This window comes from Glycomyces sambucus (assembly GCF_900102815.1).
GTDB lineage: Bacteria > Actinomycetota > Actinomycetes > Mycobacteriales > Micromonosporaceae > Glycomyces > Glycomyces sambucus.
In genome coordinates, this window is the sequence record NZ_FNGF01000009.1 from 114198 (window position 1) to 171292 (window position 57095).

At 72.4% G+C, this 57095-nt stretch carries 50 protein-coding genes (2 of these 50 cut by a window edge); 34 read left to right on the forward strand and 16 right to left on the reverse strand.

Annotation, left to right across the window (positions count from 1 at the left end; all coding sequences use genetic code 11):
• Window positions 1-553 carry the end of an ATP-dependent Clp protease ATP-binding subunit ClpX gene (gene clpX / locus BLS99_RS23610; RefSeq protein WP_091054193.1) on the forward strand. 746 nt of this gene lie to the left of the window's left edge, so the window shows 553 of its 1299 coding nt (coding positions 747-1299); its start codon lies beyond the left edge, outside the window; it ends in the stop codon at window positions 551-553.
• Window position 554: 1 nt separating this feature from the next.
• Here clpX and BLS99_RS23615 read toward each other — a convergent pair whose 3' ends face one another.
• A complete protein-coding gene (locus tag BLS99_RS23615; protein WP_091054194.1) occupies window positions 555-890 on the reverse strand; it encodes a PLD nuclease N-terminal domain-containing protein in 336 nt (111 codons plus the stop codon).
• 162 nt (window positions 891-1052) lie between these two features.
• Between BLS99_RS23615 and BLS99_RS23620 the strand changes: the two genes are divergently transcribed.
• From BLS99_RS23620 to BLS99_RS23630, 3 genes are all read left to right on the forward strand, one after another.
• The gene (locus BLS99_RS23620; protein ID WP_091054195.1) at window positions 1053-1823 is read left to right on the forward strand and encodes an electron transfer flavoprotein subunit beta/FixA family protein; all 771 of its coding nucleotides are present in this window, start codon (window positions 1053-1055) and stop codon (window positions 1821-1823) included.
• A gap of 26 nt (window positions 1824-1849) precedes the next feature.
• Entirely contained in the window at window positions 1850-2779 is a 930-nt protein-coding gene (locus BLS99_RS23625; protein WP_091054196.1) for an electron transfer flavoprotein subunit alpha/FixB family protein, read from the forward strand.
• A 358-nt stretch (window positions 2780-3137) separates the two neighbouring features.
• Complete coding sequence (locus tag BLS99_RS23630; RefSeq protein WP_091054197.1) at window positions 3138-3752, forward strand: biotin transporter BioY; 615 nt, start codon at window positions 3138-3140, stop codon at window positions 3750-3752.
• 53 nt (window positions 3753-3805) lie between these two features.
• On the opposite strand, the gene BLS99_RS23635 is transcribed toward BLS99_RS23630, so the two are convergent.
• Entirely contained in the window at window positions 3806-4717 is a 912-nt protein-coding gene (locus BLS99_RS23635; RefSeq protein ID WP_091054198.1) for a hypothetical protein, read from the reverse strand.
• A 238-nt stretch (window positions 4718-4955) separates the two neighbouring features.
• On the opposite strand from BLS99_RS23635, the gene BLS99_RS23640 reads away from it, so the two are divergent.
• Genes BLS99_RS23640 through BLS99_RS23650 form a run of 3 tightly spaced genes read left to right on the forward strand, consistent with a single transcriptional unit; the run spans window position 4956 to window position 8258 of the window.
• On the forward strand, window positions 4956-6113 hold the full coding sequence (locus tag BLS99_RS23640; RefSeq protein WP_091054199.1) for a cysteine desulfurase family protein: 1158 nt from the start codon (window positions 4956-4958) through the stop codon (window positions 6111-6113).
• A gap of 32 nt (window positions 6114-6145) precedes the next feature.
• On the forward strand, window positions 6146-7261 hold the full coding sequence (gene mnmA, locus BLS99_RS23645; RefSeq protein ID WP_091054200.1) for a tRNA 2-thiouridine(34) synthase MnmA: 1116 nt from the start codon (window positions 6146-6148) through the stop codon (window positions 7259-7261).
• Complete coding sequence (locus BLS99_RS23650) at window positions 7254-8258, forward strand: methionine synthase (RefSeq protein WP_091054201.1); 1005 nt, start codon at window positions 7254-7256, stop codon at window positions 8256-8258. The genes mnmA and BLS99_RS23650 overlap by 8 nt, the downstream gene beginning before the upstream one ends.
• 3 nt (window positions 8259-8261) lie before the next feature.
• Here the strand turns inward: BLS99_RS23650 and BLS99_RS23655 are convergent, their stop codons facing one another.
• Complete coding sequence (locus BLS99_RS23655; protein ID WP_143034930.1) at window positions 8262-8903, reverse strand: sulfotransferase family protein; 642 nt, start codon at window positions 8901-8903, stop codon at window positions 8262-8264.
• 102 nt (window positions 8904-9005) lie between these two features.
• Window positions 9006-11273, reverse strand: coding sequence for a DUF4153 domain-containing protein (locus tag BLS99_RS23660; protein ID WP_143034931.1), 2268 nt, complete (start codon window positions 11271-11273; stop codon window positions 9006-9008).
• 174 nt (window positions 11274-11447) lie between these two features.
• Here BLS99_RS23660 and BLS99_RS23665 point away from each other — a divergent pair, with 174 nt between their 5' ends.
• The gene (locus tag BLS99_RS23665; RefSeq protein ID WP_245712387.1) at window positions 11448-12149 is read left to right on the forward strand and encodes a VIT1/CCC1 transporter family protein; all 702 of its coding nucleotides are present in this window, start codon (window positions 11448-11450) and stop codon (window positions 12147-12149) included.
• A gap of 7 nt (window positions 12150-12156) precedes the next feature.
• Here the strand turns inward: BLS99_RS23665 and BLS99_RS23670 are convergent, their stop codons facing one another.
• The 5 genes from BLS99_RS23670 to BLS99_RS23690 all read right to left on the reverse strand — a co-directional run bounded on the left by BLS99_RS23670 (window position 12157) and on the right by BLS99_RS23690 (window position 16889).
• Window positions 12157-13173 (reverse strand): magnesium and cobalt transport protein CorA, encoded by a 1017-nt coding sequence (locus BLS99_RS23670; protein ID WP_091054205.1) that lies wholly within the window; start codon window positions 13171-13173, stop codon window positions 12157-12159.
• 69 nt (window positions 13174-13242) lie between these two features.
• The gene (locus tag BLS99_RS23675) at window positions 13243-13857 is read right to left on the reverse strand and encodes a TetR/AcrR family transcriptional regulator (RefSeq protein ID WP_091054206.1); all 615 of its coding nucleotides are present in this window, start codon (window positions 13855-13857) and stop codon (window positions 13243-13245) included.
• Between the two features lie 9 nt (window positions 13858-13866).
• Window positions 13867-14604: an ABC transporter permease gene (locus BLS99_RS23680; protein WP_091054207.1), complete on the reverse strand. Its 738-nt coding sequence runs from the start codon at window positions 14602-14604 to the stop codon at window positions 13867-13869.
• On the reverse strand, window positions 14604-15326 hold the full coding sequence (locus tag BLS99_RS23685; RefSeq protein WP_091054208.1) for an ABC transporter ATP-binding protein: 723 nt from the start codon (window positions 15324-15326) through the stop codon (window positions 14604-14606). The genes BLS99_RS23680 and BLS99_RS23685 overlap by 1 nt, the downstream gene beginning before the upstream one ends.
• Window positions 15327-15482: 156 nt before the next feature.
• Window positions 15483-16889, reverse strand: coding sequence for an alkaline phosphatase PhoX (locus BLS99_RS23690; protein ID WP_218126827.1), 1407 nt, complete (start codon window positions 16887-16889; stop codon window positions 15483-15485).
• 195 nt (window positions 16890-17084) lie between these two features.
• Between BLS99_RS23690 and ligA the strand changes: the two genes are divergently transcribed.
• From ligA to BLS99_RS23710, 4 genes are all read left to right on the forward strand, one after another.
• Window positions 17085-19295: an NAD-dependent DNA ligase LigA gene (ligA, locus tag BLS99_RS23695; protein WP_091054209.1), complete on the forward strand. Its 2211-nt coding sequence runs from the start codon at window positions 17085-17087 to the stop codon at window positions 19293-19295.
• A 338-nt stretch (window positions 19296-19633) separates the two neighbouring features.
• Window positions 19634-21664, forward strand: a complete 2031-nt coding sequence (locus tag BLS99_RS23700) for a putative bifunctional diguanylate cyclase/phosphodiesterase (protein WP_091054210.1) — start codon at window positions 19634-19636, stop codon at window positions 21662-21664.
• A 102-nt stretch (window positions 21665-21766) separates the two neighbouring features.
• Window positions 21767-22744 carry a sigma-70 family RNA polymerase sigma factor gene (locus tag BLS99_RS23705; protein WP_091054211.1) on the forward strand — a complete coding sequence of 326 codons (978 nt, stop codon included), beginning with the start codon at window positions 21767-21769 and terminating at the stop codon, window positions 22742-22744.
• A gap of 149 nt (window positions 22745-22893) precedes the next feature.
• A complete protein-coding gene (locus BLS99_RS23710; RefSeq protein ID WP_218126828.1) occupies window positions 22894-24354 on the forward strand; it encodes an ATP-binding protein in 1461 nt (486 codons plus the stop codon).
• 138 nt (window positions 24355-24492) lie between these two features.
• Here the strand turns inward: BLS99_RS23710 and BLS99_RS23715 are convergent, their stop codons facing one another.
• On the reverse strand, window positions 24493-24909 hold the full coding sequence (locus tag BLS99_RS23715) for a VOC family protein (protein ID WP_091054212.1): 417 nt from the start codon (window positions 24907-24909) through the stop codon (window positions 24493-24495).
• A gap of 300 nt (window positions 24910-25209) precedes the next feature.
• Here BLS99_RS23715 and BLS99_RS23720 point away from each other — a divergent pair, with 300 nt between their 5' ends.
• From BLS99_RS23720 to BLS99_RS23755, 8 genes are all read left to right on the forward strand, one after another.
• Window positions 25210-25566 (forward strand): DUF485 domain-containing protein, encoded by a 357-nt coding sequence (locus tag BLS99_RS23720; protein WP_176953506.1) that lies wholly within the window; start codon window positions 25210-25212, stop codon window positions 25564-25566.
• A gap of 17 nt (window positions 25567-25583) precedes the next feature.
• Window positions 25584-27245 (forward strand): sodium:solute symporter family transporter, encoded by a 1662-nt coding sequence (locus tag BLS99_RS23725; protein WP_091054321.1) that lies wholly within the window; start codon window positions 25584-25586, stop codon window positions 27243-27245.
• Between the two features lie 160 nt (window positions 27246-27405).
• Window positions 27406-28401 carry a histidine kinase gene (locus BLS99_RS27540; RefSeq protein ID WP_091054322.1) on the forward strand — a complete coding sequence of 332 codons (996 nt, stop codon included), beginning with the start codon at window positions 27406-27408 and terminating at the stop codon, window positions 28399-28401.
• A 31-nt stretch (window positions 28402-28432) separates the two neighbouring features.
• A complete protein-coding gene (locus BLS99_RS23735) occupies window positions 28433-29176 on the forward strand; it encodes a LytR/AlgR family response regulator transcription factor (protein ID WP_091054214.1) in 744 nt (247 codons plus the stop codon).
• The gene (locus BLS99_RS23740) at window positions 29176-29604 is read left to right on the forward strand and encodes a hypothetical protein (protein WP_176953507.1); all 429 of its coding nucleotides are present in this window, start codon (window positions 29176-29178) and stop codon (window positions 29602-29604) included. The genes BLS99_RS23735 and BLS99_RS23740 overlap by 1 nt, the downstream gene beginning before the upstream one ends.
• Entirely contained in the window at window positions 29604-31130 is a 1527-nt protein-coding gene (locus tag BLS99_RS23745) for a sodium/solute symporter (RefSeq protein ID WP_176953508.1), read from the forward strand. Before BLS99_RS23740 ends, BLS99_RS23745 begins: the two co-directional genes overlap by 1 nt.
• 214 nt (window positions 31131-31344) lie before the next feature.
• Window positions 31345-32145, forward strand: a complete 801-nt coding sequence (gene erm, locus BLS99_RS23750; RefSeq protein WP_091054216.1) for a 23S ribosomal RNA methyltransferase Erm — start codon at window positions 31345-31347, stop codon at window positions 32143-32145.
• A 113-nt stretch (window positions 32146-32258) separates the two neighbouring features.
• Window positions 32259-33401 carry a response regulator gene (locus BLS99_RS23755; RefSeq protein WP_091054217.1) on the forward strand — a complete coding sequence of 381 codons (1143 nt, stop codon included), beginning with the start codon at window positions 32259-32261 and terminating at the stop codon, window positions 33399-33401.
• Window positions 33402-33468: 67 nt separating this feature from the next.
• Here the strand turns inward: BLS99_RS23755 and BLS99_RS23760 are convergent, their stop codons facing one another.
• The 3 genes from BLS99_RS23760 to BLS99_RS23770 form a co-directional block, all read right to left on the reverse strand.
• Window positions 33469-34347, reverse strand: coding sequence for a peptidoglycan-binding protein (locus tag BLS99_RS23760; protein WP_091054218.1), 879 nt, complete (start codon window positions 34345-34347; stop codon window positions 33469-33471).
• A 205-nt stretch (window positions 34348-34552) separates the two neighbouring features.
• A complete protein-coding gene (locus tag BLS99_RS23765) occupies window positions 34553-35140 on the reverse strand; it encodes an alpha/beta fold hydrolase (RefSeq protein WP_091054219.1) in 588 nt (195 codons plus the stop codon).
• An 87-nt stretch (window positions 35141-35227) separates the two neighbouring features.
• Window positions 35228-35428 carry a hypothetical protein gene (locus BLS99_RS23770; protein WP_091054220.1) on the reverse strand — a complete coding sequence of 67 codons (201 nt, stop codon included), beginning with the start codon at window positions 35426-35428 and terminating at the stop codon, window positions 35228-35230.
• 317 nt (window positions 35429-35745) lie between these two features.
• Here BLS99_RS23770 and BLS99_RS23775 point away from each other — a divergent pair, with 317 nt between their 5' ends.
• The 6 genes from BLS99_RS23775 to mgtE all read left to right on the forward strand — a co-directional run bounded on the left by BLS99_RS23775 (window position 35746) and on the right by mgtE (window position 44638).
• A complete protein-coding gene (locus BLS99_RS23775; RefSeq protein WP_143034933.1) occupies window positions 35746-37482 on the forward strand; it encodes an ABC transporter transmembrane domain-containing protein in 1737 nt (578 codons plus the stop codon).
• Complete coding sequence (locus tag BLS99_RS23780; RefSeq protein ID WP_091054222.1) at window positions 37479-39305, forward strand: ABC transporter ATP-binding protein; 1827 nt, start codon at window positions 37479-37481, stop codon at window positions 39303-39305. Before BLS99_RS23775 ends, BLS99_RS23780 begins: the two co-directional genes overlap by 4 nt.
• A gap of 363 nt (window positions 39306-39668) precedes the next feature.
• Window positions 39669-39968, forward strand: a complete 300-nt coding sequence (gene gatC, locus BLS99_RS23785) for an Asp-tRNA(Asn)/Glu-tRNA(Gln) amidotransferase subunit GatC (RefSeq protein WP_091054223.1) — start codon at window positions 39669-39671, stop codon at window positions 39966-39968.
• 45 nt (window positions 39969-40013) lie between these two features.
• Complete coding sequence (gatA, locus tag BLS99_RS23790) at window positions 40014-41468, forward strand: Asp-tRNA(Asn)/Glu-tRNA(Gln) amidotransferase subunit GatA (RefSeq protein ID WP_425432633.1); 1455 nt, start codon at window positions 40014-40016, stop codon at window positions 41466-41468.
• Window positions 41469-41472: 4 nt separating this feature from the next.
• Window positions 41473-42960: an Asp-tRNA(Asn)/Glu-tRNA(Gln) amidotransferase subunit GatB gene (gene gatB, locus BLS99_RS23795; protein ID WP_091054225.1), complete on the forward strand. Its 1488-nt coding sequence runs from the start codon at window positions 41473-41475 to the stop codon at window positions 42958-42960.
• 331 nt (window positions 42961-43291) lie between these two features.
• Entirely contained in the window at window positions 43292-44638 is a 1347-nt protein-coding gene (gene mgtE, locus BLS99_RS23800) for a magnesium transporter (RefSeq protein ID WP_091054226.1), read from the forward strand.
• A 47-nt stretch (window positions 44639-44685) separates the two neighbouring features.
• Here mgtE and BLS99_RS23805 read toward each other — a convergent pair whose 3' ends face one another.
• Window positions 44686-46122, reverse strand: coding sequence for a metallophosphoesterase family protein (locus tag BLS99_RS23805; protein ID WP_143034934.1), 1437 nt, complete (start codon window positions 46120-46122; stop codon window positions 44686-44688).
• 138 nt (window positions 46123-46260) lie between these two features.
• Entirely contained in the window at window positions 46261-47409 is a 1149-nt protein-coding gene (locus BLS99_RS23810) for a PQQ-dependent sugar dehydrogenase (protein ID WP_218126830.1), read from the reverse strand.
• 178 nt (window positions 47410-47587) lie between these two features.
• Between BLS99_RS23810 and BLS99_RS23815 the strand changes: the two genes are divergently transcribed.
• Window positions 47588-48499: a 2-hydroxyacid dehydrogenase gene (locus BLS99_RS23815; RefSeq protein ID WP_091054229.1), complete on the forward strand. Its 912-nt coding sequence runs from the start codon at window positions 47588-47590 to the stop codon at window positions 48497-48499.
• Here the strand turns inward: BLS99_RS23815 and BLS99_RS23820 are convergent.
• The gene (locus BLS99_RS23820) at window positions 48496-48939 is read right to left on the reverse strand and encodes a PH domain-containing protein (RefSeq protein ID WP_091054230.1); all 444 of its coding nucleotides are present in this window, start codon (window positions 48937-48939) and stop codon (window positions 48496-48498) included. The two genes, BLS99_RS23815 and BLS99_RS23820, sit on opposite strands and share 4 nt — an antisense overlap.
• A 135-nt stretch (window positions 48940-49074) precedes the next feature.
• Here BLS99_RS23820 and BLS99_RS23825 point away from each other — a divergent pair, with 135 nt between their 5' ends.
• From BLS99_RS23825 to BLS99_RS23855, 7 genes are all read left to right on the forward strand, one after another.
• Complete coding sequence (locus BLS99_RS23825; RefSeq protein ID WP_091054231.1) at window positions 49075-49587, forward strand: hypothetical protein; 513 nt, start codon at window positions 49075-49077, stop codon at window positions 49585-49587.
• A gap of 396 nt (window positions 49588-49983) precedes the next feature.
• Entirely contained in the window at window positions 49984-52017 is a 2034-nt protein-coding gene (locus BLS99_RS23830; protein WP_091054232.1) for an ABC transporter substrate-binding protein, read from the forward strand.
• Window positions 52018-52047: 30 nt separating this feature from the next.
• The gene (locus tag BLS99_RS23835) at window positions 52048-53043 is read left to right on the forward strand and encodes an ABC transporter permease (protein ID WP_091054233.1); all 996 of its coding nucleotides are present in this window, start codon (window positions 52048-52050) and stop codon (window positions 53041-53043) included.
• Window positions 53044-53050: 7 nt separating this feature from the next.
• Complete coding sequence (locus BLS99_RS23840; protein WP_218126831.1) at window positions 53051-54199, forward strand: ABC transporter permease; 1149 nt, start codon at window positions 53051-53053, stop codon at window positions 54197-54199.
• An 18-nt stretch (window positions 54200-54217) separates the two neighbouring features.
• Window positions 54218-55237, forward strand: coding sequence for an ABC transporter ATP-binding protein (locus tag BLS99_RS23845; RefSeq protein WP_091054234.1), 1020 nt, complete (start codon window positions 54218-54220; stop codon window positions 55235-55237).
• On the forward strand, window positions 55234-56262 hold the full coding sequence (locus BLS99_RS23850; RefSeq protein ID WP_091054235.1) for an ABC transporter ATP-binding protein: 1029 nt from the start codon (window positions 55234-55236) through the stop codon (window positions 56260-56262). Before BLS99_RS23845 ends, BLS99_RS23850 begins: the two co-directional genes overlap by 4 nt.
• Window positions 56263-56325: 63 nt before the next feature.
• Window positions 56326-57095: the beginning of a beta-galactosidase gene (locus BLS99_RS23855; protein ID WP_218126832.1), read on the forward strand. It continues 1210 nt past the right edge of the window; the window shows 770 of its 1980 coding nt (coding positions 1-770); its start codon is at window positions 56326-56328; its stop codon lies beyond the right edge, outside the window.

A 57095-nucleotide genomic window follows, 5' to 3' on the forward strand; every position in this document is an offset into this window, starting at 1 on the left:
CTGCGGCGGCGCGTTCGCCGGGATCGAGGAGATCATCAAGGGCCGCATCGGCAAGCGCACCGTGGGCTTCACCGCTCCGCTGCACGCCGAGGACGCCGAAGGGGACGCGATCGTCTCCCAGGTCATGCCCGACGACCTGCTCAAGTACGGGCTCATCCCCGAGATGGTCGGGCGCCTGCCGATCCTCACCACCGTCGACCACCTCGACAAGGCCGCGCTCCTGCGCATCCTGACCGAGCCGCGGAACGCCCTGGTGAAGCAGTACCAGCGCCTCCTCGAACTCGACGGCGTCGAGCTGGAGTTCGCCCCGGACGCCCTGGAGCCGATCGTGGAGTCCGCGCTGCTGCGCGGCACCGGCGCGCGGGGGCTGCGGGCGATCATGGAAGAGGTCCTCCAGCCCGTCATGTACGAGATCCCCTCGCGGGCCGACGAGGTCGCGAAGGTGGAGATCACCGCCGACGTGGTGCGCCGCAACGTGAATCCGACGCTCGTGCCGCGCACGAAGTCGACCCCGCGGCGCCCGGTGCGGATGCGCCGCGAGAAGTCGGCCTGAACTAGTCCTCTTTGTTCTCGTCGCGCAGGCGGCGGTCGATGTCCCGCAGGAAGTCGGGGTCGTCGTCCGGCGCCACGGGGCCCCTGGGGTCCCGCGGGCCGCCGGTGCTCCCGGTGCGGCCCGTCCCCGGCTGCGGCCGCGGCGGGCGGGCCCGGCCGATCGAGAACCACAGGATCCCGCCGACCACCGGCACGAGCAGGATGATGGCGACCCACCAACCGCGCGTGAGCTTCCGGGGCAGGTGCTCGCCTCCGAGGCAGTCGGCGAGCGCCGCGATGACCAGCGCCAGGTGCGCCAGGAACAGGAAGACGAACACGCGGATCATGTCGTCAATCATGCCTGCCCGGCGCCTTCGGGACAACAACGGCTCGGGGTGTTGCGCCCTCCGTGGTGTTACTCGTTGGTAACTTCATAGGATATAGTCGGCCCCAGGCTCAGGGACCGTCCAAGGCCCTTTACTGTGTCGCCAAGTCGCCAAGAACGACCTCGGAGGTTGTCTATGAACATCGTGGTTCTGGTCAAGCAGGTCCCCGACTCGGGGCTCGCGAGACAACTGGACGCCCAGTTGCGGGTGGACCGCAACGGCGCCAACAACGTCATGGGCGAGCTCGACGAATACGCCGTCGAAGCCGCGCTCCAGCTCAAGGAGGCGCACGGCGGCGAGGTCACCGTCCTCACGCTCGGGCCCGGCCAGGCCACCGAGACCGTGCGCAAGACCCTCGCCATGGGCGCCGACAAGGCCGTCCACGTCGAGGACGACGCCGTCGGCGGCTCCGACGCCCTCACCACCTCCGCGATCCTCGCCGCCGCACTCGGCCGCCTGGAGTGGGACCTCGTCATCGCCGGCGCCGAGTCCACCGACTCGAACATGGGCGTCATGCCGCAGCTCCTGGCCGCCCGCACCGGCGCCCCGGCCCTGACCGGCGCCCGCAAGATCGACACCGACGGGACCTCGGTCACCGTGGAGCACCAGCGCACCAACGGGTACGACGTGCTCACCGCGGACCTGCCCGCGATCGTCTCGGTCTGGGACACCATCAACACTCCGCGCTACCCGTCGCTCAAGGGCATCATGGCCGCCAAGCGCAAGCCGGTCGAGACGCTGACCCTCGCCGACCTGGGCGTCGAGGCCGCCGGCCCGGGCGCCGCCTGGAACGAGGTCGTGGACGCGGCCGCGCGCCCTGAGCGCACCGCCGGCCAGATCGTCACCGACGAGGGGCAGGGCGGGTCCGCCCTCGCCGGGTTCCTCGCCGCCGAGAAGTTCATCTGAGCCGCTGAAAGGACTGTGAGACCGTCATGACCGACATCCTCGTGTACGTACCGAACTCCGGCAAGCACGCCGCCGAAGTCCTCACCCTCGCGCGCGCTCTGGGCGACGTCTCCGCGATCGCCTTCGACGACGCCGCCGCCGCGCTCGCGGGCGAGTACGGCGCCGCCAAGGTCTACCGGGTCGAGGCCCCCGGGGTGGACGACTACTTCGTCGACCCGAAGGCCGCCGTGCTCATCGACCTGGCCCGCAGCGCGAACCCGGGCTTCTTCCTGCTCCCGAGCACCGACGAGGGCAAGGCCCTCGCCGCGCGCGTGGCCGTGGCGCTCGACAACGGGCTCATGACCGACGTGTCGGGCCTGGACGCGGACGGGACCGCCACCCAGGACGCCTTCGCGGGCGCCACCGTGGTGAAGTCCAAGTCCACCAAGGGGTTCACGCTCGCGACGGTGAAGTCCGGCGCGACCGAGCCGGCCCCGGCGCCGGGTTCGCCCGCGACCGAGACCGTGAACGCGACCGTCGATTCGGCGGACCAGCGCGTCAAGGTCGCCCAGCGGGTCGACGAGCCCGCCGGCGACCGCCCGGCCCTGTCCGAGGCGCGCATCGTCGTCTCCGGCGGGCGCGGCGTGGGCTCGGCCGAGGACTTCGCGCTCATCGAGAAGGTGGCGGACGCCCTCGGCGGCGCGGTCGGCGCCTCGCGCGCCGCGACCGACTCCGGCTACTACCCGCACAAGTTCCAGGTCGGCCAGACCGGGACGACCGTGAGCCCGCAGCTCTACGTGGCGGCGGGCATCTCCGGCGCGATCCAGCACCGCGCGGGCATGCAGACCTCGCGCGTCATCGTGGCCGTCAACAAGGACGCCGACGCCCCGATCTTCGGCATGGCCGACTTCGGCGTGGTCGGCGACCTCTTCCAGGTGCTCCCGCAGGCCCTCGAGGAGATCGAGAAGCGGAAGTAGGCAGCAGCGACCGGCGCGGCCGGGTCCCGCCGTCGGCGGGACCCGGCCGCGCGGGCGTTGAGGGCGGTGAAATGCGAGGGTGGGTCGCGTGCGGCGTCGCCCCCAGATTCAAAGGTGCCCGAGGGGTGTGACGATCGGCCTGGGTTCGCGTTGCGCGCGAGGGGTTCTCGGGTTCGCGGTCGCCCCCGGTTCAAAGGTGCCCGGTGGGTGTGACATGTCGGCTCGCCGGCGGGCCGTGGGGCGAGTCGAGGGTGTCTCGGGAGCCGGTGGGCCGTCACTCGTTCGTAACAGTCGTGGGTTAGGCTTCCCGGAGCCTCTCGTTATATAGAACCTACAGATGATGTTGGAGGAATCCGCAATGGTCGCCTCAGCCGCCTCGATTGCAGCACCACGCGTTCTCGCCGACCTCCTGCCGGCCTCGACCCGGGCCGCCGCGATCGCTCGCGACGCCGTGCTCGTCCTCGCCGGTGCGGGCGCCGTGGGCGCCTCCGCGCAGGTCGCGTTCACGATCCCGCAGATCAGCCCGGTCCCGTTCGTGCTCACCACGTTCACCGTGCTCCTCGTCGGCGCCGCCTTCGGCCCCCTGCGCGCGGGCCTGACCCTCGCGCTCTACCTCGCCGCCGGCGCCGCGGGCGTCCCGTGGTTCACCGAGGGCACGTCCGGGTACGCGATGCCGACCTTCGGCTACATCATCGGCTTCCTCGTCGCCGCGGTCGCGGTCGGCTTCCTCGCCGAGCGCGGCGGCGACCGGACCGTCCTGAAGACCGTGGGGCTCATGGTCGTCGGCAACGTCGTCATGTACGCCTTCGGCGTCCCCTACCTCGCCGTCGCCCTCGACATGAGCGCCGCCCAGGCCCTCGACGCGGGCATGGTCCCCTTCCTCGCCGGCGACTTCGTCAAGCTCGTCTTCGCCGCGCTGCTGCTCCCCGGCACCTGGTGGGCCGTGAACAAGTTCCGGAACCAGGAGGACTAGACCGAGACGAGAAGGGCGCCTCCGGTTCTCCGGAGGCGCCCTTCCCGCTTCGTCTACGAGATCTCCCAGCCGATCCCCAGCGCACCCGGCCGCGGCACCGGCTCCGCCAGCGCCACCGTGCGGTTCGGGCCCAGCTGGAGGTCGCCGGTCTCGCGCTTCTCGCGCTGGAGGCTCGACTGCGCGAAGCGGTACACCCGCCTCGGCACCGCGTCCGAGGAGAACCGCACCTGGAGCGAGTACTGGTCCACCGGGTACCGGAACGCGTTCCCGTGCCCGCTGGAGATCCCGCCGTTGCCCTGCACCACGATCTCGAACAGGTGCGTCGCGCCCTTCGGCAGCGGCGTGTCGAACACGATCTCCGCCAGCGCCACCGGGGCGTCGTCGTGGCGCAGGACGTTCGGCACCGTGCAGTCGCGGACCGGCTTGAACTCGATGTCGTCGATGTCGCAGCCGGTGTCCCCGCGGTAGAGCAGGATGTAGCGGTCCACGTCGTCGCGCCTCGCGCGCACCAGCATCGACAGCTCGAACAGGGACTCCTGCCACTGCGAGTCCACGTGCACGACCACCTGCTGGCTCAGGATGTCCAGGGTGTGCTCGCGCGAGGCCGGCACCTGGTCGCACAGCTCGCGGACCGCGTCGCCGCCGAGGACCGCGTCGGGGCGGGGGAGCTGGCCGCGGATCGAGCGGGGGCCGCGGGCCCGCTTGGGGCCCAGGAGGACCCGCAGGGACCCGGCCGGGAGCTCCAGGAGGTCTTCGAGGGCGGTGACGGCCGCGAGCGACTCGGCCCGCTCGGGGCGGGACCGCCCGGACTGCCAGTAGCTCAGGCTCGTGGTCGACACCGTGATGCCGCGCATCGAGAGGCGGTGGCGGATGCGGTCGAGGCCGAGGCCGCTGGTCTGGATGGCGACGCGCAGCGCGGTGTGGAACGGCCCTGTGCGGAGCGCTTCGGCGAGCTCGGGCGTCATCGGCACACACTTTCTCTCGACTCGGCTTGCGCGGTCTCTTCGCAACCCGGTCCGGGGCGGCGATCCTGTATACCGGAAAGGTAGGAGGATTCGTCAGATTCTATCGCGGGCCCACCATCGGGTCCGAGGCCGACATCCGGGCCCTCCCGGCACGCCCTTTCCCAAGGACCGGAACACGCCCCGTCCGCGGCGTCCGCCACAGGGCGCCACCCGGAACGCGCCGTAGACTGGAGAGGCCATGGCCTATCTCGATCACGCCGCCACAACGCCGATGCTCCCCCAAGCCCTCGACGCCTACGTGCGCACCGCCCAGTCCCTCGGCAACGCCTCCTCCCTCCACGGTTCGGGGCGCACCGCCCGCCGCACCGTCGAAGAGGCCCGCGAACGCATCGCCGAAGCCCTCGCCGCCAAACCCGGGGAGGTCATCTTCACCGGCTCCGGCACCGAGGCCGACAACCTCGCCGTCAAGGGGATCCACTGGTCCCGCCGCGCCGACGGCCGCAACCGGGTGGTGTCCACCGCGATCGAGCACCACGCCGTCGCCGACGCCGTCGCCTGGCTCGGCGACCACGAGAAGGCCGACGTCACCGAGCTGCCCGTCGACGCGATCGGCCGCATCGACATGGACGCGGTGACCGCGCTCCTCGCCGAGCGCGCCGCCGAGATCACCGTCATCACCTGCATGTGGGCGAACAACGAGGTCGGCACCCTCCAGCCCGTCGCCGAGATCGCCGCGCTCGCGCAGGCCCACGGCATCCCCGTGCACACCGACGCCATCCAGGCCGTCGGCCACGTCCCGGTGGACTTCGCCGCCTCCGGCGCCGCCGCCCTCACGCTCTCGGGCCACAAGCTCGGCGGCCCCACCGGCACCGGCGCGCTGCTGCTGCGCCGCGACGTCACCGCCGTCCCGCTCCTGCACGGCGGCGGCCAGGAGCGCGAGATCCGCTCCGGGACCCTCGACGTGCCCGGGATCGCCGCGCTCGCCGAAGCGGTCGTCCACGCCGTGCGCACCCGGGAGACCGAGTCCGAGCGGCTCGCGCTCCTGCGCGACGACCTCGTGGCCCGCATCCGCGGGGCCGTGCCCGACGCCGTCTACAACGGCGACCCCGAGCACCGCCTCCCCGGCAACGCGCACCTGTCCTTCCCCGGCTGCGAGGGCGACGCGCTCCTCATGCTCCTGGACGCCGCCGGTGTCGAATGCGCCACAGGCTCCGCGTGTTCGGCCGGGATCGCCCAGCCCTCCCACGTGCTCCTCGCCATGGGCGCCGACCCCGACGACGCCCGCTCCTCCCTGCGGTTCACCCTCGGCTGGCCCACCACGAAGGCCGACGTCGACGCGCTCGTCGCCGCCATCCCCGAGGCCGTCCGCCGCGCGAAGACCGCCGGCCTCTCCTAGCCCCGGCCCTGGTTACAGTGGAAGGCGTGAAAATGCGAGTACTGGCCGCCATGAGCGGCGGGGTCGACTCGGCCGTCGCCGCGGCCCGCGCCGTCGAGGCCGGGCACGACGTCACCGGCGTGCACCTGGCGCTGTCCAAGAACCCCCAGACCTACCGGACCGGGGCCCGCGGCTGCTGCACCATCGAGGACTCCCGCGACGCGCGCCGCGCCGCCGACGTCATCGGCATCCCCTTCTACGTGTGGGACATGGCCGAGCGGTTCCACGAGGACGTCGTCGAGGACTTCTACAGCGAGTACGCGGCCGGGCGCACCCCGAACCCGTGCCTGCGCTGCAACGAGAAGATCAAGTTCGCCGCCGTCCTCGACCGCGCCATGGCCCTCGGCTTCGACGCCGTCGCCACCGGCCACTACGCCCGCAAGGGCGAGGACGGGCTCCTGCGGCGCGCCGTCGACCCCGGCAAGGACCAGTCCTACGTCCTCGCCGTGCTCACCCCCGCGCAGCTCGCCCACTCGATGTTCCCCCTCGGCGACACCCCCAAGGACCAGGTCAGGGTCGAGGCCGAGACCCGCGGCCTCGCCGTCGCGCGCAAGCCCGACAGCCACGACATCTGCTTCATCGCCGACGGCGACACCGCCGGGTTCCTCAAGAACCGCCTCGGCAGCGCGACCGGCGACATCGTCGACCGGGCCACCGGGGAGGTCCTGGGCAGCCACGACGGCTCGCACCAGTTCACCGTCGGCCAGCGCCACGGCCTCGGCCTCAAGCGCCCCGCCGCCGACGGCCGGCCCCGCTACGTCCTGTCGATCACGCCCGTCGACAACCGCGTCGAGGTCGGCCCCCGCGAAGCGCTCCGCGTCGACCGCATCCGCACCGGCGCGCCCGTGTGGCTCGCCGAGGAGCGCACCGGGACCTTCGAGGCCGAGATCCAGCTCCGCGCCCACGGCGAGGTCTACCCCGCCACGGTCACCGCCGAGGACGGCGGCCTCACCGCGCGCCTGCACCGGCCCGCGTTCGGCGTCGCCGCCGGGCAGGCCCTCGTCGTCTACGACCCCGATGCGGCGCAAGGCGACGCCGTGCTCGCGTCCGGGACCATCGACGCCTCGGCGTCCTCCGAAACGGAATCACTGGAGGCTGCGGGTGTCTGACGCGGCCGCGGCCCTCCCCTCTGGCGTCGCCACCGGCGTCGGGTCCCTCCCCGGGACCGACATCGGCGAGGCCGCCAACGTGGTCTTCGGGGAGCTCCCCGAATGGCCCCACCTGCCGGAACTGCCCGGCCGCGGCCTCGGCGCCGACATGATCGGCCGCGGCGCGGCCCTCCTCGCGGGCCTGCCCGTCCAGTGGTGGGCGTTCCGCTGGGAGATCGCCGACCTGCCCGGCGTCGACGCCCGCCGCGCCCGCGACTTCCTCGAACGCGACCTCGACGCCCTCCACGAGGTGAGCGCGACGGGCCCGGTCCGGCTCACCGCCGTCGGGCCGTTCACGCTCGCGGCGAACCTGTGGCGGCGCACCGGCGGCGCCATGCTCGCCGACCCCGGCGCGGTCGCCGACCTCGCCGCCTCCCTCGGCGAGGGGCTGCGGAACTTCATCGCCGCCGCGCAGGCACGGATGCCGAAGGCCGCCTTGTCGATCCAGCTCGACGAGCCGAGCCTGCCCGCCGCGCTGGCGGGCCGCGTCAACACCGAGTCGGGCCTGGACTTCTACCGGCGGGTGCCGGTCGAGGTGGTCCGGGACCGGCTCCGCGAGGTCGCCGACGCCGTCGGCGTCCCCCTCGTCGTCCACTGCTGCGCCCCGGACGTGCCCGTGGGGCTGCTGCGGGAGGCGGGCGCGCAGGCCGTCTCGATGGACCTGACGGCCCTGGACCTCGACGACGTGCCGCGCGTCGACGCCCTGGGGGAGTACCTCGACGGCGGCGGGCGCCTCATCGCCGGGGTCGTCCCCGCGCTCGGGCGCCCGCACCCCGGGGTCGACAAGGCCGCCGCCGACCGCGTGCAGGCCCTGTGGCACCGGCTCGGGTTCGCGCCCGAGCAGCTGCCGCGCCAGGTCAGCGTCACGACCACGTGCGGGATGGCCGGGGCGAGCCCCGACTGGGCCCGGTTCGCGATGGAGGCGAGCCGCGAGGCCGCGAAGCGGCTCCACGGCTGAGCCCTACCCGGCGCCGATGCCGCCCGGCGGCACGGCCCCGGTTCGCTCGTGCCATTCGCGGGCGGTGTTCAGGTACGGGAACGGCTCGTCCGGGACCGGCACCCCGAGCGCCGCGCACAGCGGCTCCCAGCCCGCGCCGGTCGTGAACTCGACCAGGCGCCCGGCGGGCACCACCGCGCGGACCTGCTCGTGGTACGCCCCGTACGCGGCCTCGACCGCGTCCCGGTCGTCCCGGTCCGCCCCGGGGAACGTCTTCTCCCAGATCGCGGCGATCATCGCCGTCCACTCCGCGGTCGCGGTGTCGTCGGTGTCCATGCCGGTGAAGATCGTGTCGTTGCACGAGCGCCACCAGGTGTCGAAGGCGTCGCGCCGGGAGAGGACCACGACCGCATCGGGGTACGCCTCGGCCAGTTCGGCGTAGAACGCCGACGCGGGCCAGTCCACGGCCGCCGCGTAGCCGTCCAGCAGCGCCTCCCAGTCCGTCGCCGCGCCCCGCGCTGCCGCGAGGAACCCGGCGGGATGGGTGTCGAGGTGCCCGAAGACCTCCGACATGTGGTGGCAGGGGGCGCCCAGGAGGGTCTCGAGGGCGTGCTTGAGGGTCATGGTCCCGGTGCGCGGCAGGCCCGCGCCGATCACTCGCAGCATGGCTCCGAAACTAAACGGACATGTGACGCGCATGCAAACGAGCCGCGCGAAACGTCCACACGAGAGGCCCGGCGGGTGCACCCGCCGGGCCTCTCGCGTGGATCAGGACGCCTCGTACAGCGCGTACGTCTGGTTCGCCAGGTCCGCGGCGACCGCCTCGGCGGTCGCGTCGACGGCCGACTCGTTCAGCCGCACCTGGATCAGCAGCGGACCCTCCGCGACCACGTAGCTGTAGGTCCGCGGCGAGTCCCACCACGTGGTGAAGCCGGGGGCGCTCCCGTCGAGCTCGGCGAGGTTCTCGGCGCCCGCGCCGGTCGAGGACCCGGCGCGCCACTCGTCGACCCCCGCCAGCGCGCGTTCAGGTGTCAGCAGGTCCTGCACGTCGATCAGCAGGTACGTGCTGCCCGGCCCGTAGAAGCCGCACTGGAGGTACCAGCCCTCCTCGTCGTCGGAGGGCGCGTTCGCGAACTGGGCCGCGTCGTCGTTCTCCAGTCCCCGGTCGCCGGTCGCGGAGGTCCCGAACAGCTCCGCGGTCGCGGCGAGGTCGTAGGAGTCGCACGTGGCGGCGGTGAACATCGACGGCTCCGCGGCCGCGCCCTCGTCGGTGTAGTCCGGGGCGTCGTACGCGGGGTAGTCGGTGAAGCACAGCGGATCGGACGGCTCGTCCACGTCCTCGACCAGGCCCAGCGCCCGCTGGTGGCCCCAGTTCCAGGCCATGAGGGGGCGCTCGTCGTCGGGGTCGCCGACCCGGGGGTCCCGCTCCGCGCGCAGCACGCACTCGCGGTCCTCCTCGGGCAGGTCCATGAGCGCCGGCGCGGCGTCGGCCGACAGGTCGCTCAGGTACGCCAGGTCCACGTCCAGTTCGTCGTCGTGCTCGATGTTGTAGCGGGCGATCATCGCGTCCGGGTTCGCCGCGGCCAGGCCCAGCAGCGTCAGCGCGCCCGAGGCCAGGACCGCGCGCGGCAGCCACGTCGCCCGCAGCCGCCAGCAGCCCACCAGGACCAGCGCGAACAGGACCGCGAGCCAGAACTCCACGGTGAAGATCCACACCCGCAGCCGCGTCAGGCCGAACGTCTGGGTGTACGTGTACATCCGGAACGTCGCCGAGGCCACCACCGTCATCGACATGAGCGCGAGCAGCCCGAGCAGGACCCGGACCGTCCACCGGTCGCCCCTGCTCCGCTTCGGCGCCAGCCACGCCGCGGCCGCGATGACCGCCAGCGCCAGCACCGCGACCGCGCTGAGCTGCCAGAAGCCGTGCCGCGCGTACTCGGCGAACGTCAGCCCGGCGGTCTCCATGACGTAGTCCTCGCCGCCGAAGTACACCCGCAGCTGCACGCCGATGAACAGCGCGAACAGCAGGTTCAGCGCCCCCAGCGGCAGCGCCAGCTCGAAGCGCGACACCGTGCGGTGCCCCCGCTCCTCGGCCGCGTCCCACACCGGGCGCGCCACCGCCGCGTAGATCCACGTGACGACCACCGGCAGCAGCACCGCGGCCAGGATCAGGCGCAGGACCACCTCGGCCGGGTTCAGGTCCGGCAGCAGCCGCCCCACGAGGTCGGCGAACGTCGAGTCGGCCGCCGCGAACAGGCCGCCGAAGACCAGGAGCAGGCAGACCGTGACCCCGGCCGTCCACAGCATCCGCATCGTGCCGGGACCGCGCTCGCCCTTCGACGGGCGCCCGCGCTTGGCCCACTTGACGGACTCGGCGATCCCTTCGAGCCAGCCCAGGCACACCGCGATGAGCGTGCCGCCGAGCTTCCGCTGCGGCGCCAGCGCCAGCGGCGTCAGCGCGAACGCGGCGACCGCGCACAGCGCGACCACCCATCCGGCGTCGCGCACCGCGGCCACCGACCACAGGGCCGCGACCAGGACCGCGCCGGGCAGCCGGGGGAGCAGGTCCTCGCCCGAGGCCGCCAGCGGCACCGCGACCAGCGCGATGCCGGTGAGCGCCAAGCCGATCCCGACGCCGCCGCCGGGGAACGCCGACCACGCGGCGAACAGCGCCACCGCGAACGCGGCGATCACCGCGAGCTGCGGGGCGCTGCGGTCCGGCCGGTGCCAGCGGGGGTTGGGGAGGATCACGACGGGCTGCTGCGCGGCCATCTGCCGGTAGTACTGCACCTGCTGCTGGTACTGCGCGGGGGTGAGGGGCTGCTGCGGGGGGACCGGCCGCTGGACGGGCGGGAGCTGCCGGGGCGGTGCGCCCCGCTCCGCGGGAGGGTCCGCGGCGGGGGCGTCGGCGGGCCGCTCCGCGCCCCACTGCGCTGCCTGCTCCTCGCGGTGAGCCTCGGCCGGCGCCTCACCCGGGCCCGCGGGCTCCGGTGCGTCCGCCGAGCCCGGCGCGGGGGCGGCTTCGGGTTCGCTCATGTTCGAGCCCCTTCTCATCGGAGGGGATCCGACCATATCGCGGCCGGTCCACTCAGGGAAGATCCCCAGTAGACGCCCGGAGACGGGCGTCAGGAGATAACACTCCACACAGGGGCGAATCAATGCACCCCGTGAGAAGACCCACTCGGTGCAACCTTGTGGTTCACTGAGGGCGTGGATGCACACGGCGGCGACGACATCGGCTCGATCGGCAACCGGCTCAACTGGCTCCGCGCCGGAGTGCTCGGCGCGAACGACGGCATCGTGTCGGTCGCCGGCATCGTCATCGGCGTCGCGGGCGCGACCGCCGACCGGTCCACGATCCTCATCTCCGGGGTCGCCGGCCTCGTCGCCGGGGCCTTCTCCATGGCCGGCGGCGAGTACACCTCCGTCTCCACCCAGCGCGACACCGAGTCCACCCTCGTCGAGGCCGAGCGCCGCGAACTGCGCGACGACCCCGGCGCCGCCGAGGACGAGCTGGCCGAGAGCCTGGAGCGCCGCGGCCTGTCCGCCGCCACCGCCCGCAGCGCCGCCCGGGAGCTCTCCGCGGGCGACCCGCTGCGCGCCCACGCCGCCGTCGAGTTCGGACTCGATCCCGACGACCTCACCAACCCCTGGCACGCGGCGGTCTCGTCGTTCATCGCCTTCACCTGCGGCGCACTGCTGCCGCTGCTGGCGATCACGCTCCTGCCGGACGGCGCGCGCGTCTGGGGCTGCGCGCTGGCCGTCGTCGCGGCGCTGGCGATCACCGGCTACACGTCGGCGCACCTCGGCGGGGCCGCGAAGGGCCCGGCGATGCTGCGGATCATGGCCGTGGGCGCGGCGACGATGATCGTGACCTACGCGGTCGGCTCGGCCTTCGGCATCGCGGCGTGAGCCGGGCCTAGAGCCAGTTGGAGCGCTTGAAGACCCAGTACAGGACCCCCGCCGAGGCGAGCATCATGCCGAGGGCCATCGGGTAGCCGAGGGTCCAGCTCAGCTCCGGCATGTGGGTGAAGTTCATGCCGTAGATCGTCCCGACCAGGCCCGGGGTGAACAGGATCGCCGCCCACGAGCTGATCTTCTTGACCTGGTCGCCCTGCTCGATGCTCGCGTGCGAGAGCTGGCGCATCTCCTCGTTCTGCGCCTGCGTCACGAGTGTGGAGTGGACGGTGAGCGCGTTCTCCAGCAGGGCCCGGAACGTGTCGGCCCGCTCGATGGTCCGCAGCACGTGGTCGAGCACGTCGCGCATGTCGCGCCGCAGCTCGATGTCGACCCCGTACTTGTCGTACCCGGCCTCCAGCGACCGGAAGACCCGCACCAGCGGGTGCGTGGCCCGCTGGAGCGCCATGGCCTCGCGGGCGACCTCGTAGATGCGGCGGGCGACGTTGGCGTCGCTGGAGAACAGCTCGTCCTCGATCTCGTCGATGTCGTTCTCCATGCCCGCGACGACCGGCTCGTAGCCGTCCACGACCTCGTCGAGCACCGCGTACAGGACCGCCTGGGGCCCCAGCGCCAGCAGCGCGGGGTCGGCTTCGAGGCGGCGCCGCACCTGCGAGAGGTCGGGGTTCTCGGCGTGGCGGACGCTGACGGCGAAGTTCGGGCCGATGAACAGGTGCACCTCGCCGAACTCGACCTGCTCGGTCTCGTCGAGGTACCGGGCCGGGCGCAGGACCGCGAAGAGCGTGTCGCCGTAGCGCTCCAGCTTGGGGCGCTGGTGGCCGGTCCGCGCGTCCTGGATGGCGAGGTGGTGGAGCTCGAACTCCTCGGCGACGGCCGCGAGTTCGGCCGCGGTCGGCCGGTACAGGCCGATCCACGCGAAGCCGCCGTGCTCGTGCAGGTCCTCGAAGGTCCGGTCCAGGGTCACGTGGTGCGACTCGCGGACGCCCTTGCGGTAGATGGCGCTGTCGACGATCGGCATCGGACCAGTCTAGGGGCGCGGGCCCGCGGCCCCCGACCCCGCGTGAGGGCCCCTCGCGTCAGGATCCCGTCAGGATTCCAGGTGCTCCACCGGCATCGTCAGGTACCGGTCGATGGTCGGGCCGATCGTGGCGGCGAGCTGGTCGGGGCCGAGCGAGGCCAGCGGTTCCAGCTTCAGGATGTACCGGGCCACGACGAGGCCGAAGACCTGGCTGGCGATGAACGGCGCCCGCACCGGGATGCGGTCCACCTTGTCGCCGAGGGTCGCCTCGATGGCCTTCACGATCCGGTGCTCGAAGAGCTGCTTGAGCACGAACGACATCGCGGGCTTGGAGAGGCTGGTGCGGACCACCGCGAGCAGCTTCTCGTGGTGGGGGCCCTCCCAGATGGTCACGAACGCGTGCATGAGGCGCTCGCCCGCGTCGGCGACCTCGCCGTCCCGCAGCACCGCGGCGACCTCCGGGGCGGGGTCGAACGGGATCTCGATGGCGGCCATGAACAGCTCGTCCTTGGACCCGAAGTAGTGGTGGATGAGCGAGGGGTCCACGCCGGCCTCGCCGGCGATGCGGCGCATCGAGACCGACTCGAACCCCTCGTCGGCGAACAGGCGCCGGGCGGCGCCCAGGATCTCCGACCTCGTGTCGGGGTTGCCCGTGCGCCGTCCGGTCCGCTTCGCTCTCACCACGTGACGACCTTAGTTCGTGCGCCGCCTGAGCGTCGCGGCTCCGAGCACGGTTGCGACGACGGCCGCACCGAGCACGACCGCGAGGTCCGCCCACATGTCCGCGGTGACGTCGGGGTGGAGCTGCACCTCGGTGAGCGCCTTGACCGCGTACGTGAGCGGCAGCGCGTCCGAGACGCCCTGGAGCCAGCCGGCCATCTGGTCGGCGGGCCAGATGAGGCCGCACAGGAACAGCTGCGGCACCACGAACACCGGCATGAACTGGATCGCCTGGAACTCCGTGGTCGCGAACGCGGACACGAAGAGCCCCAAGGCCATCCCCAGCATCGAGGTGACGATGCAGATGAGGAACACCGCCCATGCGGGACCGGCGGTGTCGAGGCCGAGGAAAGCGAACGCGACGGTGGCGGCCACCGCGGTCTGCGCCGCGGCGGCCGCCCCGAACGCGAGCGCGTAGCCCACGACCAGGTCGAGCTTGGCGGTCGGCGTGGTCATGAGCCGTTCGAGCGTGCCGCCGGTGCGCTCGCGCAGGAGCGTGATCGAGGTGATCATGAACATGAGCATGAAGGGGAACGCCGCCAGCAGGATCAGGCCGGTCTTGTCGAAGACCTGCGGCGCCTCGTCCATGATGGCGCTGATGAGCGCGATGATGAGCGCGGGCACGGCGAGGATGAGCCCGACCGTGCGGTGGTCGTTGAGGAGCTGGCGCAGGATGCGCCCGGCGGTGATGAAGGTGATCCGGAGCGACATCAGTTCGCCTCCAGTTCGCGGATGAGGTGCAGGAACGCCGCCTCCAGGTTCGCGGTGCCGGTGGCGGCCCGCAGGTCGGCGGGCGTGTCGTCGGCGATGAAGCGCCCCTCGCGCAGGAGCAGGAGCCGGTCGCAGCGGTCGGCCTCGTCCATGACGTGGCTGGAGACCAGGAGCGTCGCGCCGCCTTCGGCGAGGGCCCGGAACCGGTCCCACAGCTCCTCGCGGATGACGGGGTCGAGCCCGACGGTGGGCTCGTCCAGGACCAGCACCTCGGGTTCGATGACCAGCGCGCACGCGAGGGAGGTGCGGGTCTTCTGGCCGCCGGAGAGGTTCCCGGCGAGCTTGTCGGCGTGGTCGCCCATGCCGACGCTCTCGACGGCGCGCATCGCCTCGCGCCTGCCGCGCCCGTAGAGCGCGGCGAAGTAGGCGACGTTGGCCTTGACGGAGAGGTCGCGGTAGATCGAGGCGTCCTGGGTCACGTAGGCGACGCGCCCGCGCAGCGGCTTGGCGCCGGCGGGCTCGCCGAGGACGGTCACGGTGCCGCCCTTGACCTTCTGGGTGCCGACGACGGCGCGGATGAACGTGGTCTTGCCCGAGCCGGAGGGCCCGAGCAGGCCGGTGACGGTCCCGGCGGCGATCGCGGTCGAGACGCCCTTGAGGACGGGGCGCTTGCCGCGGTCGACCACCAGGTCGGTGACCGCGACGGCGGGGGTGGGCGGCATCGGTGCCTCCATGGAATTCAACGGATGATGAATTCAACGTAGCACAGGAATTCATCGCATGGTGAAATGCTATGCCGGTCCCGGGCCCCCGCCCGCACGACGCGGAGAAGCCCGGCCCCGCGAGAGCGGGGCCGGGCCCTATCGGAGGGTGAGGTCTTAGAGGACGCCCTGGTCCCAGGGCCCCCAGATCGCGAGCGTGCGGCCGGGCTCGGCCCGGTCGCCGCGCGCGCCGCCGCGCAGGTTCGCGAAGAGCACCGCACCGTCGGGGGAGAACACCGCCCCGCGCCACACCGCGGTCCCGTCGTGGCCGGCGAGGTCGAGCACGTCCCCGTCGCGCGTGACCCCGCGCAGCACCGGCGCCTCGCGCCCGGTGCCCTCGCACAGGACCAGGCCGCCCGCGGGGGACACCGCGATCCCGTCCGGGAACGGCAGCAGCGACGCGTCGGGGGACTCGAACACCAGCGTGAGGGTGCCGCCGCGCAGGCCGCGCGGGCGCAGCTCCCACAGCTGGCCCTCGCCCTCGTCGCCGCCCGACGCGGACGCGGCGTACACCGCGCCGTCTGCCGCGAAGCAGCCCTGGAGCCGGCCGAACACGGCCGCGCCCGCGGCCCAGCCCTGGGCGGCCACCGCGTACGGGTCCGCCTCGGCGCCGGCCGGGTCCGGGTCGTCGATGTCGACCCACTCCACGTACGCGCTGCGCCCGGCCCGGCGGCCGGTGCGCGCGTCGGCGTGCCACTCGCCCGCGATCTTGAGCATCTGGAGCCGCCCGCCCTCGGCCAGGCGCCCCGGCGCGTCCGGCAGGAACCGGTAGAGGCCGGCGCTGTCCTGGTCCTCGGTCAGGTACACCGCGCCCGTGCGCGGGTCCACCGCGGCGCCGCCGTGCACGAACCGGCCCATCGCCGTGAGCGGCAGGGGCTCGGACTCCTCGGCGGCGTCGGCGGCCACCTCGAACACGTACCCGTGCGGGGCCTCCCAGCCCGCGGCCGTCCCGGCCGTGGACTCCTCGCACGCGAGCCACGAGCCCCACGGGGTCGGGCCGCCCGAGCGGTTCGCGACGGTGCCCGACAGCGACCGCCGGGCCCCGTCGAGCGCGAAGACGCCGTCCTTCAAGGACACGTCGAGCGTGGTCGTGCCGCCGGAGGCGAGCGCGTCGTACCGGTGCTTGGCGTCCTCGGGGGCGGCGTCGGGGACGCCCGCCGCGCCGTGGCCGCGCACCAGGCGCCACTCGCCGCGGCGCCCGGTCGGGAAGCACGCCATGCCGCCGTGCGCGGGCGGCGTCGCCGCGCCGTCGCTCAGCGGCGAGCCCGCCACCGAGAAGACCGCGAAGTCGAAGCCCTCAGGGAGCCGCAGCGTCTGCGAGAACCCCGATGCGGGGTCGAGGCGGGTCAGCTCCCTCAGCGGCCCGTAGCCGCCGTTCCCGGGCGCGGTACGCGCCCCCCGGCCGTCCTCGGCGCGCGCGCCCCGGACCGCGAGGCCCTCGACCGCGGCGGCGGCGAAGCCTCCGCCCGCCGCGACCGCGCCGCGGCGCAGGAACCTGCGGCGGTTCGAACCTTGCAGCGTCACCAAGACCTGGGCTCCTTCTCGCGGAGGGTGCGGGGGCGGGCGGTACGGGCTGATCATCGCCAGCCAAAGGGAGTGGCAGGCGAGCAGCACGTGAACGGGAGGTGACCGGTTGCATAAGGCTTCGGCCCCGGCGAAACATCGCCCCTGGCAGGTGCAATGGGGCCGAACGCCGGTCCCGGCTGACACAATGGGGCCGTGAGCACGACTGACGCCGACGGCACCGACCGCACCGACGACCCCGACTTCGAGCGGGCGCGCGAGCGCGTCGAGGCGCTCGCCCCGGAGATCACCGCGCACCGGCGCCGCTACTACGAGGACGACGCGCCCACCGTCTCCGACAGCCAGTTCGACGAGCTCATGCACGAGCTGGTCGACCTGGAGACCCGCTACCCCGAGCTGAAGAAGAACGACTCGCCCACCGAGCAGGTCGGCACGTTCTCGCAGGCGTTCGCGCCCGTCACCCACCTGGAGAAGCTGCTCAGCCTCCAGGACGTCTTCAGCACCGACGAGGTCCGCGCCTGGGCCGACCGGATCACCGCCGAGGTCCCCGGCGAGCAGTACCTGTGCGAGGTCAAGATCGACGGCCTCGCCGTCGACCTCGTCTACGAGCGGGGCCGCCTCGCCCGCGCCGCCACCCGCGGCGACGGCACCACCGGCGAGGACGTCTCCGCGAACGTCGCCACCATCGCCGCCGTCCCCCAGCACCTCACCGGCACCGACGCGTTCCCCGTGCCCGCGCTCCTGGAGGTCCGCGGCGAGGTCTACTTCCCGACCGCCGACTTCACCCGCCTCAACGAGGCCCAGGTCGCGGCCGGCAAGGCCCCCTTCGCGAACCCCCGCAACGCCGCCGCCGGGTCGCTGCGCCAGAAGGACGCCGCCAAGACCGCCGAGCGGCCCCTGTCCTTCATCGCGCACGGCCTCGGCGCCCTCGACGGCTTCGCGCCCGACTCCCAGTCACACGCGTACGCCGCGCTCGACGCCTGGGGCCTGCCCGTGAGCCCCTACTGGCGCGTGGTCCCCACGATCGACGAGGTCTTCGCGTACATCGAGGAGTTCGGCGAGCAGCGCCACCGGCTCGTCCACGAGATCGACGGCATCGTCGTCAAGATCGACGACACCGGCGTCCAGCGCCGCCTCGGCGCCACCAGCCGCACGCCCCGCTGGGCCGTCGCCTACAAGTTCCCGCCCGAGGAGGTCAACACCCGCCTCCTCGACATCAAGGTCTCCATCGGCCGCACCGGCCGCGCCACCCCGTACGCGGTCCTCGACCCCGTCCGCGTCGCCGGCTCCGAGGTCGAGTTCGCGACCCTCCACAACGCCGACCAGGTCAAGGCCAAGGGCGTGCTCGTCGGCGACCTCGTGGTGGTCCGCAAGGCCGGCGACGTCATCCCCGAGATCGTCGCGCCCGTGGTCGCCGCCCGCACCGGCGAGGAGACCGAGTTCACCATGCCCGAGCGCTGCCCCGAGTGCGACCACGTGCTCGCCCCGGCGGCCGAGGGCGACGTGGACCTGCGCTGCCCCAACGCCCGGTCCTGCCCCGGGCAGCTCCGCGAGCGCCTGGCGTACCTCTCGGGCCGCTCCTGCTTCGACGTCGACCGCATGGGCTACATCGCCTGCGCCGCGCTCGTGCAGCCCCTGGAGCCCGCCGAACCCGTCCTCACCGACGAGGGCGGCGTCTTCGACCTGCGCATCGAGGAGCTCCTGCCGATCAAGGCCGTCGTCCGCGACCCCGACACCGGGCTGCCGAAGATCGACGAGAAGACGCAGGAGCAGAAGGTCGTCACCTACTTCGCGAACAAGGACGGCGAGCCGAAGAAGACCGCCGTCCAGATGCTCGAGAACCTGGAGGCCGCCAAGGCGCAGCCGCTGTGGCGCGTCGTCAACGCCCTCTCGATCCGCCACGTCGGCCCCGTGTCCGCCCAGGCCCTCGCCGAGCACTTCGGGGACCTCGACCGGATCGCGGACGCCGCCGAGGAGGAGATCGCGGCCGTCGACGGCGTCGGGCCCACCATCGCCGCCGCCATCAAGGACTGGTTCGCCGTCGACTGGCACCGCGGGATCGTCGAGCGCTGGCGCGCCTCGGGCGTGCGGATGCGCGACGAGGCCCCGGACCCGTCCGAGGCGCTGCCGCAGACCCTCGACGGCCTCTCGGTGGTCATCACCGGCGGCATCCCCGGATACACCCGCGAGGGGGCCGCCGCGGCGGTCAAGGCCCGCGGCGGGAAGCCCACCTCCTCGGTCTCGAAGAAGACCGGCGCGGTGGTCGCGGGGGAGAAGCCGGGGTCGAAGTACGACAAGGCGGTGGAACTCGGCGTCCCGATCGTCTCGGGTGAGGACTTCGAAGCGTTCCTCGCGTCCGGTCCGCCCGCGACCGCGACGGAAGACGACGAGAACGAACCGGAATGATCACAAGTCGGTAACGATCCGTATTCCATTCAGGGGGGAAGCTCGTTAGAACCAGGCAGAGTCGTCTCGTGGACGCCCGTGCTTCGCCGTGCGCGCGGCGCGGTCCGGCCCGCCCGAACGGGCCGCCGGGTCCGAAAACGACCCCGGGACGGCCTGCCGCCGCCGTGCGGAGAACGGTTTCTGTCACGGACATGTCGCGCCTGGTCACAAGTGTGCCGCATGTGCCCCCAGCGTTGTCTGGGAGCGAAAATCGCGATATGACAGAGAGGTCGGCCACGACCGACCCGAGGTGATTCCGGCGCGTCGCCACGGGACGGTGTGGCAGTGGGAGGAGCGATATGGCCACGACGCTCATGCGCAACACTGCGCCCAGAGAGCATCCAGGCCGGTACTACGGCTTCATGTCGGCGGTCACCGTGTTGGCGATCGTCGGCGCAGGCGTCACCGCCGTGCGAGCGAACGCGTTCGACAGCGGTGCCTTCGACGTGCCCTTCGCGTTCTGGCTCACCGCCGGGCTCGCGCTGATAGCCGAGTTCCGCCCGACCCGCTGGGGCGGGCTGTGGATGTCGCCCATCGCGTCGATCTACCTGGTCTACGTGCTCGCCACGATGATCACCTGGGGCTTCCTCCCCGCCCTGGTGGTCCAGTCGGGCGCGATCGTGCTCCTGTCCGTCCAGATCCAGTCCTCGGCCTGGCGGACGATCTTCAACGTCTCGCAGCAGGGCCTGGCCCTGTGCGTCGCCTGGACCGTGTGGAACGCCGTCACCGGCGGCAGCACGGCCTGGAACGGCACCGCGATCGAACTGCTCGCCGTCTTCGCCGCCGGCACGGCCTGGACGCTCACCAGCTCCGCCCTCGTCGCCGGACGGCAGGGCCTGCGCACCGGCACCGGATGGGGCGACCTGACCTTGCAGTGGCTCAAGAGCGAATGGGCCCTGCGCGCGACGCAGGTCGCCATCGCCCCCATCCTCGCGACCGCCGCGATGTCCTCGTGGTGGCTGGTCGCGGCCTCGGCCATCCCGATCTTCAGCGTCTACCGCATCCTCCAGACCGCGGCCGACCGCGAGCGCGAGGCCGACCACGACCCGCTCACCGGGCTGCTCAACCGCAAGGGCTTCCAGGAGGAGGTCGACGGCAAGCTCGCCGACGCGGCCGAGACCAAGACCGCCGTCGCGCTGCTCATCCTCGACCTCGACCGCTTCGCCGACGTCAACTCCGCGCTCGGCCACGAGGTCGGCGACCAGCTCCTGGTCGAGCTCGCCAAGCGCTTCACGACCGACATCCCGCCCGGGAAGAAGATCGCGCACCTCGGCGGCGACGAGTTCGCGTTCGTGTGGTCCGAGCTCGACGGCATGACCGACCCGATGGAGTGCGCCCGCGAGATCCGCGCCCGCCTCGACGCCCCGATCGTCCTGGCCGACGTGAGCCTGGAGGTCGACGGCTCGGTCGGCGTCGCGGTGTTCCCCGACGACGGCCCCGACTTCCAGACCCTGTTCCGCCACGCCGACATCGCCATGTACGAGTCGAAGCAGCGCGCCGGGACCTACACCCGCTACGGCGCCGAGTTCGACCACCACTCGCCCGAGCGGCTGCACCTCCTCGGCGACCTGCGCCGAGCCCTCGACCACCCCGACGCCCCCGGCGTCAACCTCTTCTACCAGCCGCAGGTGCGCCTGGTCGACGGCGAGGTCATCGGCGCCGAGGCCCTGCTGCGCTACAGCCACCCCGAGCGCGGCGTCGTCAACCCCGCCGAGATCATCGAGACCGCCGAGCACTCCTCGGTGATGCGGATGCTCACCGAGCGGGTGGTCGACATCGCGCTGCGCCAGCTCCGCACCTGGAAGGAGTCCGGGTACGACCTGCGGATGGCCGTGAACGTCTCCGTGCGCGACCTCCAGTCCCCGGAGTTCACCGACTTCCTCACCGAGCGCATCGACGCCTACGGGGTGAACGCCAAGCGCCTCCAGCTGGAGATCACCGAGTCGGCGCTCATGGCCGACCCGCGCCGGGTGCTCCAGAACGTGCAGCGCCTCTCCGACCTGGGCGTGGGCATCAGCCTGGACGACTTCGGCACCGGGTTCTCCTCGATGCAGCACCTGCGCCGGCTGCCGGTCACGGAGATCAAGATCGACAAGTCCTTCGTGACGACCCTGTGCGACGACCCGGACAACGCCGCGATCGTCTCGACCACGATCGACCTGGGCCGGGCCCTGGACGTCGAGGTCGTGGCCGAGGGCGTCGAGGACGAGAAGGTCCGCAAGCAGCTGGAGGGCTGGGGCTGCCACGCGGGCCAGGGCTGGCACTTCGCGAAGCCGATGAGCGCCGACGCGTTCGAGCGGTGGATGGCCGAGCAGCGCCAGGGGCACTGAGGAGGCAAGGGACACAAGGGAGGACGTCCGGACCTGCGGACACGGGCCGGAAACTTCCGAAGCGCCCTCGCGAATGTCGGTCCCGTATGCGAGGCTGACGTCATGAACATCGCCGTCAACGACGCCGTGCTCGACCAGTTCGAGCCGCACCGGCGCGAGCTGTGCGCCTACGCGTACCGGATGCTCGGGTCCTCCTTCGAGGCCGAGGACGCCGTCCAGGACGCCTTCACGCGCGCCTGGAAGTCCTACGCGTCCTTCGAGGGCCGCTCCTCGCTGCGCTCGTGGCTCTACAAGATCACCACGAACGTGTGCCTCGACATGATCAAGGGCCCGCAGCGCCGGGCCCGGCCGATGGACCTGGCCCCGGCCTCCGACGCGGGCTCGCCCCTGCCCGCGCCCGAGCCCGACTACCTGTGGGTCGAGCCGATCCCCGACTCGCTCGCGTTCGGCGCCGACCCGGCCGCCGCCGCCGAGGCCAAGGACACGCTCCGCCTCGCGTTCGTGGCCGCCGTGCAGCACCTGCCGGCCAAGCAGCGCGCGGTGATGCTCATGCGCGAGGTCCTGCGCTTCTCGGCCGCCGAGACCGCCGAGGCCCTGCAACTGAGCCCGGCGTCGGTCAACAGCGCGCTCCAGCGCGCCAAGGCCACCATGGAGAAGGTCCACTCCGCGCCGAGCGGGGAGGCCGCCGCCATCGACGACGCGGAGGTCCGCAAGCTCGTCGACGGCTACGTGAGCGCGTTCGAGTCGTACGACATGGACGCCCTGACTGCCCTGTGCACGCAGGACGTGGCGCTCTCCATGCCGCCGTTCCCGCTGTGGGTCCAGGGCCACGCCGGGGTCGCCGAGTTCATGCTCGGGACCGGTTCGGCCTGCCGCAACTCCCGCCTGGTCCCCGTGGGCGCCAACGGCCTCCCGGCCTTCGGCCACTACAAGCCCGCCGACGACGAGCCCGGCCTGTGGACCCCGTGGTCCATCACCGTCCTCGAACTCCAGGACGGCAAGATCGCCGGCCTCAACTACTTCCTCGACACCGACAAGCTCTTCCCCCTCTTCGGCCTCCCGAACGAGTACCGCGAGTAACCGCACACCCCGACGGCCGCTGGCCCGCACCGTCCGGTGCGGGCCAGCGGCCTGTCCGGGCCCTCGGAACGAGAGGAGACTTCCGTTCGAGAGACTACCGAGCTTGGTAGTATCATGATTGGTAGTCTTTCTTCGGCAAAGGAGATCCGGTGGCGAACGGCTTCATCGGCAGGCAGGCGGAGCTCGCGCGACTCGGTGAGCTGCTCGACCTGGTCCGCTCGGGCGGCGGGCTCGGACGGCCCGGCCGGGCGCTGATCATGCGCGGTCGCCGGCGCGTCGGCAAGTCCAGGCTGGTCGAGGAGTTCGCCGAACGGTCGGGGGTCCCTTACCTCTTCTACACGGCGGAGGGCCTTTCGAACGGTGACGATCTGCGCTCCTTCGCCCAGGCCGTCGAGGAGTCGACCCTCCCGGATGCCGGCGGGTTCACCTCCGAAACGCCCGCCAGGTGGACCGACGCCCTGAACTCCCTGGCGGACGTCCTCCCCGAGGATTCGCCGAGCATCGTCGTCATCGACGAGATGCCCTACCTGATCGCACAGGACCCCGGATTCGAAGGCGCGCTCCAGCGCGCCTTCGACCGCCGGTTCTCGCGCCTGCCGGTGCTGCTCGTGCTCATCGGCTCCGACCTCTCCGTCATGGAGCGGGTCGACACCTACGGTCGCCCCTTCTACCAGCGCGGGACCGAGATGGTCGTCCCTCCGTTCAACCCTGCCGAGATCGCGGAGCGGACCGGTCTCGGCGCGGCCGAGGCGTTCGACGCGTTCCTGGTCACCGGCGGGCTCCCGCTCGTCCTCGAACGCTGGGAGCCCGGGACCTCGCTGTGGGAGTTCGTCGAAGCCTCGCTGCGGCACCCCACCTCGCCGCTGCTGGTCAGCGCGGAGCGCTCGCTGTCCGCGGAGTTCCCCGCCGAAGCCCATGCGCGCCAGGTGTTGCGGGCCATCGGCAGCGGCGAGCGCACGTTCGTCCTCATCGGCCGCGCGGCCGGGGAGCTGGCGCCGACCTCGCTGAAGCGATCCCTGGAGATCCTGGCCGAGCGGCGCATCGTGAAGGCGGACACGCCCCTCTCGACCCGCGCGAGCAGGGAGACCCGCTACCGGATCGAGGACCCCTACCTGCGATTCTGGCTGTTCTTCCTGGCCGGTGCGATCTCGAAGGTGGAGCGCGGCCGAGGGGACCTGGTGCTCAAGGCGATCCGCCAGGGCTGGACCTCGTGGCGCGGGCGCGCGATCGAGCCCGTCGTCCGGGAGGCGCTGTGGCGACTCGCCCCGGACCTGCTGCCCGCGGGCACCGACGCCGTCGGCGGCTACTGGACCCGCTCGAACAACCCGGAGATCGACATCGTCGGCGCCGACCGCGAGCCGGTCGCCAAGCGCGTCACCGCCGTCGGCTCCGTCAAGTGGCTCGAGAACAAGCCCTTCGGCCCGCGCGACTACGCCGCGCTGTTCGCCCACCGCGCCCAGCTTCCCGGGGCGGACGACGACTCGCCGCTGCTCGCGGTCGCCCGCTCGGGGTGCGAGGTCCCCGGCGTGACCGCCATCGGGCCCGAGGACCTGATCGAAGCCTGGAGGCACCGCCCCCAGTCGAGGGCCCGGGGAGCCGGGGCGCAGTGAGCCGCGCACGCCGACGGCCGCCCTCCACGGTGGAGGGCGGCCGTCGGCGTTTCCGGGTTTCCTGTGAATGGGGGTCTCTGGGGGTGAGGTCTGCGGAGGCGGGTCCTGGGGGCCTTCAGGGGGAAGGGCTTCGGGGTCCTACTGCGGGTACGGCATGTAGAACGGCTCCCACTGGTGGCCGTCGAGGTCGAGGAAGGTGCGGCCGTACATGCCGACCTCGGCCTCCTGGGTGCGGCGGTCGTTCATGGCGGTCTCCTCGGTGCCGCCGGCCTTGAGGGCGGCGTCGGTGAGGTCGTCGACCGCCTCGCGCTCGGGGAGGGCGAGCGCGTAGGCGGCGGCGGAGTAGGCGGCGGTGTCGGCGATGGGGCGCTCGGCGAACGTCGAGTAGAAGTCGCGGGCGAGGAGCATCAGGCAGATGTTGTCGTCCACGACCACGCACGCGGCGTTGTCGTCGGTGAAGTCGGGGTTCACGCTCCACCCGAGGGCCGTGTAGAAGTCCTTCGACTTCCGCAGGTCGGCCACGGGGAGGTTCAGGAAGATCATCTTGCGCGCCATCGGGCTCACACTTCTTTCCGGTCTCGGGACGCCTTCCGAGTAATGACGAGCGGCGCCCCGCCGATTCATCGTTCCCGCAGCGGCACTTCCGCGCCGCCGCTCGCCGACCGCTCACCGCCCGTTCACCGGCGGCTCGGCGCCGCTTCGACGCACGGGGGCGACTCCCCGGCGACACGCCTGGCAGCGGTCCTTCACCGGGGCCCCGGAAGGCCCTAAGTTCCCAGGTGACACACGTCACCGTGTCGACACGAGCCGGAGATGCCCGCGACTCGCCAGACGCCCTTCAAGGAGGAAGGCTCGATGACCACGACCCCCGAAGACAACGGCCCACCGCCCGAGGTGAGCGACGCGGAGATCGCCGCGATGCACGACGACCCGCGCTTCGTCGAGCTCAAGCGCACCCTCTTCCGCTTCACCGTCCCGGTCCTGCTCGCCGCGCTGGCCTGGTACCTCGTCTACGTGCTCCTGTCGGCCTACGCCCGCGACTTCATGGGCATCGTCCTGTTCGGCAACATCAACCTCGGTCTCATCCTGGGCCTCAGCCAGTTCGCGGTGACCTTCTACGTCACCTGGGCCTACAACCGGTTCACGGCGCGCAAGTTCGACCAGCAGTCCGCCGCGCTGCGCGACGACATCATGAACGGGGGCGCCAAGTGAACACGCTCGCACAGGAGATGAGCGACTCCGACCGGATCCTGACCATCTCCCTGTTCATGGTGATGGTCCTGGTGACCATCCTCATCACCATCCAGGGCGGACGCAAGACCAGCACCGCCACCGACTTCCACTCCGGCGGGCGCGGCTTCTCCGCCTGGCAGAACGGCTTCGCGGTCGCGGGCGACTACGTCTCCGCCGCCTCGTTCCTCGGCATCGCCGGCACCATCGCCCTCTACGGCTACGACGGGTTCCTCTACTCGATCGGCTTCCTCGTCGCCTGGCTCGTGGCGCTGCTCCTCGTCGCCGAGTCCCTGCGCAACTCCGGCCGGTTCACCGTCGCCGACGCCCTCTCCTACCGGATGAAGCAGCGGCCCGTGCGCACCGCGGCGGCCGTCTCGACCCTGAGCATCTCGATCTTCTACCTCCTCGCCCAGATGGTCGGCACCGGCGCGCTCGTGACCCTCCTGCTCGGCATCAAGGAGGGGGAGACGTTCCTCGGCATGGACGCCGGGGCCGCGAAGGTCGTCGGCATCGTCGTCACCGGCCTGCTCATGGTCGCCTACGTCGCCTTCGGCGGCATGAAGGGCACCACCTGGGTCCAGATCTTCCAGGCGTGCGTCAAGATCGGCCTCGCGTTCGTCCTCGCGATCCTGGTGCTGGTCCACTACAACTTCAACCTCTCCTCCCTCCTCGGCGACGCCGCCAGCGTCTCCGGCCAGGGCGCGGCCTTCCTCGAACCGGGGCTGCGCTACGGCACGGAGGTCGCGGGCGACTCGCTCCAGACACTGTGGAACAAGCTCGACCTCATCAGCCTCGGGCTCGCGCTCGTGCTGGGCACGGCCGGCCTCCCGCACGTCCTCATCCGCTTCTACACCACCCCGGACGGCAAGACCGCCCGCAAGTCCGTCAACTGGGCCATCGGCCTGATCGGCATGTTCTACCTGCTCACCCTCGTGCTCGGCTTCGGCGCCGCCGCGATGGTCGGCAAGGAGGCGATCATCGCCGAGAACCCGGCCGGCAACTCCGCCGCGCCGCAGCTCTCCCAGGTCATCGGCGAGAACATCGCCGGCTCGACCGGCGGCGCGATCATGCTGGCGCTCATCGCCTCGGCGGCGTTCGCGGCGATCCTGTCGGTGGTCGCGGGCCTCATCATCGCCTGCTCGTCCTCGCTCGCCCACGACCTCTACAACGGGGTCTTCAAGCACGGCAAGGCCAGCGGCAAGCAGGAGGTCGTCTTCGCGAAGTTCGCGGCGGTCGGCGTCGGCGCCATCGCCGTCGTCATCGCGGTCTTCGCCCAGGACCTCAACGTCGCGTTCCTGGTCGCGCTCGCCTTCGCGGTGGCCGCCTCCGCGAACCTCCCGACCCTGCTGTTCAGCCTCTTCTGGAAGCGGTTCAACACGGCCGGCGCCGTCGCGGGCATCTACGGCGGCCTCATCTCGTCCATCGGTCTGGTGATCTTCTCGCCGACCTTCTCAGGCACTGAAACTTCGCTGCTCGGCGAAGGGGTCGACATCGCATGGTTCCCGCTGTCGAACCCCGGCCTGGTGTCCATCCCGCTGGGTCTCATCTGCGCCGTGGTCGGTACGCTGATGAGTTCCGAATCGAACCCTGACCGGTTCGCCTCCATGCAAGTGCGGGCGTTCACCGGTGCGGGTGCGGAGCGGGCCTCGGTCCACTAGGCGGCCCCCAGGCGGGGAGGGCCGGGGCGGCCCTCCCCGCCGACTTTGGGCCCGTCCACCGGACGGGCCCTGATGTGCGCCACGTTACAGTTGCGGGGTGATCGCGCGATCCCCTCATCGCCAACGACGGCGGACCGGCAGTGCGGCGACCCTCGCCGCGCTGCGCCTGTCGCGCCAGATCGGCGAAGCCCTCGCCGACGGCCTCACCGGCAAGGGCGCCCAAGTCGCGGCCCGCCGCCTCGCCCGGCTCCTCGCCGCCGACGCGGTCGCGCTGGCCGACTGCGAGAAGATCCTCGCCACCGCCGGCAGCCTCGACCCCGACGCCGCCGCCGCGCTCCTCACCGAGACCCTGGACGTCCTCGAACCGGTCACCGCCCCGCCGCTGCGCGCCGCCCCGCTCGTCGTCTCCGGCGACCTCGCCGGATGCCTCCTCGTCTCGGGGGACGTCAGCGACGCCGACCTCGCCGAGGCCGCCGACCTCGTCGCCCGCGCCCTCGACCACGCCGACCTGGTCCGGGCCCGCGAGCGCATCGCCGAAGCCGACCTGCGCACCCTCCGGGCCCAGATCTCCCCGCACTTCATGCACAACGCGCTGGCCGCCATCAGCGCCCACACCCGCACCGACCCCGAGCGCGCCCGCGAGCTCCTGACCGACTTCTCCGACTACCTCCGCTACTCGTTCGCGGGGACCGGCGACTTCGCGACGGTGGCCGACGAGCTCCACGCCGTCCAGACCTACCTGGAGCTCCAGCGGGCCCGCTTCGACGACCGACTCGACATCACCGTGCGCATCGCCCCGGAGGTCCTGCCCGTGCCCATCCCGTTCCTCGTCGTCCAGCCCATCGTCGAGAACGCCGTCCGCCACGGCTTCGAGACCAAGCCCGGCACCGGCCACATCGCCGTGCGCGGCTTCTCCGAGGGGCCCCTGTGCGTCATCGAGGTCGAGGACGACGGCGCCGGCATGGACCCCGAGGTCGCCAAGGCCATCCTGACCGGCTCGCGCGCCGGCTCGGGCCGCATCGGCCTCGCGAACGTGGACAAGCGCCTCCGGGCCGTCTACGGTCCCGAGTACGGCCTGTGGCTCGACACCGCCCCCGGCGCGGGCACCAAGGCCACGGTGCGCATCCCCCGCTACGCCAGAGGAGTCCACGCATGAGCCCCCGCCCGCCCGCCCCGAGCGCGCCCTGATGGCCGCCGGACTGCGCGTCCTGGTCGTCGAGGACGAGTCCTCCACCCGCGCCGAACTCGCCGGGCAGCTCGCCGAGCAGGCCAGCGTCGGCGACGTCCAGTGCGCCGCCGGCGGCGACGAGGCCGTGCGCCTCCTCGGCGAGGGCACCTTCGACGCCGCGTTCCTCGACATCGCCATGCCCGGCCTCACCGGCATCGACGTCGCGCGCATCCTGCGGCGCCTGTCCCACCCCCCGGCGATCGTGTTCGTCACCGCCTACGACAACCACGCCGTCGAGGCGTTCGGCCTCGGCGCCGTCGACTACCTGCTCAAGCCCTTCCGGCCCGAGCGCCTCGCCGAGGCCGTGGCCCGCATCGGCCGCCGCTCCGGCCCGGCCCCGGCGGGGGACAAGGCCGACGACCTCGCCGTCGTCCAGGTCGAGCTCGCCGGGCGCACCGTGTTCGTGCGCCGCGACGACATCGCCTACGCCGAGGCCCACGGCGACTACGTCAGGCTCCACTCCGGGCAGCACTCGCACCTGCTGCGCCAGTCCCTCACCTACCTCGAAGAGGTCTGGGACGCGGCCGGATTCGTGCGCGCGCACCGGTCCTTCCTCGTCAACCTCGCCTCGATCACCGAACTGCGCGTCACCTCCACCGCCGGGCTCGTGGCCGTCACCGGCGCCGGCGAGGTCCCCGTGAGCCGCCGCCACTCCCGGCTCCTGCGCGAACGCCTCCTCCAAGCGGTGCGCGGGGACCGGTGATGCAGCGGGTCCGCGTCACCAGCCCCCAGACCCGCCTCGCGCAGCGGCGCGGGGCGGACGCCATGGGGCGCCTGAGCCACCTCGCGGGCCGCCCCCCGATGCCCTCGACCGCCATCGACCTCGAAGCCGCCGAACGGGCCCTGCGCCGCCAGCGCCGCCTCGCCGTGCGCACCGCCCTCGCGCTCCTGGCCGCCCTCGCCACCCTGCTCACCGCCGCCGCGCTCGTGCCCGGGCGCCTCGGCTGGGCGGTCCTGTTCTTCGCGCCCTACCCGGTGCTCCTCGCGCTCGCGGCCCTGCACGTGCGCCGCGCGGAGCGCGTCGAGGACGACCACGCCTCCGAAGCGCACGCCTCCGAAGCGCCCGCCGCCGACGCCGCCACCGGCCGCGCCTCCGACCTCCGCGCCGACCCCGCGCCGGACGGCCCCTGATGCTCGGCCTCGCCTCGATCATGCTGGTCCTCGTCGCCAGCGTCGTCATCGGCGTGTGGGGCGTGCGCGCCGCCCGCTCCACCCCGGACTTCCTCGTCGCCTCCCGCTCGATCGTGCCCGGCTGGAACGCCCTCGCCATCGCGGGCGAGTACGTCTCGGCCGCATCGGTCCTCGGCCTCGCGGGACTGCTCGTCAAGAACGGCGTCGGCGCGATGTGGTACGCCGTGGGCTTCACCGCCGGGTACGTCCTCGTGGCGGCCCTCGTCGCCGGGCCGATGCGCCGCAGCGGCGCCTACACCGTCCCCGACTTCGCCGAGTACCGCCTCGGCTCGCCGCGCATCCGCCGTATGTGCGGGCTCGTGGTACTGGTCATCATGCTGCTGTACCTGCTGCCGCAGTTCAAGGCCGCCGGGGTCGTGCTCGAACTCGTCTCCGGCATCCCCTACTGGATCGGCGTCATCGGCGCCGGGCTCGTGGTCTCCTCCACGATCGCCGTCGGCGGGATGCGCTCGGCCACCTACGTGCAGGCGTTCCACTACCTCGTCAAGCTCGCGTTCATCGCCGGGCCCGCGATCGTCCTCATCGCCTTGGCCGGATCCGACCGCCGCGAGGCCGCGCTGGCGGCCCACGGCCCCGACCCGGACTGGGCCCGCCCGCTCCTCGACCTCGACGGCTCCGGGCACTCCGTCCTCGCCACCGTGTCGGTCCTGACCGCGACCACCTTGGGCGCCATGGGACTCCCGCACGTCGTGATGCGCTTCCACACCGTCGCGGGCGCCCGCGCGGCCCGCCGCGTGGCCGTCTCGGTGATCGTCCTGCTCAGCCTGTTCTACCTGTTCCCCATCGTGTACGGGCTCCTCGGCCGCATCGCCGTGCCGAACCCGGCCGAGACCGACGTGGTCCCGGTCCTCGTCCCCGGCGCCATCGCGCCCGGCACCGTCGGCGCGGTCCTGACCGCGCTCGTGGCCGCAGGCGCGTTCGCGGCGTTCCTGTCGACCTCCTCCGGGCTCCTCCTCGCTCTCGCCGGCGGGCTCTCGCACGACCTGTTCGGCGGCTCGCTCTCCAAGCTGCGCATGGGAGTCGTGGTCGGCACCGCCCTCGCGGTGGTCCTGTCGCTGCCGGCCGCCGACGTCGACATCAACGTCCTCGTCGGCTGGGCCTTCGCGGTGGCCGCCTCCACGTTCTGCCCCCTGCTCACCCTCGGCATCTGGTGGCGCGGCCTCACCGCCACCGGCGCCACCGCGGGCCTCCTGGTCGGCGCGGCCTCCTCCACCGGCGCCGCGCTCGCCTCGGTGATCCTCGACCTGCCCCCGGGCACCTGGTCGATCCTCCTCGCCCAACCCGCACTGTGGACGGTGCCGCTCGCGTTCGCGACCATGGCCGCCGCCTCCCGGCCCGGCTCGGTCCCCGACTGGGCCGGCGAGGCCGTCCTCCGCCTGCACGTGCCCGGCCGCTACTCCACCGGCGACACCGGCCCGATCCGCACCGGCCCGAACCGGCTCGACGGGAGCGGGCCGCTCCGGTAACCTGGCCGCCATGTACGGATCCCCGGGATCGAACGCGTGCGCCGCGTTCGGTCCGAGCTGCTTCACTCGGCTGCGCGCGGCGGCCTAGGCCCCGCACGCGCACGCTTCCGGCCCCCGGCCGGTCCCTGACGGTGCCCTCAGCGCACCGCTGCGCCGCTGCGCGGCCTGGGCGGATCGATCGACCTGATTCGACCATTCCGCACGGAGGATTCCCATGTCCCGCAGCCGTTCACCGCGCCCTGAAAACCCCACTGCACCGGTCTCGAACCGCAAGCGCCTGTCCCAGAACTTCCTCGCCGACCCCGCCGTCGCCCGCGCCCTGGCCGCCGACGTCGGCCCCGGCGACCTCGTCATCGAGGTCGGACCCGGCGGCGGCATGATCACCGGCCCGCTCCTGGACCGCGCCCGCCGCGTCGTCGCCTACGAGAAGGACCGCCACTTCGCCGAGCGCCTGCGCTCGCGCTTCGGCCACCGCGCGCACTTCCGGCTCCACACCGGCGACTTCCGCGACGCGCACCCGCCGCACGAGCCGTTCCGCGTGGTCGCCAACGTGCCCTTCGCGATCACCACCGACATCGTTCGCTGGTGCCTGGCCGCACAGGGCCTCACCACCGCGACCCTCGTCGTCCAGCGCGAGTTCGCCCGCAAGCACACCGGCGACTACGGCCGCTGGTCGCGGCTCGCGGTCGGCGCCTGGCCCGAACACGAACTCGCCCTCGGGGCCCGCATCGGCCGGGAGCGGTTCCGGCCCGTCCCCAAGGTCGACGCCGCCGTCCTGCACCTGCGGCGCCGCCCCGAGCCCCTGCTGCCGCGCCGGGACCTCGCCGACTACCGCGACATGGTCGCCCTCGGCTTCACCGGCGTCGGCGGCTCCCTCGCCGCCTCGCTGCGCCAGGCCGTCCCCGCCCGGGCCGCCGCCCGCGCCTGCGCCGAGGCCGGCATCGCCAAGGACGCGCCCGTGGGCCTGGTCCACCCCGACCGGTGGATCGCGCTGTACCGGGCCCTCACCCGGTAGGGCCCGCCCGCGAACGCCCGCTCACCCGTTCGCGCAAGGGGGTGCCGGTCCGGTTGTCCGTGCCGATTAAGGTGGAGATGCCCGGCCCGGTACCCCCTCTCTTGGAGTCGTTCATGAGCGAAGCCATCTGGATCGAGCTGATCAAGGTGCTCCCCGCCTTCCTCTGGATCGGCTTCGGCTTCATCGCGCTGGCCGTCGCCAAGCGCGTCTTCACCCAGCAGGCGCCCCGCATGACGAAGGTCGAGACCCCCTGGGTCACGGTCGAACTCGCGCAGCAGGCCATCGAGGCCGCCACCGTGCGCGGCCCCGACCCGCTGGAGCCGCGCCCGTGGGAGGTGCCCGCGCCCTTCCGCGCCGACGGCTTCCCGGTCGGCCCCGCCCCCGAACTGCGCCCCGCGCCCTTCGGCGCCGGCTACGGGTTCCCGGAGCAGCGGCCCGCCACCGAGCCTTACGGCGCCCCCGGCGGGGCCGGAGCCGTCAGCCCGCCCCCCGAGGACGACGCCGACGAGGACCCGCCCGTCCAGACCGAACCGGCCCGCCCGCACCCCCCGAACACCCCGCCCGCCGACGAGCCCGGCGACGCGCACGGCACTCCCCTCGGCAACGGCCCCAACCAGAACGGCGACAGCCCCACCGGGCCCCTCACCGAACCCCGGCACCCGGTCCCCGAGATCCCGCCGTACCAGTTCGCCCCGCCGCCGGCCACCACCTACTACGCCCAGCCGCTCCCGGCCCGCACCGCCGCGTACCGCGGGGCCGCGCCCCCGCCGCCGTACCAGCAGCCCTACCAGCGCGGCCTGCGCGCGGCCACCCGCCTCGCGCTCTCGGCCGGCGCGCTCGAAGGCGGCGCGATCCTGTGGGTCGACGACCACCCCGAGCACAACGCGCTCCTGGCCCGCGTCTTCGAGTCCGTGGGCATCCGGGTCGACCTCGCGCTCTCCACTGAGGCCGCCATGACCGCGCTCGGTGAGCGCCCGTACGACCTCGTCATCAGCGACATCGGCCGGGCCACCGAGCCCGCCGGCCCGAAGGCGGGCCTGGCCCTGCTCGACCGCATCAACGGCTCCGGCCTCACCGTCCCGGTCGTGGTCTACGCGTACTCCCGCGCCGCCACCACCTCCCACCCGCGCGCCGCGGCGGTGACCGACAGCCCCGAGGAGGTCGTGGACCTCGTCGTCGACTACATCGGCAACCGCGACCGGTCCGTCCACTCGGGCTCCGGATGGCTCGGCCGCATCACCGGGTCGGCCGCCTGAGACGGAGCGGCGGGCGGGGCCATTGTGTGGCCCCGCCCGCCGCGGTCTTTCCTTCATCCGAGCTGTGTCAGCTCCGCTTGTACTGCTCCCACCAGGTGAACGAGCCCTTGTAGGAGCTGGGGGTGTTGTCGGCCGCGTGGCTCGCGAGGCCGTTCTTGCCGTAGAAGTAGTCGTGGACCTGCGCGCGGGCGACGGCGACCATGTCGGTGTCGCCCACCGCGTTCGCGTGGATGTGGTAGCTGAAGCCCTGCTCGGGGGTGCGCAGCCAGGCCGCGAAGCCGACGTCGCGCAGGGCCTTGACGGTCTGCCAGCGCTGCGTGGCGGTCATGCCGCTGACGCTGATGTCGACCACGCCGCCGCCGTCGTGCGTGCCGGCCGAGCTGGGGTTCCCGGTCGTGTAGGAGCCCTGCGTCAGGGCCAGGCTCCAGGAGAGCTTCCCGTCGGCGGCGGCGAGCATGTTCTTGGTGCGGGTGTTGACCCGCCTGCCGCCGTAGGAGTCCGCGTTCGAGCCGATGCTGACCTGGCGGGTCACCGAGTACACGCCGGTGTCGGAGCCGAGCTTCACGAGGGAGGTCGGCCCGGGGATGCCGTTGGCGTCGATCCCGGTGTAGCCCAGGGACTTCTGCCAGGCGCTGTAGGCGGTGATCGTGGAGGAGCCGTAGTGGCCGTCCACATAGCTGGCCGCGAGGTGGTTCTTCGCGTCGAGCGCCTGCTCGACGGCCTTCACCGAGGCCGCCGCGTTGAGCGTGGTGCCGGTGCCGGACTTCTGGGGGTCGACCATCGCCGCCACGAGCACGAGCTCCATGTCGACCGACGCCGCGGCGCTCGCCGACTGGAGGGCGAACACGGACGGGACCGCGGCCGCCGTGACGGCGCCGCCGACCATCAGGGCGCGGGAGAGCACCCAGCGGCGGGAGCGGGGGGTGCGCGGTTCTTGGTGGGTCATGCGATTGCGTCCCTTCGGAATTCCTGGAGCGGCGGGGCCGATGGCCGCCGCGGACGGAGCGGGGGATCGTGCGGGGGGTCGAGTCTGGAATCGTGATTCAGACCATAGCGGAGTTTTTCTTCGTTGAGAAGCACCCTGATGAAAGAAAACTCCAAGTGACCGCTTCCGGACCGTCGCTCCCCGTGGGGCCCGCGCCCCGCCCCGCTCAGGACGCCAGCACGCGCACGTCCCCCACGAACCGGTCCGGCGCGCTCAAGTGCGGATACGCGCCCTCGGTGCCGTACACCGCGCACGCGGCCCCCGGCACCCGCGCGGCGAGCCACGCCGCGTAGCCCGGCCGCGGCGCCGAGGCGAACACCGACAGGTACCGGCAGCGCATCCGCCGCGGCCCGGCGGTGATCTCGGCCAGCGCCGCGGCCGTGTCCGCATCGGCCGCCGGCGCGTCGAGGGCGAGCTCGATCGCGGCCACGCCGTGGGCCACGTACCGGCACGCGAACAGCGAGGCGACCACCGCCGCCCGCCCGTACGCCGCCACCACGGGCGCGCGCGTCCCGATCCGGGCGGTGAACTGGGCCAGGGTCTCGGCGCGGTCGCCGATCGGCCCGCCCGCGGGCAGGTCGAGCACGGCCACGGCGTGCTCGGCGGCGAGGCGCGCGGCCACCGGCCACCACGCCGACCGGTCCTCACCGGACTCGGTCAGCAGCAGCACGGGGCGGCCCTCGTCGCCCCAGCGCTCGCCGGTCCACTCGGGTTCGGGATGGTGCAGCAGGTTCTCGGAATGCAGCGTCGGCACGGAGTGCTCCAGTCAAGGGGGAGTGCGGCAACGGGACGGCACGCCGCCCGGTCGCGCCGACGGCGCGCGGGCGTGCGGGGCGGGGGATCAGCAGCCGCAGGGCGGCGCGCGTCCCGCGTAGGCGCAGGCGCCGAACCGCAGCGCCACCGTCCCGAGCCGGCCCGGCCCGGTCGCGTCCCGGTCGGCCTCGGGGTCCCCGTCGGCCGCGGACAGCCCGGCGGCCCCGCGGACCGTCGTCAGGCAGCTGCGCCACACCAGCGAGAGGACGGCCCCGACGAGGCCGTACATGAGGAGCGCGATCGCGAGGGAGGCCCGGCCGGGGACGTGGCAGTGCCCCAGGAGCCAGACCGAGAGCGGATGGGCCGCGACCCAGGCGAGGTACCCGAACCCGAGCGCGGCGGCGGCGGTGAACAGCCGCAGGCCGATCGGTGCGCGCTCTCGGTGAATGACGGTCCTCCCCGGGTTCCTGGTCAGCGTAGTGCATCGCCCGCGAGGACCCCTCGCTTCCGCCGCGGCCGCCTCCGTGCCGCCGAACGCCCAGGTCAGGGGTCACACCCGGGGATAATCGATTGCCGCCTGTCGGACCCGCCCTTTACGCTCGGCAAGTGAGGTTCCTCCGCGCCCCCGAATTCCCGCTCGCCGACCCCCTGCGCAAGGACGGCTCCCGCGGCGACCCCACCGCACCCCCGGCGTCCCCCTGGCGCCTCCTCGCCTGGCTCGCGTCCCGCAACAAGGGCCTCGCGATCAGCGCGCTCGTCACCTCCGGCCTCGCCCTCGGCTCCCTCCCGGTCCTGCCGTACTTCCTCACCGGCGCGGTCGACGGCGGCCTGCGCGAACGGGACTGGGGCGCGCTCGCGTTCTGGTCCGGCGCCATGGTCGTCGCCGGGTTCCTCAGCGCCGGGCTCATCGTCGTGTCGCACCGGCTCACCGTGTACTGGCGCATGGACGCCTCCTACCGGACCCTCCAGCTCGCCACCCGCAAGGTCAACCGCCTCGGCGACGACCTGCGCCGCCGCCTCACCACCGGCGAGGTGGTCTCGGTGGGCGCCACCGACATCAACCGCATCTCCTGGGCGATCGACTCGCTCTCGCCCACCGCCGGCTGCCTCGTCGGCCTCATCGCCGTGGGCGTGCTCCTGTTCAACACCTCGGTCGGCTTGGGGCTCACCATCTTCATCGGCGTTTTCATCGTCGGCCTCATCACCGGCCCGGTCCTCAACAAGCTCCAGGACCGCCAGGAGGACTACCGCGAGCGCGTCGGCGACATCACCGGCCGCGCCTCCGACATCGTCTCGGGCCTGCGGGTCCTGCGCGGCATCGGCGGCGAGGCCCGCTTCACCGCCTCCTACCGCCGCGACTCCGAGGCCCTGCGCGAGGCCGGGTACAAGGTCGCCGCGCCGCAGGCGTGGCTGAACGCCCTCGGCGAGGGCACCCCCGCGATCCTCCTCGGCGTCGTCATCTGGATCGCCGCCCGCCAGGTCGCCGCCGGCGACCTCACCCCCGGCCAGATGGTCGCCGCGTTCGGCTACACCAGCGCCCTGCTGCTGCCCGTCCACTGGCTCATCGGCTGCACCTACCGGATCATCGAGGGCCGCGTCGCCGCCGGGAAGGTCTGCGAGCTGCTGAACACCCCCGAGCGCGAGGCCCCCGCCGAGGTCCGGCCCGGCCCCGCCGCCGGCGCCGAACTCCACGACCCCGAGTCCGGGCTCACCGTCGAGGGCGGCGAACTCCTCGCCGTCGCCTCCGCCGAGTCCGACCTCGTCGCCCGCGCCTTCGACCGCCTCGGCGGCTACACCGAGTCCGAGGCCCGCTTCGGCGACGTCCCCGTCGCCGCACTCGACCGCGACGAGCTCCACCGCCGCGTCCTCGTCGCCGACCACGACGCCTACCTGTTCGCCGGAACCCTCGCCGCCGCCATCGCGGCCCGCGACGGCGCCGACCGGGTCGAGGCCGCCGTCGCGGCCGCCTCCGCCGCCGACGTGGTCGAGTCCCTGCCCGACGGCCTCGACTCCGCGCTCGACAACCAGGCCCGCACCCTCTCCGGCGGCCAGCGCCAGCGCCTGCGCCTGGCCCGCGCCATCGCCGCCGCCCCCGAGGCCCTGCTCCTGCACGAGCCGACCTCCGCGGTCGACTCCCACACCGAGGCCCGCATCGTCGACCGCCTCGCCGAGGCCCGCGCCGGCCTCGCCACCGCGGTCGCCACCACCTCGCCGCTGTGGCTCGGCCGCGCCGACCGCGTCGCGTTCGTCCAGGGCGGCAAGGTCATCGCCACCGGCACCCACCACGAGCTCGCCGCCGAGCACCCCGACTACCGCGCCCTCGTCTCCCGGGAGGAAGCATGACCACCACGGTGTCCGAGCGCCCCGCCGCCGGCCAGCTGCCCGTCGCCGGCACCCCGGCGGTGCGCCGCGCCTTCCTGCGCCTGCTCATGTCCGAGAAGCGCCGCGCGCTCGCCGCGGTCGGCCTCCACCTGGTCGCCGCGGTCGCCGCCGCGGTCGCGCCGCTCCTGCTCGGTGAGATGCTCGACGAGCTCGCCGCCGGGAAGGGCACCGGGGTCGTCGACCGGCTCGCCCTGGGCCTCATCGCCTCCATCGTCGCGGTCGTGGCCTTCACCTGGCTCGGGACGTTCGTGTCCCACCGCCTCGGCGAGAAGCTCTCCGCCCGCATGCGCGTCGAGTTCGTCGACCGCGCCCTGCGCCTGCCGATGCCCGTCGTCGAGCAGGCCGGGTCCGGCGACCTCATGACCCGCTCCTCCGCCGACGTCCCCGAAGCCGGGGTCCTGTTCCGCGACGGCCTCCCGCAGATCATCGTCTCGGTCCTCAAGGTCGTCGTGTTCCTCGCCGCGATGCTCTGGGCCAGCCCGGTCCTGGGCCTGTGCATGCTCGTGGTCGCCCCCGGCCTGGTCATCGGCACCCGCTGGTACCTCAAGCGCGCCCGCGACGGCTACCTCAACGAGCGCCAGGCCGAGTCCGGCATCGGCGACACGATCGGCGCCTCCGCCGACGGCGCCCGCACCACCGAGACCTACCGGCTCCGCGCCCAGCGCGACGGCGCCGGGGACGACACGGTCGCCCGCCACTGGCGCGCCGCCCGCTACACCCTCTACCTGCGCAGCGTCTTCTTCCCGTTCCTCGACGGCTCCTACGCGCTGCCCACCGCCGCCGTGCTGCTGGTCGGCGGCGCGCTCTACTTCGACGGGTCGATCACCCTCGGCACCGTCGCCGCCTGCGCGGTCCTCACCCGCCAGATCATGTTCCCGATCGACCACATCCTCATGTGGGTCGAGAAGGTCCAGCGCGGCTTCGCGGCCATGTCCCGCATCGAGGGCGTCGCCGAGGCCGAGGACACCGGGGCCGCCGCCACCGCCGAGCTGCCCGCGGACGGCACCGTGGACCTCGCCGACGTCCGCTACGCGTACCCGTCGGGCGTGCGCGACGTCCTCCACGGCGTCTCGCTCTCCGTCCCCGCCGGGCAGCGCCTCGCCGTCGTCGGGCCCTCGGGCGCGGGCAAGTCCACGCTCGCGCGGCTCGTCTCCGGCTCCGACTCGCCCCGCGAGGGCCGCGCGACCATCGGCGGGGTCGACGTCGCCGCGCTCCCGCTCGACGAGCGCCGCCGCCGCGTCACCCTGGTGACCCAGGAGCACCACGTCTTCACGGCCTCCTTGCGCGACAACCTGATCCTCGCCAAGGCCGAGGCCACCGACCAGGAGCTGCGCGACGCGCTCACCGCCGTCGGCGCCGACTGGGCCGCCGACCTCCCCGACGGGCTCGACACCGCCCTGGGCGGCAAGGCCCGCGAACTCGACGCCGCCTCCGCGCAGCAGATCGCGCTCGCACGCATCATCCTCGCCGACCCCGACGTGGTGATCCTCGACGAGGCCACCGCGATGCTCGACCCGCGCGCCGCCCGCGACACCGAGCGCGCGCTCGGCGCGGTCCTGGAGGGCCGCACCGTGATCGCGATCGCGCACCGGCTCCACACCGCGCACGACGCCGACCGGATCGCCGTGGTCGAGGACGGCCGCGTCGCCGAACTCGGCAGCCACGACGAGCTCATCGCCCTCGACGGGCACTACGCGGGGCTGTGGCGGGCCTGGCACGGCGAGCCCGAAGGGCTCAAGGCCGCCGACGAGGACCACTACGCCGCGGCCGGGAACCCGGTCTGAGACATGAGAAATGGGCCCCGGGCTTTCGCCCGGGGCCCGCACTGGCTCGAGAACACCACCACAAGTCGGAACACCCACCGACTCGTTCTTAGCAAGGAAACAGAAAGGAAACCAGGAAACCCGTTCCGAACCAGTACCGAGAGAGTATCACGTCACATTCGCCGTGGCTAGGGGGTCATATCCACCCTGCTCGATCCATTGCAAGCCGTTTTCGCGACCCGTCCGTCACACTTTCGGGAGAGCGTGCGCCAACGGCGCTATGACCCGGTCGCGCACGCGCCGTGCCCGCCTCGGGGCGCCGCCGCGCACGGCCTAGACTCGACTGGTCTTCCCGCAGCTAGTAACCGTTAGGAAACACCTGTCGTGAGTACGATTTCTCGCGAGGAGGTCGCGCACCTGGCGCGGCTCGCCCGCCTCGAGGTCACCGATGACGAGCTCGACGCCTTCGCCGGCCAGCTCGACGTCATCCTCCAGTCGATGAAGACGCTCGCCGAAGTGGACACGGACGGCGTCCAGCCGACCTCGCACGCGGTGCCGCTGGTGAACGTGTTCCGGGAAGACCAGCCCCAGCCGTCCCTGCCCCGCGACGCCGTCCTCGCCGGCGGCCCCGACACCGCCGAGGACCGCTTCCGCGTCCCGCGCATCCTGGACGAGGAGGCTTAAGTGACCCGCATCATCGACAAGACCGCCGCCGAACTCGCGGCCGCGATCCGCGACGGCGACCTCACCTCCGTCGCGGTCACCACCGCGTTCCTCGACCGCATCGACGCCGTCGACGGCACCGTCAAGGCGTTCCTCCACGTCGACCGCGAGGGCGCGCTCGCCACCGCGGCCGAGGTCGACGCCGCCGTGGCCGCGGGCGAGGACCTCGGTCCGCTCGCCGGCGTCCCGATCGCGATCAAGGACGTCGTGGTCACCAAGGGCCTGCCGACCACCGCGGCCTCCAAGATCCTCGAAGGCTGGATCCCGCCCTACGACGCGACGATCGTCGAGCGCATCAAGGCCGCGCGGATGCCGATCCTCGGCAAGACCAACATGGACGAGTTCGCCATGGGCTCCTCCACCGAGTACTCGGCCTACTTCCCGACCCGCAACCCCTGGGACACCGGGCGCATCCCCGGCGGCTCCGGAGGCGGCTCGGCCGCCGCGGTCGCCGCGAAGATGGCCCCGCTCGCCATCGGCACCGACACCGGCGGCTCGATCCGCCAGCCCGGCGCCGTCACCGGCACCTTCGGCGCCAAGCCCACCTACGGCGGCAACTCCCGCTACGGGCTCATCGCCTTCTCCTCCTCGCTCGACACCCCCGGCCCGGTCTCGCGCAACGCCCTCGACGGCGCGCTCCTGCACGAGGTCATCTCCGGGTACGACCCGCGCGACTCGACCTCCATCGACGCGCCCGTCCCGCCGGTCGTGGAGGCCGCGAAGGCCGGAGCGAACGGCGACCTCACCGGCGTCAAGCTCGGTGTGGTCAAGGAGTTCAAGGAGGGCGCCGACGCCGCCGAGCCCGGCGTCGTCGCCGCCTACGAGGCCGGCGTCGAGCAGCTCGTCAAGCTCGGGGCGGAGATCGTCGAGGTCTCCTGCCCGTCGTTCGCGTACGCGCTGCCGACCTACTACCTCATCGCCCCGTCCGAGGCGTCCTCGAACCTGGCCCGCTACGACGGCGTCCGGTACGGCCTGCGCGCCGGCGACGACGGGAAGCACTCGCTCGAGGAGGTCATGAGCCTCACCCGCGAGGCCGGCTTCGGCCCGGAAGTGAAGCGCCGCATCATCCTCGGCACCTACGCGCTCAGCGCCGGGTACGTGGACGCGTTCTACCGCAAGGCCCAGAAGGTCCGCACGCTCATCAGGCAGGACTTCGAGAAGGCGTTCACGCAGGTCGACGCCATCATCAGCCCGACCACGCCGTTCATCGCATTCGCATTCGGCGCCCGCACCGGCGACCCGTACCAGATGTACCTCGCCGACCTCTACACGATCCCGGCGAACATGTACGGCGGCCCCGGCGTCTCCGTCCCCGTCGGCCTCTCCGAGGGCATGCCCGTCGGCCTCCAGGTCATGGGTCCGGTCCTGGGCGACGACATCACCTACCGCGTCGCGGCCGCACTCGAGTCCACCCAGGACGTGCTCCTCGCCGACACCGCGCCCGAGACCGAGGGGAAGTAGCCCGATGACGAAACTCAACACCTTCGAGCAGGCCGTCGAGACCTACGAGCCCGTCCTGGGCCTGGAGACCCACATCGAGCTCGACACGCGCACCAAGATGTTCTGCGGCTGCGCGACCGCCTTCGGCGCCGAGCCCAACACCCAGGTCTGCCCCGTCTGCCTGGCCCTGCCCGGCGCCCTCCCGGTCGCCAACCGGGCCGCGATCGAGGCCACCATCAAGATCGGCCTGGCGCTCAACTGCACCATCGCCTCCTGGACCCGCTTCGCCCGGAAGAACTACTTCTACCCGGACATGCCGAAGAACTTCCAGACCAGCCAGTACGAGGAGCCGCTCTGCGAGGACGGCTACGTCGAGGTCGTCGTCGACGGCGAGGTCCACCGCGTCGAGATCGAGCGCGTCCACCTCGAAGAGGACACCGGCAAGACCCTCCACGTCGGCGGCACCACCGGCCGCATCCACGGCGCCACCGAGTCCCTCGTGGACTACAACCGCGCCGGCATCCCGCTGGTGGAGATCGTCACCCGCCCCGTCCCGGGCACCGGCGCCCTCGCCCCCGAGGTCGCCCGCGCCTACACCGCCGAGCTGCGCGACATCGTCCGCTCCCTCGGCGTCTCCGACGTCCGCATGGAGCAGGGCTCCCTGCGCTGCGACGTCAACCTCTCGCTGAACAAGCCCGGCGAGGAGTGGGGCACCCGCACCGAGACCAAGAACGTCAACTCGCTGCGCTCGGTCGAGCGCGCCGTCCGCTACGAGGTCCGCCGCCAGTCGGCGCTCCTGGACGCCGGCGAGCGGATCTTCCAGGAGACCCGCCACTTCCACGAGGCCACCGGCGAGACCAGCCCCGGCCGCTCCAAAGAAGAGGCCACGGACTACCGGTACTTCCCCGAGCCCGACCTCGCCGTCATGGAGCCCTCCCGCGAGTGGGTCGAGGAGCTGCGCGCCTCGCTCCCCGAGCTGCCGCGCAAGCGCCGCGAGCGCCTTCAGGCCGCATGGGCCCTGGGGGACAAGGACATGCAGTCGGTCGTCAACGCCGACGCCGTCGACCTCATCGAGGCCACGGTCGCGGCCGGGGCCGCCCCCGCCGGGGCCGTCAAGTGGTGGCTCGGCGAGCTCTCCCGCCGCGCCAACGAGTCCGGTGCAGAGCTCACCGCGCTCGCCATCGACCCCGCGCAGGTCGCCGAACTCCAGGCCATGGTCGACGACGGGCGCCTGAACGACAAGCTCGCCCGCCAGGTCATCGACGGCGTCCTCGCCGGCGAGGGCTCGCCCGCCGAGGTCGCCCAGAAGCGCGGTCTGGAGGTCGTCTCCGACACCGGGGCGCTCGAGACCGCCGTGGACGAGGCCATCGCCGCGAACCCGGCCGTGGCCGACAAGATCCGCGGCGGCACCCACGCCGCCGCCGGCGTCCTCATCGGCGCCGTCATGAAGGCCACCAAGGGCCAGGCCGACGCCGGCGCGGTCCGCCAGATCATCCTGGACAAGCTGAGCTAGGACGACACCGCGAGGGGCCGGGCGACACGCCCGGCCCTTTCGCGTTCACTGTCCGTTCAGTCCCAGTGTGAGCCGCGAGTCTTCGGGTACCCCAGAGGGCGACGCTGTTCACAGAGGAGGCGTACCCTGAAGCAGCAGTGCAGTTCCGACCCGAGGAGGTGAGGGCCATGGGCGACGACCCCGGATCCAGTCGAGATACCGACGCGTTCTTCCCATTCGACTTTCACCGTGCCCCGTGCCCTCTTAAGGTGAAGAGGGCGGCCTGACCTGCGTCTTCTCTGACACGCGCTAGGGGCACGGCCCTTTCCTCGTGTTAGGAGGTGGCTGACGCATGGCTACGACCGTTCAGCCCATTTCGCCCGCGGCAGTCGACGAACTCGCCGCGCTCCGGCTCGAACTCGCCGACTTCTCGACCGTCGAGCTCGCCGAAGAGCTCCCCCGCATGGACCTGGCCGACCAGGCGCTCAGGTTCCGCCTGCTCCCCAAGGACCGCGCGCTCGCGGTCTTCGAGGAGTTCGACCCCGTCCACCAGCAGGAGCTCATCGACGGGCTCAAGACCGACTTCGTGCGCGAGATCCTGGAGTCGATGGAGGCCGACGACCGGGCCAAGCTCTTCGACGAGATGCCCGCCAAGGTCGCGACCCGCTTCCAGTCGCAGCTCAGCGCCGCCGACCGGCGCCAGACCGCGCAGCTCCTCGGCTACGACCCGGAGTCCGCCGGGCGCATCATGACGCCCGACTACGTGTCGCTGCGCGCCTCGATGAGCGCCGCCGCCGCGATCGAGCGCATCCGGCACCTGCGCGAGCGGCCCCGCCACCTCGACGTGCTCCCGGTGACCGACGGGCACCGCAAGCTCCTCGGCACCGTCACCCTCGCCGACCTCGTCAGCGCCGACCCCGACACCGAGGTCGCCGAGCTCATCGCCAGCGAGCACTACCAGGTCTCCACCGACACCGACCAGGAGGAGGCCGCGCGCCTCATCCAGGAGGCCAACCTCAACGCGCTCCCCGTCGTCGACCACGAGGACCGCCTCGTCGGCCTCATCACCTGGGACGACGCCATGGAGGTCCTCGAAGCCGAGGACACCGAGGACGTCGCCCGCAGCGCCGGCGCCGAGCCGCTGGACCGGCCGTACCTGTCCGCGGGCGTCTTCATGCTCGCGCGCAAGCGCGCCGTGTGGCTCCTGGTCCTGGCCGTCTCGGCCTCGCTCACCGTGACCGTGCTCAACTACTACGAGACCTACCTCGCGAACGTCACGGTGCTCGCGGTCTTCATCTCGCTGCTCACCGGCACGGGCGGGAACTCCGGGTCCCAGGCGTCGGTGACGATCATCCGCGCCATGGCCGTGGGCGAGGTCCGCTTCTCGGACGCCTTCCGGATCACCTGGCGCGAGTCGCGCGTGGGCTTCGTGCTCGGGGCCCTGCTCGCGATCGTCGGGGGACCGGTCGTCGGGTTCGTCTACGGCTGGGACATCGGGCTCATCATCGCCGTCACGCTCCTGGTCATCTGCACCTGGTCCACGTTCGTCGGCTCCCTGCTGCCCCTGCTCGCGAAGAAGGTGGGCATCGACCCGGCGCTCGTGTCGGCCCCGATGGTCTCGACCCTGTGCGACGCGACCGGCCTGCTCATCTACTTCTCGGTGGCGGCCGTGGTCCTCGGACCGGCCCTCACCGGCTGAGACACGCGAGAGGCCCCCGGCGCCGCGCCGGGGGCCTCTCGCGTGTCTCAGTCCTGCTGCGGCGCCGTCGACTCGGCCCCGCCCTGGAGCTCGTCGCCCTCGACCTGCTCGTCGGTGGGGATCACCGTCCGGTCGAGCGTCACGTCGGTCTCGTCCCCGGCGCCCACCGAGATCGAGTCGTACGCCGTGAGCGCCTTCGTGACCGGGTCGAAGTACAGGACGTCCATCTCCATCTTCATCGTCGAGGACGACGTGAAGTGGCGCAGCCCCGCCGCGCCCGTCGAACCCTCGACCATGAGCGTGGTCCCGTCCCCGAGGTCCTCGACCGACCGCTCGTGCATGTGCCCGGCCAGGACCAGCGGGACGACCCCGGCGAGCGGTTCGGCCATCGGCGGCTCGTGGACCATCGCCAGGTCGGCGCCCCCGGCCTCCTCGATCGCGCCCGCGAGCCGCTCCCCGGACTCGGTGAGCATCCGCGCCACGTAGTCGCTGGAGGGCAGGCTGCCCTTGTCAGGCGTGAACGTGGGGTCGGCGACCCCGCCGATGCGGAGCCCGGCGATCTCCCGGACCTCGCCGTCGAGGATCACCACGTTGTCGTACGCCGACAGGGCCGCCACGGTCGTCGCCGAGTCGTGGTTGCCCTTGACGAACACGTACGGCGCGTCGATCTGCGCCACGCCCTGCGAGAAGATCTCGGCCTCCTGCTCGGAGCCCCAGTCGTTCAGGTCCCCGGTGTCGGCGACCGCGTCGATGTCGAACTGCCCTACCACGGTCTCCATGAGGTGCCAGGCGTTCGGGTTCAGATGCAGGTCGGAGACGTGCAGGACCCGGATCGAGTTGTCCTGGATGCCGACCTGCGGCATGTCCATCGCGAGCGTGTAGAACCCGGAGATGTTGGTGACGATCTGCTGGAGGTCGCCCACGTACTCCTCGTAGTTCTCCGCGATGTTCTCGGCGCTGCCGACCACGCTGGGCGCGTAGGTGAGCAGGCCCTCGTACCGCGGCTGCGAGATCGACTCGGTGCGCAGCGTGCCCGCGGCGAACCCGACGAGCGCGGCGGTGACCGCGAGCGAGGTGACCCCCGTGAGCAGGGCCCGGCGCATGTTGCGGAACGCGAGGGCGCCCACGAGGAGCCCGCACAGCGTCACGATCGCCAGGGCCTCGACCACGACGCGGATGACCGCGTCGGTGACGTCCGAGGCGAGGTTCTGCGCCGCGACCGTGAAGCCGTCCGGGGTGTTCATGATGGTCTGCGCCTCGACCGGGTCGATCGAGTCGAGCGACAGGTTCAGGGCGATCGGCCCGTCGTGGCTGTCGAAGACGATGTCGCCCAGCGGCGGGATGTTCACCACGGTCTCGCCGTCGACGTCCGGGGCCAGGGCCACGGTGGTGTCGAACGGGCCGATGTCGGCGCTCGTGCCGCCCACCAGGGCCAGGCCCGCCGCGGCGGCGCCCGTCCCGAGCAGCACGATCGCGGCGGCCATCGCGCCGCGCCGCGTCCGGGGGGAGCGTCTGAACCGGGTCCAGCCCGCGGTCGTCTTGCGCCACAGCGATCTCGCCCTCCGCACGTGCGGCCGGGCGGTGTCGCGGAGGCGACGGACGGTACCGGACCTGTCGTTCATTTAGACCCTTCCCTGTGCGGCGTAACTGGTGGAGAAGCGGATGATGCGGTCGTCGGCCTCGTTCGCGGTGCAGCCGCGCTCCTCGACGCACCGGCCGTCGCGGTTGGAGGTCGTCACCCACAGCATCCCGTCCGGGCCCACGGCGACCGATCGTAGTCGACCGAACTCGCCGACCACCGCGGCTTGCGGGTCGCCGGCGGGCGCGCCGGACGCGTCGAACGGGACGATCCACAGGCGCTGGCCGCGCAGGCACGCGGTGACGAGCGAGTCCTCCAGGAACACGGCGCCCGCGCAGGACGCCTCGAAGGGCTCCCAGGTCGCGACCGGGTCCTGGAAGGCGTCGTCCCCGGCGGGGCCCTCGTACTGGGGCCAGCCGTAGTTCGCGCCGGGCTCGATGCGGTTGACCTCGTCGGCCACGTCCTGGCCGAACTCGGTGGCGAACAGGGTGCCCGCGGCGTTCCAGGCCAGGCCCTCGATGTTGCGGTGCCCAAGGGAGTAGACCGGCGAGTCGGGGTCGGGGTTGCCCGGCGCGGGCTCGCCGTCCGCGGTGAGGCGGAGGATCTTGCCGCCCAAGGACGCCCGGTCCTGCGCGAGGCCCCCGTCCCCGGCGTCGCCGGTGGCGGCGTAGAGGAACCCGTCGGGGCCGAACTCCAGGGCGCCGCCGTTGTGGTGGTCGGAGGCCGGTATGCCGGTGAGGACCGGCTCGGGCGCGGCGTCGGTGGTCGGGTCGATGCGGGCGATGCGGTTGTCCTCGCCGGTCGTGTAGTAGAGGTACACCGCGCGGTCCTCGGCGTAGCCGGGGGAGACGGCGACACCGAGCAGGCCGCCCTCGCCGGTGTCGTCGACCTCGACCGTCCGCAGTTCCTCGGGGGCGCCGGCGCTGCCGTCGGAGGCGACCGGGATCTGGAGGAGGCGCCCGGAGCGCTCGCCGACGATCGCGGTGCCGTCGGGGAGGAAGTCGAGGCCCCAGGGGACGTCGAGCCCTTCGGCGACGACGTCCATGAACGTGGCCGGGCTCTCGGGGGCGCCCGAGGGGGTCGGCAGGTTCGGCGGCTGACCGGTCTCGGGCCCGGGCGGCTCGCCGAACGAGCACGAGGCCAGGGACAGTGCGGCGGCGGCCGCAGCCGCGGCCGTGAGCAACCTGCGCATGGCGACAACCATAACGGCCCGCACCTCGCGCCCGAGTGCTCCGGGCTGGAGGGTCGGGCCGCACACCGCGCACGACGCCGGGGGACCGCATTCCACCGGCCCGGGGTCCCCGCTCCCGGCGGTTTTCATGCCTCCGCGGCGAAAGCGATTGCTGGCCCGGCGACTATGCTCGGGACCTGTGAGAGTCTGGATCGCCCACGAAGAAGGCCGCGCCCTGCTGGGCGAACTCCCCTCCGGCGTCGAGGTCGAGGTCTACGACGGCAGGTCGGACTACCCGTCCGACCCGGCCGCGGTGGACTTCTGGGTCCCGCCGTTCCTCGCCCAGTCCAAGGTGACGACCCCGCTGCGGGACATGACCTCCCTCAAGGCGATCCAGCTCCTGAGCGCGGGCGCCGAGGTGTGGGTCCCGGTCGTCCCGCCCGGCGTGGCCCTGTGCGACGCCCGCGGCGTGCACACCGGGGTCACCGCCGAGTGGACCGTCGGCGCGGTCATCGCGTCGATGCGCGGCTTCGACCTGTTCGCCCGCCAGCAGGCCCGCCACGAGTGGCGGGTGGAGTGGACGACCACCGCGGTCGGCAAGCGCGCCTTGATCGTCGGCGCCGGGGACATCGGTGGGAAGGTCGCCGAAGTGCTCACCGCGCTCGGCGTCGAGGTCGAGATGGTCGCCCGGCGCGGGCGCCCCGGCGTCCACCCGATCGACGCGGTCGAATCGCTCCTGCCGGAGTTCGACATCGTGGTCCTCATCCTTCCGCTCACCGACGCCACCCGCGGCCTGGTGGACGCGAAGTTCCTGTCGCACATGAAGGACGGCGCACTCCTGGTCAACGCCGCGCGCGGCCCGATCGTGGACACCGACGCCCTCGTGGCCGAGGTCGCCGCGGGCCGCCTGCGCTGCGCGGTCGACGTCGTCGACCCCGAACCGCTCCCGGCGGGCCACCCGCTGTGGGACCTCGACGGCGCCCTCATCACCCCGCACGCGGGCGCCTCGGTCGACGGCACCCTCGACCGCGCCTACGCCCCGGTCGGCCCGCAGATCCGCCGCTTCGCGGCGGGCGAGCCCCTGGAGAACGTCGTCGCCGACGGGTACTAGCGCTCGTCCTCCGCGGGGGCGCTGGCGCGCAGCTCCTGGCCGCCGATCTCCAGGACCTGGGGGAGGTTCTCGGGCTTGAGGGGGTCGAGCCTCACCTGGGACTGGTCGGCGAGTATGGCCTGGACGCCCTCGTTGCCGGTGGCGAAGCCGTCGATGAGGCGCCAGGGGATCTCGCGGGTGGTGAACATGCCGCGGATCGCGATGCCGTCGGTGGTGACGTCGACTCCGGAGCGCCAGGCCCACACGGAGATCCCGAGCGGGATGAACAGCAGGACCACGCCGAGGGCGACCGAGAGGACGCTCCACAGCGGCTGCTCCACGATGAGCGACAGGGCCAGCGGCGCGACGGTCAGCCAGGCGACGAAGGCCGCGCCGGTGATCGCCGCGGAGCGGCGGACCCGCAGGCGGCGGGTGGGGAGCGGGGAGTCTGCGGACGTCATGCGTCCAGATTGACACACCCGGCCCCGGGGGCCGCGGGGTGCCGGTCCGGTTTCTGTCGGATTGTCGCTTGACGTGCGCGTCCGACGTGGCACGATCAGCTCATCGGCAGCGGAACGAGCCTGGTGGGGGTGAGTGTGGCCGTCAAGATCACATTCCGTCCGACGACGCGACAGGTCATCGGCCGCGCCCTGTTCCTCGGCGGCGTCTCCGCGCTGGCGGCGCTCGTCCCGGCCGTGCTGTACATGCTCGCGGTCGGCCACTGGTACCACCTGACGCTGGGCCTGCTCGTGCTCGTCGCCGCCGCCGTGGCCCTCGCGGTCGCCTACGCCGGGGCCCGCCGGCACGGGGTCGTCCTCGACGAGCGCGGCATCCACCCGCTGGAGTCCCAAGACCCGCAAGGGAATGCGCGGGGTGAGCGGTACGCGGCCTGGACCGAGGTCGCCGACATCCGCGCCGAGCGCCGCGCCGGGCGCACCGTCCCGGTCGTGTACCTCAACGACCCGTCCCAGCGCCCCTGGCGCCTGCGCGCCCCCTACTCCGGTCGCGCGCTCTCGGCCGACGCGGAACTCGACGAGAAGATCTTCGTCATGCGGAGCCTCTGGGAGGGGTACCGCCGCGGTCGGTCCCCGCGCCGCGAGGGTGCCTGAGCACCGCGCCGCGACCGTGCCTCGGCATCGCGCCGCGAGGGCACCTAGCGCATCGACGTGCGTCACTGGCGGCAAGCGTGAGCCATTCCCCCAGGTATCGAGCGACGTCACTGGCGGCAAACGCGCGCCAGAGCCCGAAACTTTCGAAACTGTTCAGTAGTGCCGATGCGGAATACGATTGCCATTCGTGATCCTATCGTGACCTTTGTGGCGACTTACCAGCCTTGACGCTGTTTTGGTGTTGCCGTAGTCTCACCGCTATCGCCGAAAGTTTTCGGAATCATTCCGGAAGTTCCCCAACAGTTTCGGTACGAGGCGGGGTCGTGCAGGGCTCCGTCGAACCCCTTCATGCGCACCGAGCGGTGCGCGGCGCGACCACGGAAGGAGCGCTCACCGATGAGCACTCAGCAGCCCCGGTCCCACCCCTTCGAACCGAGCGCGGCGCCCGCGCTCCACCCCCTCCTCACCCGCCGCGGCGTCGTCCTCGCCGGCGGCGCCGCGCTCACCGCCTCCGCGGCGGGGTGCAGCTTCTTCTCCACCGACCCCGAGAGCGAGAACGGCGGCGGCGACAAGGGCCCCGAGGCCCCCATGCTCGCCGAGCGCGTCGACGCCGGCGACCTCCCGCCCGTCGAGGAGCGCCTCCCCAAGGAACCCCTCGTCGTCACCGCCACCGACGAGATCGGCGCCTACGGCGGCACCTGGAACTCCGCCATCACCGGCCCCTCCGACGGCCCCTGGCTGTGGCGCACCGTCAACGACGGCCACCTCCTCGAACGCTCCCGCGACTGGACCGAGATCCGGATGAACGTCGCCTCCGCGTTCGACGCCAACGCCGACGCCTCGGAGTTCACCATCACCCTCCGCGAGGGGGTCAAGTGGTCCGACGGCACGCCGCTGACCACCGCCGACGTCGAGTTCGCCTACGCCGACGTCAACCTGAACGCCGAGCTCACCACCGCCATGCCCGCCGAACTGTCCAGTCTGGACGGCACTCCGGCCGAGCTGGAGGTCGTCGACGACTACACCTTCATCGTCCGCTTCTCCGGCCCCAAGCCGCTCTTCCGCGACGACATGGCCGCCGGCGTCTCCGGCCAGCGCTTCACCATGTACCCCCGCCACTACCTGGAGCAGTACCACATCGCGTACAACCCCGCGGCCGACGACGAGGCCGTGGCCGAGGGCTACGACGGCTGGGTCTCGCGCTTCACCGCGCTGGGCAACCTGTGGAACTTCCAGTGGGAGAACCCGGACCTGCCGAGCCTGCTCCCGTGGATCTGCAAGAAGCCGGTCTCCGACGCCGACTACGCCCTCTTCGAGCGCAACCCGTACTACTGGAAGGTGGACGAGGACGGCAGCCAGCTCCCGTACCTCGACGAGGTCCGCTTCAACATCATCGCCGACGTCGAGACCATGTTCGCCCACGCGGTGAACGGCGACTACGAGTTCCACTCGCGCCACTTCAACGACAACGCCCACCGCGCCGACGCCGTCGACGGCGAGGAGGCCGGGGACTACACGATCGTCGACCTCGAAGGCACCTACTCGAGCGACATGAACATCGCGTTCAACCTCAACCACGCCGACCCCGCGATCCGGAAAATCTTCCAGGACAAGCAGTTCCGCATCGCGATGTCGCACGCGATCGACCGGCAGGAGCTCATCGACGTCCTGTGGAACCGCGTCGGCGAGCCCACCCAGGCCGCCCCGCGTCCGGAGTCGGACTTCTACGACGAGGCGTTCGCGACCCAGTACACCGAGTTCGACCCCGACCTCGCCAACCAGACCCTGGACGCGGCCGGGTACGCCCTCGCCGGGGGCGTGCGCACCGCCGCCGACGGCACGCCGCTGGAGTTCACCGCCTCCGTCGCCGACGACGCGCTCCTGGGCACCGTCTGGCTCGACGCCCTCGACATGGTCAAGGACATGTGGGCCGCGGTCGGCGTCACCCTCCACGTCAACGGCCAGCCGCGCGAGAACTGGCAGGCCGGGATCGACGAGAACGCCTACGACCTCACGGTGTGGACCGGCGACGGCGGCGCGATCGACGAGACCACCGCCGTCCAGTGGTACATGTGCGCCGGCCCCTCCGGCGGCGCGCTCTTCGCCCGCCAGTGGTCCTCGCACTACACGCTCAACGGCGCCGAGGACGCGGAGATGCTGGAGGCCCCGCCCGCGCACGTGACCGCGCAGCACGACCTGTACGACCAGTTCCTCGCCGAGGCCGACCCGGCGGCGCGCGCCGAGATCTTCACGCAGATCATCGCGATCGCCAAGGAGCAGTTCTACGCGATCGGCACCGTCCGGGGCCAGGGCTCGTGGGCGGTCACCGCGAACCGCCTGCGCAACTTCGGCGGCCCCATGCCCGAGAACCCGACCTACGGCACCCCCGGGCCCGCCAACCCCGAGCAGTGGTGGCTGGCGTCCGAGTAGTCGGGGCCGCAACAGGATAGGGAGTCCACAGTGGTGCGATACCTGGGCCGCCGCACGCTCTACATGGCGGCCACGCTGCTCGCGATCTCGCTCATGGTGTTCGTCATCATCAGCCTGCCGCCGGGCGACTACGTGACCGCGCTCCAGGCCAAGTACAACGTCATGGGCCAGGGCCTGACGGCGGCCGACGTCGCCAACCTGCGCATGCGCTACGGCCTCGACGGGAACCTCCTGGAGCAGTACTGGCACTGGATCACCCGGATCGTCCTCCACGGCGACCTCGGGATGTCCTTCGAGCACTCGAAGCCGGTCGAGGAGGTCATCGCCCCGCGCCTGGGCTGGACCATCGCGGTCTCGCTCATCACGCTCCTGGTGACGTGGGCGCTGGCGTTCCCGATCGGCGTGTACTCGGCGGTCAAGCAGCACTCGGCCGGCGACTACGCCGTGACCACTGTGGGCTTCCTCGGCCTCGCCACTCCCAACTTCCTGATCGCGCTGGTGTTCGTCTACTTCAGCGTCACCTGGTTCGGCACCGTCCCCTCCGGACTGTGCTCGCCCGAGTGGTGCGACGCCGCGTGGAACCTCGGCAAGCTCCTGGACCTGCTGGGGCACCTGTGGATCCCGATGATCGTCATCGGCACCGGCGGCGTGGCGGGACTGGTGCGGATCATCCGCAACAACCTCCTCGACGAGCTGCGCCGCCCGTACGTGACGGCCGCGCGCGCCCGCGGCGTCCCCGAGGGCCCGCTGCTGCGCCGCTACCCGCTCCGCGTGGCGCTCAACCCGTTCGTGTCCACGATCGGCTGGGTGCTGCCGCTGCTCCTGGTCGGCGACATCGTCGTCGGCCAGATCCTCAGCCTGCCGACCCTCGGCCCGATCCTCCTGGGCGCGCTCAAGGCCCAGGACATGTACCTCGCCGGCTCGGTCATCATGGTCCTCAGCGTGGTCACCGTGATCGGCACCCTCGTCTCGGACCTGCTCCTGGGCTGGCTCGACCCCCGCATCCGACTCGGACACCAGAGGTGAGCCGCGCATGAGTCTCGAAGAGGCCGAGGGCACCGCGGGGATGACCCCGAACCCGGCCGACCTCCGGCGCACCCGCGCCTCCCAGCGCACGCTCGTGTGGTGGGCCTTCAAGAAGCACCGGCTCGCGCTCGTCTCCGCGTGGCTGCTGGCCGGGATGCTCGTCGTGATCGCCCTGTGCGAGTTCGTGGCCCCGTTCGACGACCGCCACCGCGACTCCGAGTACACCACCGCCCCGCCGCAGGTCCTCAAGCTCTGGGACACCGACGGGCCGGACGGGTTCCGCTTCGGCCTCCACGTCGACGGCTACACCTCCACGCAGGACCCGCGCTCGCTGCGGATCACCTACGAGCCCAACCCCGAGGACCGCGTCGACGTGGGGCTCTTCGTCAAGGGCGAGGAGTATCGCCTCTTCGGCCTCATCCCGATGGACCGGCACCTCATCGGCCCCGAGGACCCCGGCGACCCCATGTACCTGTTCGGGACCACCACCGACGGCCAGGACCTGCTCAGCCAGCTCGTGTACGCCACCCGCGTCTCGGCCTCGGTCGGCATCATCGGCGTCATGCTGGCGTTCCTGCTCGGCATCGTCCTCGGCGCCGTCTCGGGCTACTTCGGCGGCTGGATCGACAACACCGTGCAGCGCCTCATCGAGCTCATCATGGCGGTGCCCTCGATCCCCCTGTGGCTCGGGCTCGCCGCCGCGCTCCCGGCCCAGATGGGGCCCGTCGCAAGGTACTTCATCATCACGACGATCCTCGCGCTCGTCGCCTGGACCGGCCTCGCGAGAGAAGTGCGCGGGCGCTTCCTGGCGCTGCGCTCGGAGGAGTTCGTCACCTCCGCGCGCCTCGACGGGTCCAGCCACGCGCGGATCATGTTCCGGCACATGCTGCCCTCGTTCTCCTCGCACGTCATCGCGGCGCTGAGCCTGTCGATCCCGGGCATGATCCTCGCCGAGACCGCGCTGTCCTGGCTCGGCATGGGCCTGCGCCCGCCGGCCGTCTCGTGGGGCGTGCAGCTCCAGGACGCGAGCAAGTGGAGCGTCCTGTCGGGCGCGCCGTGGCTGCTCATCCCGGGCGCGTGCGTCGTCCTGGTGGTCCTCGCGTTCAACTTCGTCGGCGACGGCCTGCGCGACGCCGCCGACCCCTACCGGCACTAGACACCGATGGAGCGACCCTTGCAACCGCTGCTGGAGATCTCGGGACTGCACACCGGCTTCGACACCTACGACGGGCGGGTCCGCGCCGTCGACGGCGTCGACCTGGCCGTCCACGCGGGGAGGACCCTCTGCGTCGTCGGCGAGTCGGGCTGCGGCAAGTCCGTCACCGCCCGCTCGATCCTGCGCCTGGTCGAGGACGCCGGCTCGATCGACGCCGGCGCCATCACCTGGCACGGGGACGCGAACGACGGCACGGGCGAGCCGTTCGACATCCTCTCCCTCGACCCGCGCGGCAAGCGGCTCCAGCGGCTGCGCGGCGGCGACATCGGCATGATCTTCCAGGAGCCCGCCGCCTCGCTCCTGCCCCTGCGCACCATCGGCGCCCAGCTCGTCGAGACGCTGCGCATCCACACCGGACTCGACAAGAAGGCCGCCCGCGCCCGCGCCGTCGAACTGCTCGACGCGGTCGGCATCCCCGACCCGAAGCGGCGGATCGACGCCTACCCGTTCCAGCTCTCCGGCGGCATGTGCCAGCGCGCCATGATCGCGATCGCCCTGTGCGCCAACCCGTCCCTGCTCATCGCCGACGAGCCGACCACGGCGCTCGACGTCACCACCCAGGCGCGCATCCTCGACCTCATCCGCTCGCTCCAGGCCGAGCACCATATGGCGGTCATGTTCATCACCCACGACCTCGGCGTGGTCGCCGAGCTCGCCGACGAGGTCGCGGTCATGTACCTCGGCCGCGTGGTCGAACGCGCGCCCGTGGACGAGCTCTTCGCCGATCCCAAGCACCCGTACACGAAGGCGCTGCTGGCCTCCGTCCCGGTGCTCGGCCGCGACCGGGGCCGGGACCTGCCGACCATCCCCGGCGCCGTCCCCAGCCCGCTGCACCGTCCGAGCGGGTGCTCGTTCCACCCGCGCTGCGCCGCGGCGGTCGCGGGCAGGTGCGATACGGACGCACCGCCCGAAGTGGACTTCGGTGGCGGCCGGACCGCCGAGTGCGTGCTCTACGAGACGGAAGGCGCGAGCACATGACCGACCCGATCCTGGAGGTCCGCGACCTCCACGTCCGATTCCCGGTGCGCCGCAACCTGCTCGGGCGCACCACCGTGGAGAACCACGCCGTCTCCGGCGTCGATCTCGCCCTCGCGCCGGGGGAGACCATGGCGCTGGTGGGGGAGTCCGGGTGCGGCAAGACCACGCTGGGGAGCACCATCGTCGGCGCGCAGCGCGCCACCAGTGGCGAGGTCGTCTACGACGGCCTGAGCCTCACCGCGATGTCCGAGCGCCGGCGCGCGCCCTACCGGCGCCAGATCCGCATGGTCTTCCAGGACCCGTTCTCCTCGCTCAACCCGCGGTTCACGCTGCGCCAGATCATCGGCGACCCCCTCATCGCGACCGGCGAGGCGCGCGGCTCGGAGCTGGAGGACCGCATCGCCGAGATGATGCGCCGCGTCGGGCTCAGCCCCGACTACATGGACCGGTACCCGCACGCGTTCTCGGGCGGGCAGCGCCAGCGCGTCAACATCGCCCGCGCGCTCATCGTGAACCCGCGCCTGGTGGTCGCCGACGAGCCGGTGTCCGCACTGGACGTCTCGGTGCGCGCGCAGATCCTCAACCTGCTGCGGGAGCTCCAGGCCGAACTCGGGCTGACGTACCTGTTCATCTCGCACGACCTGTCGGTGGTCGAGAACCTGGCCGACCGGGTGGCGGTCATGTACTTCGGGCGCATCGTGGAGCTCGCGGACACCGCCTCGCTCTACGAGCGGCCGCGGCACCCGTACACCGAGGCGCTCATGTCGGCCGTCCCGATCCCCGACCCCGCGCTGAAGGGCCGCGGCGGGCGCATCCTGCTGCCCGACGAGCTGCCCGACCCCGCGGACCCGCCGCCGGGCTGCGCGTTCGCACGCCGCTGCCGCCACGCCGAGGCCGGCCGCTGCGACACCGGCGAGATCCCCCTGGAACGGGACGCCGCCGCGGACCCGCTCACGGGCCGCGCCGTCCGCTGCGTGCGGCGCGACGAGCTTGACCTCCAAGGCATCGCCGTGACACCATCGTAATCGGAATGCGCTTGCCAAGCGATTGCGGAACGCTCCGACCCGCCGCACACCGAAGGGCCTGAAGTGGCACACCCGAACAACGACATCGTCCCCCAGCTCGACGGACTCGCCTACGGCGGCGACTACAACCCCGAGCAGTGGCCCCGGGAGGTCTGGGACGAGGACGTGCGCCTCATGCGCGAGGCGGGCGTCAACCTCGTCAGCGTCAACATCTTCGGCTGGGCCGGTGTCAATCCCGGGCCCGGCGAGTGGGACTTCACGCGGCTCGACGCCGTCATGGACCTCCTCGCGAACGCCGGGATCAAGGCCGACCTCGCGACCGCCACGGCCTCGCCGCCGCCCTGGTTCTCCGAGCGGTTCCCCGAGACGCTGCCGGTCAACGCCGAAGGCGTGCGCCTGAACTCGGGCGCCCGCGCCGAGTACTGCCCGCACGCCCCCGCGTTCCAGGAGGCCGCGACCGAGATGGCCTCGCGCCTTGCCCAGCGGTACGCAGGGCACCCCGCGCTGGCGATGTGGCACATCGGGAACGAGTACTACCGCTCCTGCTTCTGCGACCTCGCCGCCGACGCGTTCCGCGCCTGGCTCCGCGACCGCCACGGGTCCCTCGCCGGGCTCAACGACGCGTGGGGGACCACGTTCTGGTCCCAGACCTACAGCGCCTGGTCCCAGGTCCTGCCGCCGCGCATCTGCGCCGAGACCCCCAACCCGGGCCTCGTCCTCGACTGGCAGCGCTTCTGCTCCGACGCGCTGCTCGACCTCTTCCGCGCCGAGGCCGACGCGATCGCCGCGCACTCCGCCGACAAGCCGATCACGACGAACCTCATGGTCACCGG

What these genes read in the sequence shown, in the direction of transcription:
- BLS99_RS23630 (WP_091054197.1), top strand. Translation starts at nt 3,138, where the DNA reads ATGGTCGCCTCAGCCGCCTCGATTGCAGCACCACGCGTTCTCGCCGAC.
- mnmA (WP_091054200.1), top strand. Translation starts at nt 6,146, where the DNA reads ATGCGAGTACTGGCCGCCATGAGCGGCGGGGTCGACTCGGCCGTCGCC.
- BLS99_RS23660 (WP_143034931.1), bottom strand. Translation starts at nt 11,273, where the DNA reads ATGAGCGAACCCGAAGCCGCCCCCGCGCCGGGCTCGGCGGACGCACCG.
- BLS99_RS23770 (WP_091054220.1), bottom strand. Translation starts at nt 35,428, where the DNA reads ATGTACGGCCTCGTCGGGGCCGTCCTCTCGCTGGTGTGGCGCAGCTGC.
- BLS99_RS23780 (WP_091054222.1), top strand. Translation starts at nt 37,479, where the DNA reads ATGACCACCACGGTGTCCGAGCGCCCCGCCGCCGGCCAGCTGCCCGTC.
- BLS99_RS23755 (WP_091054217.1), top strand. Translation starts at nt 32,259, where the DNA reads ATGAGCGAAGCCATCTGGATCGAGCTGATCAAGGTGCTCCCCGCCTTC.
- BLS99_RS23735 (WP_091054214.1), top strand. Translation starts at nt 28,433, where the DNA reads ATGGCCGCCGGACTGCGCGTCCTGGTCGTCGAGGACGAGTCCTCCACC.
- BLS99_RS23810 (WP_218126830.1), bottom strand. Translation starts at nt 47,409, where the DNA reads ATGCGCAGGTTGCTCACGGCCGCGGCTGCGGCCGCCGCCGCACTGTCC.
- BLS99_RS23705 (WP_091054211.1), top strand. Translation starts at nt 21,767, where the DNA reads ATGAACATCGCCGTCAACGACGCCGTGCTCGACCAGTTCGAGCCGCAC.
- BLS99_RS23850 (WP_091054235.1), top strand. Translation starts at nt 55,234, where the DNA reads ATGACCGACCCGATCCTGGAGGTCCGCGACCTCCACGTCCGATTCCCG.
- BLS99_RS23745 (WP_176953508.1), top strand. Translation starts at nt 29,604, where the DNA reads ATGCTCGGCCTCGCCTCGATCATGCTGGTCCTCGTCGCCAGCGTCGTC.
- BLS99_RS23840 (WP_218126831.1), top strand. Translation starts at nt 53,051, where the DNA reads ATGAGTCTCGAAGAGGCCGAGGGCACCGCGGGGATGACCCCGAACCCG.
- BLS99_RS23805 (WP_143034934.1), bottom strand. Translation starts at nt 46,122, where the DNA reads ATGGCCGCCGCGATCGTGCTGCTCGGGACGGGCGCCGCCGCGGCGGGC.
- BLS99_RS23820 (WP_091054230.1), bottom strand. Translation starts at nt 48,939, where the DNA reads ATGACGTCCGCAGACTCCCCGCTCCCCACCCGCCGCCTGCGGGTCCGC.
- BLS99_RS23640 (WP_091054199.1), top strand. Translation starts at nt 4,956, where the DNA reads ATGGCCTATCTCGATCACGCCGCCACAACGCCGATGCTCCCCCAAGCC.
- BLS99_RS23635 (WP_091054198.1), bottom strand. Translation starts at nt 4,717, where the DNA reads ATGACGCCCGAGCTCGCCGAAGCGCTCCGCACAGGGCCGTTCCACACC.
- BLS99_RS23670 (WP_091054205.1), bottom strand. Translation starts at nt 13,173, where the DNA reads ATGCCGATCGTCGACAGCGCCATCTACCGCAAGGGCGTCCGCGAGTCG.
- BLS99_RS23625 (WP_091054196.1), top strand. Translation starts at nt 1,850, where the DNA reads ATGACCGACATCCTCGTGTACGTACCGAACTCCGGCAAGCACGCCGCC.
- erm (WP_091054216.1), top strand. Translation starts at nt 31,345, where the DNA reads ATGTCCCGCAGCCGTTCACCGCGCCCTGAAAACCCCACTGCACCGGTC.
- BLS99_RS23760 (WP_091054218.1), bottom strand. Translation starts at nt 34,347, where the DNA reads ATGACCCACCAAGAACCGCGCACCCCCCGCTCCCGCCGCTGGGTGCTC.
- BLS99_RS23620 (WP_091054195.1), top strand. Translation starts at nt 1,053, where the DNA reads ATGAACATCGTGGTTCTGGTCAAGCAGGTCCCCGACTCGGGGCTCGCG.
- BLS99_RS23715 (WP_091054212.1), bottom strand. Translation starts at nt 24,909, where the DNA reads ATGGCGCGCAAGATGATCTTCCTGAACCTCCCCGTGGCCGACCTGCGG.
- BLS99_RS23700 (WP_091054210.1), top strand. Translation starts at nt 19,634, where the DNA reads ATGGCCACGACGCTCATGCGCAACACTGCGCCCAGAGAGCATCCAGGC.
- BLS99_RS23830 (WP_091054232.1), top strand. Translation starts at nt 49,984, where the DNA reads ATGAGCACTCAGCAGCCCCGGTCCCACCCCTTCGAACCGAGCGCGGCG.
- BLS99_RS23720 (WP_176953506.1), top strand. Translation starts at nt 25,210, where the DNA reads ATGACCACGACCCCCGAAGACAACGGCCCACCGCCCGAGGTGAGCGAC.
- mgtE (WP_091054226.1), top strand. Translation starts at nt 43,292, where the DNA reads ATGGCTACGACCGTTCAGCCCATTTCGCCCGCGGCAGTCGACGAACTC.
- BLS99_RS23725 (WP_091054321.1), top strand. Translation starts at nt 25,584, where the DNA reads ATGAGCGACTCCGACCGGATCCTGACCATCTCCCTGTTCATGGTGATG.
- BLS99_RS23615 (WP_091054194.1), bottom strand. Translation starts at nt 890, where the DNA reads ATGATTGACGACATGATCCGCGTGTTCGTCTTCCTGTTCCTGGCGCAC.
- gatB (WP_091054225.1), top strand. Translation starts at nt 41,473, where the DNA reads ATGACGAAACTCAACACCTTCGAGCAGGCCGTCGAGACCTACGAGCCC.
- BLS99_RS23680 (WP_091054207.1), bottom strand. Translation starts at nt 14,604, where the DNA reads ATGTCGCTCCGGATCACCTTCATCACCGCCGGGCGCATCCTGCGCCAG.
- BLS99_RS23655 (WP_143034930.1), bottom strand. Translation starts at nt 8,903, where the DNA reads ATGCTGCGAGTGATCGGCGCGGGCCTGCCGCGCACCGGGACCATGACC.
- BLS99_RS23740 (WP_176953507.1), top strand. Translation starts at nt 29,176, where the DNA reads ATGCAGCGGGTCCGCGTCACCAGCCCCCAGACCCGCCTCGCGCAGCGG.
- BLS99_RS23685 (WP_091054208.1), bottom strand. Translation starts at nt 15,326, where the DNA reads ATGCCGCCCACCCCCGCCGTCGCGGTCACCGACCTGGTGGTCGACCGC.